General features: G+C 64.6%; 48 protein-coding genes and 1 pseudogene. 23 read left to right on the forward strand and 26 right to left on the reverse strand.

Annotated elements, in window-relative coordinates; all coding sequences use genetic code 11:
* Positions 1-94 precede the first annotated feature (94 nt).
* Positions 95-403 (forward strand): DUF4333 domain-containing protein, encoded by a 309-nt coding sequence (locus ACZY0B_RS22730; protein ID WP_463766490.1) that lies wholly within the window; start codon positions 95-97, stop codon positions 401-403.
* On the opposite strand, the gene ACZY0B_RS22735 is transcribed toward ACZY0B_RS22730, so the two are convergent.
* Positions 400-1,359, reverse strand: coding sequence for an NAD(P)H-dependent flavin oxidoreductase (locus tag ACZY0B_RS22735; RefSeq protein ID WP_463766491.1), 960 nt, complete (start codon positions 1,357-1,359; stop codon positions 400-402). The genes ACZY0B_RS22730 and ACZY0B_RS22735 overlap by 4 nt on opposite strands.
* Positions 1,356-1,736 (reverse strand): NYN domain-containing protein, encoded by a 381-nt coding sequence (locus ACZY0B_RS22740; protein ID WP_463766492.1) that lies wholly within the window; start codon positions 1,734-1,736, stop codon positions 1,356-1,358. The genes ACZY0B_RS22735 and ACZY0B_RS22740 overlap by 4 nt, the downstream gene beginning before the upstream one ends.
* Before the next feature lie 297 nt (positions 1,737-2,033).
* Here ACZY0B_RS22740 and ACZY0B_RS22745 point away from each other — a divergent pair, with 297 nt between their 5' ends.
* A complete protein-coding gene (locus ACZY0B_RS22745; protein WP_463766493.1) occupies positions 2,034-3,218 on the forward strand; it encodes an acyl-CoA dehydrogenase family protein in 1,185 nt (394 codons plus the stop codon).
* Positions 3,219-3,239: 21 nt separating this feature from the next.
* Here the strand turns inward: ACZY0B_RS22745 and ACZY0B_RS22750 are convergent, their stop codons facing one another.
* Together ACZY0B_RS22750 and ACZY0B_RS22755 are read right to left on the reverse strand one after the other, a co-directional pair.
* Positions 3,240-4,004, reverse strand: a complete 765-nt coding sequence (locus ACZY0B_RS22750; RefSeq protein WP_463766494.1) for a PE domain-containing protein — start codon at positions 4,002-4,004, stop codon at positions 3,240-3,242.
* A gap of 117 nt (positions 4,005-4,121) precedes the next feature.
* The gene (locus ACZY0B_RS22755; RefSeq protein WP_463766495.1) at positions 4,122-4,943 is read right to left on the reverse strand and encodes an alpha/beta fold hydrolase; all 822 of its coding nucleotides are present in this window, start codon (positions 4,941-4,943) and stop codon (positions 4,122-4,124) included.
* A 117-nt stretch (positions 4,944-5,060) separates the two neighbouring features.
* On the opposite strand from ACZY0B_RS22755, the gene ACZY0B_RS22760 reads away from it, so the two are divergent.
* Entirely contained in the window at positions 5,061-5,963 is a 903-nt protein-coding gene (locus ACZY0B_RS22760) for an NAD-dependent epimerase/dehydratase family protein (protein WP_463766496.1), read from the forward strand.
* Between the two features lie 5 nt (positions 5,964-5,968).
* Here the strand turns inward: ACZY0B_RS22760 and ACZY0B_RS22765 are convergent, their stop codons facing one another.
* Positions 5,969-7,276 carry a hydroxyacid-oxoacid transhydrogenase gene (locus ACZY0B_RS22765; RefSeq protein ID WP_463766497.1) on the reverse strand — a complete coding sequence of 436 codons (1,308 nt, stop codon included), beginning with the start codon at positions 7,274-7,276 and terminating at the stop codon, positions 5,969-5,971.
* A gap of 72 nt (positions 7,277-7,348) precedes the next feature.
* On the opposite strand from ACZY0B_RS22765, the gene ACZY0B_RS22770 reads away from it, so the two are divergent.
* Positions 7,349-7,819, forward strand: coding sequence for a hypothetical protein (locus ACZY0B_RS22770; RefSeq protein WP_463766498.1), 471 nt, complete (start codon positions 7,349-7,351; stop codon positions 7,817-7,819).
* A gap of 124 nt (positions 7,820-7,943) precedes the next feature.
* Entirely contained in the window at positions 7,944-9,398 is a 1,455-nt protein-coding gene (locus ACZY0B_RS22775) for an aldehyde dehydrogenase family protein (protein ID WP_463766499.1), read from the forward strand.
* A gap of 70 nt (positions 9,399-9,468) precedes the next feature.
* Here the strand turns inward: ACZY0B_RS22775 and ACZY0B_RS22780 are convergent, their stop codons facing one another.
* Together ACZY0B_RS22780 and ACZY0B_RS22785 are read right to left on the reverse strand one after the other, a co-directional pair.
* Positions 9,469-9,723: a hypothetical protein gene (locus ACZY0B_RS22780; RefSeq protein WP_463766500.1), complete on the reverse strand. Its 255-nt coding sequence runs from the start codon at positions 9,721-9,723 to the stop codon at positions 9,469-9,471.
* 123 nt (positions 9,724-9,846) lie between these two features.
* A complete protein-coding gene (locus ACZY0B_RS22785) occupies positions 9,847-11,313 on the reverse strand; it encodes an amino acid permease (protein ID WP_463766501.1) in 1,467 nt (488 codons plus the stop codon).
* Between the two features lie 130 nt (positions 11,314-11,443).
* Here ACZY0B_RS22785 and ACZY0B_RS22790 point away from each other — a divergent pair, with 130 nt between their 5' ends.
* Entirely contained in the window at positions 11,444-11,566 is a 123-nt protein-coding gene (locus ACZY0B_RS22790) for a hypothetical protein (protein ID WP_463766502.1), read from the forward strand.
* A 32-nt stretch (positions 11,567-11,598) separates the two neighbouring features.
* On the opposite strand, the gene ACZY0B_RS22795 is transcribed toward ACZY0B_RS22790, so the two are convergent.
* Complete coding sequence (locus ACZY0B_RS22795; RefSeq protein ID WP_463766503.1) at positions 11,599-12,612, reverse strand: NADP-dependent oxidoreductase; 1,014 nt, start codon at positions 12,610-12,612, stop codon at positions 11,599-11,601.
* A gap of 44 nt (positions 12,613-12,656) precedes the next feature.
* Between ACZY0B_RS22795 and ACZY0B_RS22800 the strand changes: the two are divergent.
* The 5 genes and pseudogenes from ACZY0B_RS22800 (at position 12,657) to ACZY0B_RS22820 (ending at position 16,418) form a co-directional block, all read left to right on the forward strand.
* Positions 12,657-13,398: pseudogene (locus ACZY0B_RS22800) on the forward strand (class I SAM-dependent methyltransferase).
* Between the two features lie 52 nt (positions 13,399-13,450).
* Positions 13,451-14,113, forward strand: a complete 663-nt coding sequence (locus tag ACZY0B_RS22805) for a hypothetical protein (RefSeq protein ID WP_463766504.1) — start codon at positions 13,451-13,453, stop codon at positions 14,111-14,113.
* Between the two features lie 286 nt (positions 14,114-14,399).
* Positions 14,400-14,882, forward strand: a complete 483-nt coding sequence (locus tag ACZY0B_RS22810; protein ID WP_463766505.1) for a TspO/MBR family protein — start codon at positions 14,400-14,402, stop codon at positions 14,880-14,882.
* A gap of 17 nt (positions 14,883-14,899) precedes the next feature.
* Entirely contained in the window at positions 14,900-15,535 is a 636-nt protein-coding gene (locus ACZY0B_RS22815; protein ID WP_463766534.1) for an SOUL family heme-binding protein, read from the forward strand.
* A gap of 58 nt (positions 15,536-15,593) precedes the next feature.
* On the forward strand, positions 15,594-16,418 hold the full coding sequence (locus ACZY0B_RS22820) for a class I SAM-dependent methyltransferase (RefSeq protein WP_463766506.1): 825 nt from the start codon (positions 15,594-15,596) through the stop codon (positions 16,416-16,418).
* Between the two features lie 27 nt (positions 16,419-16,445).
* Here the strand turns inward: ACZY0B_RS22820 and ACZY0B_RS22825 are convergent, their stop codons facing one another.
* Complete coding sequence (locus tag ACZY0B_RS22825) at positions 16,446-17,273, reverse strand: glycoside hydrolase family 16 protein (RefSeq protein WP_463766507.1); 828 nt, start codon at positions 17,271-17,273, stop codon at positions 16,446-16,448.
* Positions 17,274-18,086: 813 nt separating this feature from the next.
* Between ACZY0B_RS22825 and ACZY0B_RS22830 the strand changes: the two genes are divergently transcribed.
* Positions 18,087-18,851 (forward strand): glycerophosphodiester phosphodiesterase family protein, encoded by a 765-nt coding sequence (locus ACZY0B_RS22830; RefSeq protein ID WP_463766535.1) that lies wholly within the window; start codon positions 18,087-18,089, stop codon positions 18,849-18,851.
* Here ACZY0B_RS22830 and ACZY0B_RS22835 read toward each other — a convergent pair whose 3' ends face one another.
* On the reverse strand, positions 18,852-19,529 hold the full coding sequence (locus ACZY0B_RS22835; protein WP_463766536.1) for a cutinase family protein: 678 nt from the start codon (positions 19,527-19,529) through the stop codon (positions 18,852-18,854).
* Between the two features lie 122 nt (positions 19,530-19,651).
* On the opposite strand from ACZY0B_RS22835, the gene ACZY0B_RS22840 reads away from it, so the two are divergent.
* On the forward strand, positions 19,652-20,335 hold the full coding sequence (locus ACZY0B_RS22840) for a class I SAM-dependent methyltransferase (protein WP_463766508.1): 684 nt from the start codon (positions 19,652-19,654) through the stop codon (positions 20,333-20,335).
* On the opposite strand, the gene ACZY0B_RS22845 is transcribed toward ACZY0B_RS22840, so the two are convergent.
* The 4 genes from ACZY0B_RS22845 to ACZY0B_RS22860 all read right to left on the reverse strand — a co-directional run bounded on the left by ACZY0B_RS22845 (position 20,316) and on the right by ACZY0B_RS22860 (position 24,341).
* The gene (locus ACZY0B_RS22845; protein WP_463766509.1) at positions 20,316-21,392 is read right to left on the reverse strand and encodes a prenyltransferase; all 1,077 of its coding nucleotides are present in this window, start codon (positions 21,390-21,392) and stop codon (positions 20,316-20,318) included. The two genes, ACZY0B_RS22840 and ACZY0B_RS22845, sit on opposite strands and share 20 nt — an antisense overlap.
* A complete protein-coding gene (locus ACZY0B_RS22850) occupies positions 21,379-22,137 on the reverse strand; it encodes a class I SAM-dependent methyltransferase (protein ID WP_463766510.1) in 759 nt (252 codons plus the stop codon). The genes ACZY0B_RS22845 and ACZY0B_RS22850 overlap by 14 nt, the downstream gene beginning before the upstream one ends.
* Positions 22,131-23,387, reverse strand: a complete 1,257-nt coding sequence (locus tag ACZY0B_RS22855) for a glycosyltransferase family 4 protein (RefSeq protein ID WP_463766511.1) — start codon at positions 23,385-23,387, stop codon at positions 22,131-22,133. Before ACZY0B_RS22855 ends, ACZY0B_RS22850 begins: the two co-directional genes overlap by 7 nt.
* Positions 23,388-23,693: 306 nt before the next feature.
* Entirely contained in the window at positions 23,694-24,341 is a 648-nt protein-coding gene (locus tag ACZY0B_RS22860; protein WP_463766512.1) for a TetR/AcrR family transcriptional regulator, read from the reverse strand.
* Positions 24,342-24,403: 62 nt separating this feature from the next.
* Here ACZY0B_RS22860 and ACZY0B_RS22865 point away from each other — a divergent pair, with 62 nt between their 5' ends.
* Positions 24,404-25,225, forward strand: coding sequence for an SDR family NAD(P)-dependent oxidoreductase (locus ACZY0B_RS22865; protein WP_463766513.1), 822 nt, complete (start codon positions 24,404-24,406; stop codon positions 25,223-25,225).
* 29 nt (positions 25,226-25,254) lie between these two features.
* Here the strand turns inward: ACZY0B_RS22865 and ACZY0B_RS22870 are convergent, their stop codons facing one another.
* Positions 25,255-25,392 carry a hypothetical protein gene (locus ACZY0B_RS22870; protein ID WP_463766514.1) on the reverse strand — a complete coding sequence of 46 codons (138 nt, stop codon included), beginning with the start codon at positions 25,390-25,392 and terminating at the stop codon, positions 25,255-25,257.
* Positions 25,393-25,453: 61 nt separating this feature from the next.
* On the opposite strand from ACZY0B_RS22870, the gene ACZY0B_RS22875 reads away from it, so the two are divergent.
* On the forward strand, positions 25,454-27,007 hold the full coding sequence (locus ACZY0B_RS22875) for a GMC family oxidoreductase (protein ID WP_463766515.1): 1,554 nt from the start codon (positions 25,454-25,456) through the stop codon (positions 27,005-27,007).
* 220 nt (positions 27,008-27,227) lie between these two features.
* Positions 27,228-28,025, forward strand: a complete 798-nt coding sequence (locus tag ACZY0B_RS22880) for a DUF1906 domain-containing protein (protein WP_463766516.1) — start codon at positions 27,228-27,230, stop codon at positions 28,023-28,025.
* A gap of 5 nt (positions 28,026-28,030) precedes the next feature.
* Here the strand turns inward: ACZY0B_RS22880 and ACZY0B_RS22885 are convergent, their stop codons facing one another.
* Complete coding sequence (locus ACZY0B_RS22885) at positions 28,031-28,906, reverse strand: alpha/beta fold hydrolase (RefSeq protein WP_463766517.1); 876 nt, start codon at positions 28,904-28,906, stop codon at positions 28,031-28,033.
* Positions 28,907-29,015: 109 nt separating this feature from the next.
* Complete coding sequence (locus tag ACZY0B_RS22890) at positions 29,016-29,351, reverse strand: winged helix-turn-helix transcriptional regulator (protein WP_463766518.1); 336 nt, start codon at positions 29,349-29,351, stop codon at positions 29,016-29,018.
* Positions 29,352-29,389: 38 nt separating this feature from the next.
* Here ACZY0B_RS22890 and ACZY0B_RS22895 point away from each other — a divergent pair, with 38 nt between their 5' ends.
* Complete coding sequence (locus tag ACZY0B_RS22895; protein ID WP_463766519.1) at positions 29,390-30,067, forward strand: carboxymuconolactone decarboxylase family protein; 678 nt, start codon at positions 29,390-29,392, stop codon at positions 30,065-30,067.
* Here ACZY0B_RS22895 and katG read toward each other — a convergent pair.
* From katG to ACZY0B_RS22915, 4 genes are all read right to left on the reverse strand, one after another.
* Positions 30,030-32,249: a catalase/peroxidase HPI gene (gene katG / locus ACZY0B_RS22900; RefSeq protein WP_463766537.1), complete on the reverse strand. Its 2,220-nt coding sequence runs from the start codon at positions 32,247-32,249 to the stop codon at positions 30,030-30,032. The two genes, ACZY0B_RS22895 and katG, sit on opposite strands and share 38 nt — an antisense overlap.
* Positions 32,250-32,283: 34 nt before the next feature.
* Positions 32,284-32,724: a Fur family transcriptional regulator gene (locus ACZY0B_RS22905; RefSeq protein ID WP_463766520.1), complete on the reverse strand. Its 441-nt coding sequence runs from the start codon at positions 32,722-32,724 to the stop codon at positions 32,284-32,286.
* A 75-nt stretch (positions 32,725-32,799) separates the two neighbouring features.
* Positions 32,800-34,086: a L,D-transpeptidase gene (locus ACZY0B_RS22910; protein ID WP_463766521.1), complete on the reverse strand. Its 1,287-nt coding sequence runs from the start codon at positions 34,084-34,086 to the stop codon at positions 32,800-32,802.
* Positions 34,087-34,286: 200 nt separating this feature from the next.
* Complete coding sequence (locus tag ACZY0B_RS22915) at positions 34,287-35,330, reverse strand: class I SAM-dependent methyltransferase (protein ID WP_463766522.1); 1,044 nt, start codon at positions 35,328-35,330, stop codon at positions 34,287-34,289.
* A gap of 91 nt (positions 35,331-35,421) precedes the next feature.
* On the opposite strand from ACZY0B_RS22915, the gene ACZY0B_RS22920 reads away from it, so the two are divergent.
* Positions 35,422-35,829 carry a PPOX class F420-dependent oxidoreductase gene (locus ACZY0B_RS22920; protein WP_463766523.1) on the forward strand — a complete coding sequence of 136 codons (408 nt, stop codon included), beginning with the start codon at positions 35,422-35,424 and terminating at the stop codon, positions 35,827-35,829.
* A 42-nt stretch (positions 35,830-35,871) separates the two neighbouring features.
* Positions 35,872-36,684, forward strand: a complete 813-nt coding sequence (locus ACZY0B_RS22925; protein ID WP_463766524.1) for an MOSC domain-containing protein — start codon at positions 35,872-35,874, stop codon at positions 36,682-36,684.
* Here ACZY0B_RS22925 and ACZY0B_RS22930 read toward each other — a convergent pair.
* Both ACZY0B_RS22930 and ACZY0B_RS22935 read right to left on the reverse strand, forming a co-directional pair.
* A complete protein-coding gene (locus ACZY0B_RS22930; protein WP_463766525.1) occupies positions 36,681-37,439 on the reverse strand; it encodes a cutinase family protein in 759 nt (252 codons plus the stop codon). The genes ACZY0B_RS22925 and ACZY0B_RS22930 overlap by 4 nt on opposite strands.
* A 235-nt stretch (positions 37,440-37,674) precedes the next feature.
* Positions 37,675-38,223 carry a thioredoxin family protein gene (locus ACZY0B_RS22935; protein ID WP_463766526.1) on the reverse strand — a complete coding sequence of 183 codons (549 nt, stop codon included), beginning with the start codon at positions 38,221-38,223 and terminating at the stop codon, positions 37,675-37,677.
* Here ACZY0B_RS22935 and ACZY0B_RS22940 point away from each other — a divergent pair.
* The gene (locus ACZY0B_RS22940; protein WP_463766527.1) at positions 38,222-39,268 is read left to right on the forward strand and encodes a DMT family transporter; all 1,047 of its coding nucleotides are present in this window, start codon (positions 38,222-38,224) and stop codon (positions 39,266-39,268) included. The genes ACZY0B_RS22935 and ACZY0B_RS22940 overlap by 2 nt on opposite strands.
* Positions 39,269-39,285: 17 nt before the next feature.
* Here ACZY0B_RS22940 and ACZY0B_RS22945 read toward each other — a convergent pair whose 3' ends face one another.
* Both ACZY0B_RS22945 and ACZY0B_RS22950 read right to left on the reverse strand, forming a co-directional pair.
* The gene (locus ACZY0B_RS22945) at positions 39,286-40,464 is read right to left on the reverse strand and encodes a glycosyltransferase (RefSeq protein ID WP_463766528.1); all 1,179 of its coding nucleotides are present in this window, start codon (positions 40,462-40,464) and stop codon (positions 39,286-39,288) included.
* Between the two features lie 92 nt (positions 40,465-40,556).
* On the reverse strand, positions 40,557-41,198 hold the full coding sequence (locus tag ACZY0B_RS22950) for a cutinase family protein (RefSeq protein WP_463766529.1): 642 nt from the start codon (positions 41,196-41,198) through the stop codon (positions 40,557-40,559).
* 193 nt (positions 41,199-41,391) lie between these two features.
* Here ACZY0B_RS22950 and ACZY0B_RS22955 point away from each other — a divergent pair, with 193 nt between their 5' ends.
* Positions 41,392-42,243: an LLM class F420-dependent oxidoreductase gene (locus ACZY0B_RS22955; RefSeq protein WP_463766530.1), complete on the forward strand. Its 852-nt coding sequence runs from the start codon at positions 41,392-41,394 to the stop codon at positions 42,241-42,243.
* A 73-nt stretch (positions 42,244-42,316) separates the two neighbouring features.
* Positions 42,317-43,822: a glucose-6-phosphate dehydrogenase gene (gene zwf / locus ACZY0B_RS22960; RefSeq protein WP_463766531.1), complete on the forward strand. Its 1,506-nt coding sequence runs from the start codon at positions 42,317-42,319 to the stop codon at positions 43,820-43,822.
* 13 nt (positions 43,823-43,835) lie between these two features.
* On the opposite strand, the gene ACZY0B_RS22965 is transcribed toward zwf, so the two are convergent.
* Entirely contained in the window at positions 43,836-45,470 is a 1,635-nt protein-coding gene (locus tag ACZY0B_RS22965) for an L-lactate permease (protein WP_463766532.1), read from the reverse strand.
* Positions 45,471-45,650: 180 nt separating this feature from the next.
* On the opposite strand from ACZY0B_RS22965, the gene ACZY0B_RS22970 reads away from it, so the two are divergent.
* Positions 45,651-46,091: a limonene-1,2-epoxide hydrolase family protein gene (locus ACZY0B_RS22970; RefSeq protein ID WP_463766533.1), complete on the forward strand. Its 441-nt coding sequence runs from the start codon at positions 45,651-45,653 to the stop codon at positions 46,089-46,091.
* Positions 46,092-46,102 lie beyond the last annotated feature (11 nt).

The following is a 46,102-nucleotide window of genomic DNA, read 5'->3' on the forward strand; positions in this document are numbered from 1 at the left end:
CTTCTGAGCTGTGGTGTCGGTGCATACCCGTGTTAGCCTGACGATTCCCGTCGCGTTAGCCTCGGGCTCGGTAGACACAAGGAGTGACCACGCAATGATGCGTATCGCCCAGGTTGCGGTGACGGCCGCGATCCTCGTGATGACCGTTCTGTCAGCCGGCTGCAGCAGCAAGGCGACCGTCAAACCCGATGGGGCAGCGCAGTCGGTGGTTGACGTCGTCTCAAAGCAGACCGGTTTCCATCCCAGCGATGTGCACTGCCCATCCGGTGTCGAGGCCAAAGTCGGTGTTCAATTCGACTGTCACTTCACCGGCCCGGAGGGCAAGGAGTACACCGCGAATATGAAGATCACCAAGGTCAACGGCGCCGAGGTCGATTTCGCCGTCAACAGCCACCTGAGTTAGGCCTGGCCGGGCCGGAGCCGATCCGCCGTGGCGGCCAGCACCTCGCGGCAACCGGTCCACATTTGCGTGATGATCTCTGCGGCCGGCGGGAGGTCGTCGATCCGGCCGGCGACCTGACCGGTGTTGGCGACGCTGGCATCCATGTCGCCCTCGAAATAAAGCCGCTGAACGCGTTGCAGCGCCGCGCCGCCCTCCTCGAAAGAGGATGACTTGTCCAGCTTTTCGGCGGCTGGGGTCCGGATGACGCGCATCATCCGCTTGCCGTCGAGGGGCAGCAGCACGGTGGCGGTTTCGTCGGCGCGCACGACTGCTTGTTTGAGGTTGCCGTGCACCGGCGAATCCGCCGAGGCCAGCAACCGCGTGCCCATCTGCACGGCCTCGGCGCCGAGCACGAATGCGGCGGCCATCGACCGGGCGTCGCAGATCCCTCCGGCAGCCACGATGGGGACATCGACGTGAGCGGCCACCAAGGGCAGCAGCACCATGGTCGACGCCCCGAATCGGTTCTTGAATCCACCGCCCTCGACCCCCTCGACGACCAGCCCGTCGACTCCGGCATCGATGGCCTTTTTCGCCGCGGCCAGGGTGCCCACTACGTGGAACACGGTGATCCCGGCATCGTGGAGCCGATCGGTGAACAGCGAGGGGCTTCCCGCCGAGGTGGTCACGAAGCGAATGCCGTTGGCGACGAGCAGGTCGATGACCGTCGGGTCGCGGTTGAACAGCAGTGCGATGTTCGCGCCCACCGAACCGCTGGTGAGGCTGCGCACGCGTTGCACGTCAGCCCGGCCCTGATCGGAGGTGGTTTCGATGATTCCCAACCCGCCGGCGTTGGATACCGCTGCGGCGAGCTGGGCGCCGGCAATGTAGGTCATCGGCGCCTGAATGATCGGAATATCGACCTGCGCGAGTTCGCAAACCCGATTGGTTGCGGGCTCACTTCGGCCGGCGCTCATCGGTCCCGCGGATCGACGAGTTCGCGAAAACGCTCCGCCGCGAAGACGGAGGCACCCAGGCTGCGCACCCGGTCGGTCAGCGCCCGATCGGAGGTCACGACCCGGATCTCGTCCGGTCTTGTGTCGGCGTGCACCAATCGGACGATCTCGTCGTCAGCCGAATTCGCGGCCGCTTTCGGCGCATGCGCGACCTCGACCACCGTCGACGAGATGGCAGTCGAAGGCGGCCGCTCGAACACCACCGTCACCGTGTCTCCTTGCACCGAGGCCCATCTGTCCAAACTGTCTACCAAGGCGACCATCGCGCGGTCGCGATCCCTCCACCATCCATCCGGGCGACTGCCGATCACGTTCATCCCGTCGACGATCCACCGCACCAACCCACAGTAAGGCCGACCTGTTGGTACGGATCCACCGCCGCCCAGTTGCCTAGACCGATCACTGCCGGCGATGGTAATGCTTTTGTACAGCAGCACTTTTCATCACATCTACCCAAAGCAGAACGCGACCGGCACGCCCAACGCCGGTAACTGAGGCCAGGGCCGTCACGGCGCACGTCGCGCATGAAATCTCCCGCCGACTCTTGGCAACACGCGATTTCGACGGCTAGACACTTTGAGTGATTGGTACGGTCACCGGTATAAGTGTCCAGGGTTCGACCAAGGAGAGCGCCAATGACGTCGTTAGCCGATACGAGCGACCGAGTGGTCTCGCTGGCGCGCGGCATGCGCGATCTCGTGCAGGAGCAGGCCGCCGAGTCCGAGCGGATCCGCACACTGTCCGCGCCGATCGTGGATGAGATGTGGGCCAGCGGGCTGATGTCCTCCTTCAACCCCACGGTGGCCGGCGGTGTCGAGCCGTCCTTCACCGAGATGATCGAGACGTGGATCGAAATGGCTTGGCAGGATGGGTCATTCGGATGGGTCGGGATCGCCAATCTGCCATCGTCGTTCGCCGCGGCAGCCTATCTGCCCGACGACGGTTTCGCCGAGGTGTTCACCGCTCACGGCAACCGCGTGACCATGGGTGGCCAGTTCTTTCCCAATGGACAGGGCACGGTCGTCGACGGCGGTTATCTGCTGAACGGAGCGTGGAGCTTCGGTTCGGGCATCGGCCACTCCGAATACGTCGCGGCCGGATTTCTGCCGCTGGACAACGGCGAGATGCGCTGGATCAGTGAAGGCCTGCCCGAGATGCACGTGGCCGTGCTGCCACGAGACCAGGTCAGCTTCAACGACGGATGGCACGTACAGGGGCTCAAGGGAACCGGTTCCTACGATTACAGCGTCACCGACGTGTTCGTCCCGCAGAACCGCACCTTCGAACTGTTCAGCCGCCAGCCACACCGTGGGAACTCGCCGGCCACCCGGATGGGGCTGATGCCGGTCACCGCCGCCGGTCACGCGTCGTGGGCACTGGGCGTGGCCAAGAGCATGCTCGATGACGTTCAGGAACTGGCCGCCACCAAATTCCGGATGAGCGATATGGCGTCACTGGCCAGTCGCCCCACCTTCCAGAAGGGGCTCGCACACCACCGCGCGGCCTGGCGCGCTGCCCGTCTGCTGGTGCTCGACGCCTTCACCACGGCCGAGGCCGCCGTGGCCGCAGGCGAAGATCTCACCCCGGCCCTGCGCGCGGACATGCGGGTGGCCGCCGTCTACGCCACCGACACGGCTCGCAGCTGTGCCGAATGGGCTCACTTGGTCGCCGGGACCAGCTCGATCCGCGAGGGCACCCGCCTCGAGCGCGCCTTCCGCGACATCTACACGGGAACCCAACACGCCTTTATCAGCGAAAAAGTGGCCATCGACGCCGCACAGATCTGGCTGGGCATCATCGAAGATCAGCCGGGGCTGTAAACCGCCGCCGCGCAAACTCTGTCAGAGCGGCTGCTCACCAGGCTTCGGAGCGCCGGACGTCTCGCGGTCCGGGTCGTTTTCATCGCCGGTCAACGAGGATGCCAGCGCCGGTCCGGCGCCGCCCGCGGCTGCTCCACCCGCCGTCGCGCCACCGACGCCGCCCTGACCGACCGAACCGAGCGACGAGCCAAGAGAACTGAGGGTGCTCAACGGGGCGCTGCCCGCGCCGACCAGCGTTGACGCGGCGTTGGTGAGTCCCGACAGACCTGCCGCGCCCGTCGCAGCGCCCGCGGGCGATGGGGTCGGCGCCACGGCGCCTTCGATCAAATTGGCCATCGCCGGGGTACGGGTCGGCGTTCCTGCCATGCCGGGCACCGCTTCGGCGCGCAGCAGCCGCGAGCCCGTACTCGGGCTTGCCGGGCTCGCCCACGGGCCGGTCGCCGCGGCGCCGATGCTGCCGAATTCGACGGTGCCGCTGCGCGCCGCGTTGGCCTCCAGGTGTCCGGCGGCGGTCGCATCGGCCTGCGTATACATCCGGGTGATGTTCACCAGCGCCGCACCCGTCCGCGAAATCTCTTGGTGCGCAGCGGTGTGGGCGGCCAACGTAGTGCTGGCCTCGACGGCAAACGCCATCGCGGCCATCATCGAGACCTCCTCGGCGCCCGCGGGCGCCAGCGCGGTCAGCGACGGCGCCGCGGCGGCAGCAGCAGCGATGGCGCCGGCACCCATCGCCGTCAATTGCCCACCGACGACCGCAACAGCCGGATCGTGCGACATGGATGTCATGTGCGTCCTGCTCCTCGGTATATGCGCGCCGGACACCTTGGCGGAATGCATTGATTCTACCGAGGTGCACAGCAGCCAGAAGCACGAATCTCGGCCGCACCGTGATCGAGCATCCGGTCACAGGTAGGTCAATAGCCGCTCGGTGAATTCCTCGGGATGTTCTCGGTGCATGAAATGTCCACCGGGGACTTCCTCGACGATGTACTCGTCTTCGAACATCCGCGCGGCAGCCCGGTAGTCCGCTGGCTCGACGTTTGGATCATCCAGTCCGGCAAACGCGACCGTCGGCACCTTGATTCGCGCCTTCAGTGACGCGCTCGGTATGGGGGAGAGCTTCCGGTAATAGCCGAACGCCGCGTTCAAGCTTGCCGGATTCGCAAAGCTCGCGCGCACGGCGTCAAATTCTTCCGGATCGGGGTGCCACGACGGAGACCATCGCCGGTAGATCGCGGGGAGCGCCGCGAAGTCATTGCGCGCGAAGCGCTTCGCCGCCCCGGGCAGCTTGTACGCCACGAAATGGCGGGCGCCCCACGCCTTCCGCGGCGTCGGTTTGAGCGTCGCTGGGTGCGGAATGCCAACGACGAATAGCTTTTTCACTCGATCCGGGCCGAGTGCGGCCGCGCCGTAGGCAGCCGAGGCTCCCCAATCGTGCCCGATCACGATGGCGTCGCGGGCCCCGAGCGCTTCGATCAGCGCCAGCGGATCACGCGCTAAAGTCTCTTGATCCGGGTCGCGATCCGGGATTCCGCTGGGGTCATACCCCCGCATATAGGGGCTCACCGCGCGATAGCCTTTGGCGGCGATTCGCGGGCGCAGCTGGTCCCAGGAGTGGGCGGTGTCGGGGAACCCGTGCAGCATCAGCACGAGAGGCCCCGAGCCCTCCTCGAGATAGGCGAATCTGAGCCCGTTCGCGTCGACGAAACGCATCGAATCAGCCATGACTTTCCGGACGTTACGCCGATCGTCGCGGCGCGGCGAGCTCTCGCTCACGCCGGTTCCGGGGTGCCGTCGACGCCCACCGGCAGACGACCCCCGAGCGTCGCTTAACATCAGCGGATGCGCGGCTCAAAGATCCTGATCACCGGCCCGACCGGACAAGTTGCCACCCCAGTCGCCAAAGCGCTGGCAGCCGACAACGAAGTGTGGGGCATCGCCCGGTTCACCAATCCCGCGGTTCGAGAAGACCTCGAGAAGGCGGGCGTGCGGTGCCAGACAGTCAACCTGGCCGCCGGCGACTTCACCGGTCTCCCAAACGACTTCGACTACGTCCTCAACCTTGCCGTGGCCAAGAGCGGCGACTGGGACAAGGACCTGGCGGCCAACGCCGAGTCGGTCGGACTTTTGATGGCCCACTGCCGCAACGCAAAAGCCTTCCTGCACTGCTCATCTGGGGCCGTCTACGATCCGCCGGATGACGAAATCCGGACCGAGGACGCCGCATTGGGCGACAACCACAAGCCGCTGTTCCCCACCTATTCCATCTCCAAGATCGCCGGCGAGGTCGTCGCCCGCACGATGGCGCGGGCTTTGGGCGTACCGACCACCATCGCCCGCCTCAACGTCCCCTACGGCGACAACGGTGGGTGGCCGTTTTATCACATGGAGATGATGCTGGCCGGTATTCCGATTCCCGTCCCGGCCGGCGGGCCGGCCCGCTACACCCCGATCCACGAGGACGACATCATCGCCACCATTCCGAAGCTGTTCGAGGTGGCGTCGGTCCCGGCCACCACCCTCAACTGGTGCGGTGAGCAGATCGTCAGCCTGCAGGACTGGTGCACCTACCTCGGGTCATTGGTCGGCAAGGAGCCGGTGTTCGAGGAGAGCGAGCAGGCGCTGCGCGGCAATCCCACCGACGCAAGCCGGATGCGCGAGCTCGTCGGCGCCGCGGCGGTCGACTGGCGCGATGGGATGCGGCGCATGGCGGCCAAGTTCCATCCCGACCTCGTCAGCGCGTAGCACGGCTACCAGTAGCGCATGGCGTGGCCGAACAGATCGGCCAGAACCGGCCTGCTCATCTCCCGCGGGGCGTTCTGCAACAGACGCTGCTGGGGGAAGGCACCTTCGGTGAGGGCCGCGACGTCGTCGTCGGTGTAGCCCACTCCGCTCAGCCCGTTGGGCATGCCGACCGCACGCATGATGCGGATGATTTCCGTCGCGAGCACCTCGCCCGCATCGTCGGGACCGGCTTCGCGGGTGTCGGCGCCGAGCAATCGGGCCGCTTCGGTATGCCGCTGCGGGCTGGCCTCGGCCGTGAAACGAAATACCGCGGGCGCGTTGACGATGACGGACATGCCGTGCGGCACCAGCGGCTCGTCGGGCGGGTAGCCGGCGGGGTGAAAGTCACGCACCAGCCCGGCAACCGCGTAGGCCATGCCGTGCGGCGCGTGCACGCCCGCGTTGCCGAAGGCAATCCCCGCAAGCGTCGCGGCCCACATCATCTGCTCGCGGGCTTCGCTGTCGGAGGCATCCCGCACCGCCCGCTCCAAATTGCAGCCCAGCACCCGCAGCGCCTCACTGCAGCCCAGGTCGCTCCACGGGTTGGCGCCCTGGCTCATCGGCCGCAGGCTGGGGCGCGGAGGAGCGGGCCGGTGCACGTAGGGGCGCGCGGTGTAGGACTCCAGGGCGTGCGACAGCACGTCCAGGCCCGCGGCGGCGACGACTCCGCCGGGCAGGCTGGCGGTGCAATCGGGGTCGACGAGGGCCTCGGTGGGCCGCAACGCGGGCGACGCGATGCCGGTCTTCACCGTCAGTGAAAGCAGGTCGAAAATCGCGATGCCGGTGACCTCGCTGCCGGTGCCCGCGGTCGTGGGGCAGGCGATATGCGGCTTGACCGGTCCGGGTACCGGTTTGCCTTCGCCGATGGGCGCATTGACGTAGCTCAGAAAGTCCGCGGGATAGGTGGCATACAGATTGGCGGCCTTGCACGTGTCGATCACCGAACCACCACCCAGCGACACGTAGCCATCGGGCTTCACCTCCGCAGCGAAGCGCGTCGCTTCGGCGAACGACGCGTCCGTTGGTTCGACGTGCACGTCGGTGTAGGCGACCACGTCCACACCGGCCGCGGCCAGCGAGTCGCGCGCCGTAGCGAAGATGGGCAGGGCCGCCACACTGGCATCGGAGAACAGGGCCACCCGCCGAAGGCCCAGCGCGCCGACTCGCTCGCCCAACTCCGCGAGACAGCCGCGCCCGAACGTTATCCGGGATGAGTCGACGGTGAAGGCTCCGTCGCAGCCCTGCACCACAGCCGGGAATTCGCAGCACGCCATCCTCCTATCAAAGCCCTCCAGCGGGCTCCGACAAACTCGCCGAGTGTCGGGCGAGTCAGGCAAGATGCACCCATGCCGCCCTACGTGCGTCACACCCGGTCGGTGCGAATCGCGGAGCTGCCGCGCCGGATCTGCGGCAAGTTGGCCGAACACGCCGCGTCCCGCCAAATCGACCTCAACGATGTCCGGGTGTGGCTCACGCATAGCGAAAACCCGCCGACCAGTTCGGCATTCGGCAAGTTACTGCGCCGGCGTGCCAATCCGGTCGATCCCGACGAGGAGCACTGGACCGCGGTGGTACTGCATCCCACGCAACTACTTGTGGCGACCGACGGCGCAAAGCGCGGGACCGCGGTCCTCTCCGTGCCATTGGCGCAGGCATCGATGACCGCGGACGCGGGCTCCGGCGATCCCGCCGGATTCACGATCACCGGCTTCCCGGGCGAGCAAACCGGCAGCTACTACGTCGGGCTTGGACCCGAACCTGATGCCGCTGGCTGCATTTCGGCCGTGCACGGGGCGATCAGCGCCGCCAAGCAATAGGGCATCCCCCGACCGGAGACGGCCACGACCTTGACCGCGCCATGCCCACAATGCTAAGCAGGTGCTCAGCATCTACGGGCACGGCAGCGCCGGGCTCGATCAGGGTTGATCGGGAAGGGAACACATGACGCTGCAGACAGTATTGGACGAGATCAGTAAGCGACCCGGCTCGGGTGAGGTCATTCCGATCATCAATCCCGCGACCGAAGAGACGATCACCGAATTCGTCGACTGCGGTCCCGAGGCGGTCGACGAAGCCGCGGCGCGGGCGAAGGCGTCCTTCGAGTCGGGTGTCTGGTCGCAGCTTCCGGGCCGCGAGCGGGCCAAGGTCTTGTGGCGGATCGGAGACTTGATCGACGAACACGCCGAAGAGTTCGCCCAACTCGACTCACTGAACACCGGCATGCCGCTGATGCAGGCGCAGTTGCAGATGTCCACCGTCTCGGAGTTCTTCCGCTACTACGCCGGTTGGTGCTCGAAGATCAACGGCGTCGCGTACGACGTGAAGACCGATGGCATCGCGGGTGACACCTATGTCGACATGCACGCGTACACCCTCAAAGAGCCCTACGGCGTGGTGGGGCTGATCTTCCCGTGGAACGGCCCGATCTTCAATGCGAGCGCCAAGCTGGCGCCCGCGCTGGCCGCCGGTGGCAGCCTGCTGGTCAAGCCCGCGGAGGAGACCCCGCTTTCGGCGCTGCTGCTCGACAGGCTGATCCACGTGGCCGGCGTGCCCGAGGGGATCGTCAACCTGCTCACCGGCTACGGCCACACCGCGGGTGCGGCGATTACCGCGCACCCCGACGTGGAAAAGGTCGCCTTCACCGGCTCGACCGAAGTCGGCAAGGAGATCGTGCGGGCGTCGGCCGACAACCTGAAGAAGGTCACGCTTGAACTCGGCGGGAAGTCGCCGGTGCTGATCTTTGACGACGCGAATCTGGACAACGCCATATTCAGGGCGGCGATCGGCATCTTCGTGCACTCCGGTCAGGGCTGCGTCTGCGGGTCGCGGATCTTCGCGCAGCGCGGCGTGTACGACCGGGTCGTGCAAGGCATTGCGGGGATGGCGAACACGTTCAAACTGGGCGCCCCCAGCGAGGAGGGCTGCATGAGCGGCCCGCTGATCAGCCAGAAGCAACTGACCCGCGTCATGGGCTTCATCGACGAGGGCAAGGGCGACGGCGTCGAGGTGGTCACCGGGGGCCACCGCCTGGACCGCAAGGGTTACTTCGTGCACCCGACGGTGCTCACCAACGTCGACCCGGGCATGCGGCTGTACCAGCAGGAGATCTTCGGGCCGGTGGTCAGCATCCTGCCGTTCGATGACGAAGACGAGGCCGTGGCCCTGGCCAATGACACCACCTACGGCCTGGCGGCCACCGTCTACACGGAAAACGTCGGCAGGGCCCATCGCATCGTCAAGCGGTTGAAGGCGGGCAGCGTGCAGATCAACTGCCAATTGGTCTTCGACCCCGACGTGCCCTTCGGCGGCTTCAAGCAGTCCGGATGGGGCCACGAGTTCGGCAGAGAGGGCCTCGAGATTTATCTGAAGACGAAGTCGGTCTGGGCCCAGCTCTAGCGGTCCCGCAAAGCGAAAAGTCCCGGACCCCAACCAGGTCCGGGACTTTTCCGATCGCAGCGCGACGGAGTCAAGATCCCTTGTTGTAGCGGGTCAGGAACCCGATGGACGCGACAGCCGCGGCGGTGCCGATCACACCCCACAGCACCAGCTGGAAAGCCATCGCTCCAAAGAACCAGCCAAACGTCATTCCGATGTAGAGCATCCAGATCAGCCGGAAAAAGCTCCAAACCGCAAGCAGGCCGGTGCTGATCCCGATGTACAGGCTCCGTTGGCGATCGACGCGGTTGATCTGCTCTTGGATGCCGGTCGGCACGATGTTCATTTGCTGTCTTCCTTTCCTGGGTCGCCACCTCGTTGGCGGCGTCGTTGCGATAAGTACAGACGGCGGCGCCGGCTACCGATCCCAACAACGTCCGGGCCCGAACCGGTCAGGGACAGGGGGAATTCAGGATGCCGGTGCTGTTGTCTCGTCTCTCTCGCCGACCGGGTGAGTCATTTCGGTCAGGAACCGGCGATAGCGCTCGGCGTGACCGGGGCGGCGCCGCACGATCAGCCATCCGGCGGCGAGGATGACGAACCACACCGGGAACCACGCCAAGGCGATCGCGGTGTCTTTTTCCGTACTGAGGGTCCAGATGACGAACGCAAAGAAGGCAAGGACGGCCCCGCACATGACCCGGCCACCGGGCATCTTGAAGGTCGAGTCCGCATGGCGCTGTGCGTGTCGGCGGCGATAGACGAGGTAACTGACGATGATCATCGCCCAGACGAACATGAACAACAGCGATGAAACTGCCGTCACGAGCGTGAAAGCACCCATCACCGAACCGCCGATCTGGAGCAGGGGCATGGCGGTCAATAGCAGTGCGGCCGTGAGAAACAGTGCCGACGCCGGTACGCCGCCGCGGTTCAGCCGGCCGAAAACCGCCGGCGCGCTGCCTTCGTCGGCCAGACCGTAAAGCATGCGGCCGGTGGAGTACATCCCGGAGTTGGCTGCGGAGGCGGCCGCGGTGGACACCACGAAGTTGACGATCGACGCCGCGCCGGTGAGGCCCGCCAGGGAGAACATCGTGACGAACGGAGACTCGTTGTAGGCGAAGCGCCGCCAGGGGACGACGGTGAGGATCACCAGAAGCGCACCGATATAGAAGATCGCCACCCGCAGCGGCACGGCATTGATCGCGCGGGGGAGAGTGCGCCGTGGGTTCGCCGTCTCGCCCGCGGCAGCACCGACCAATTCCACACCGACGAACGCGAAGAACGCGATCTGGAATCCGCCGACCATGCCCGTGAAACCCGTGGCGAAGAATCCGCCGTTGTTCCACAGGTTTTCGATCGTCGCGTGATGCCCTTGCGGCGAAACGAAATTGGTGCTCAGCAGGATCGCGCCGACGACCATCAAGCCGATGATCGCAGCGACTTTGATCAAGGCGAACCAGAATTCGATCTCCCCGAAATTTCGGACGCTGAACAAGTTGATCAGCAGGATCAGCCCGCACGCGGCAAGCGCGGGCACCCATGCCGGTAATCCGGGCCACCAGAACTGCAAGTAACCCGAGATCGCGACGAGTTCTGCTATTGCGGTGACGATCCATGCGAACCAGTACGACCACCCGACGAAAAAACCTGCCGCGGGCCCTAACAGGTCGGCCGCGAAGTCGACGAACGACTTGTAGTTCAGGTTCGACAGCAGCAGTTCGCCCATCGCGCGCAGTACGAAAAACAAGAAGAACCCGATGATTCCGTAAACCACGACCACCGACGGGCCGGCGCGGGAGATCGTTCGCCCGGCGCCCATGAACAGACCGGTCCCGATCGTGCCCCCGATCGCGATCAGCTGAATGTGACGGTTGGACAGGCCCCGGTGGAGTTGCGAGACAGCAGGATTGGGCTCGCCGACGTCCTCGCTCATCTGTCACGTCCTCGTGGGTGCGAGATGTTGGGAGCCGCAGCTAACTGCCGCCGTAGCCAAACACGATAGTTCCTATCTTCGCGCTCCACGCCTGACCACGCCGATTGTCAATTCACGCACGCTCACCGACATGGGATGGTTCGAGCGAGCAAAGAAAGCCGGTGCGGGACAGCGGGTCACGCGGTCCGACAAGCAGCATGCACTCGACGCGTTCGCCGAACTCAGCGCACAACGCCGACCGGGAGCGGGCTGATGCGCGAAGGCCTGCAGGTGTCGCGACGAAGGCTAGCTCGACGTCTTGACCATGAGCTTGCCGACGTTCTTGCCGTCAAACAGCATGTTGATCGCGGTCGGCAGCTGTTCGAAGCCCTCGACGACGGTCTCGAGCGGCGTGAGCTTGCCCGCGGCGATCAGGCCGGCTATCTCGCCTGCCGCGTCGGCTGCGCGGCCCAGGTGGTCCAGAACGATGAAGCCCTGCAAGGTCGCGCGCTGGATCAACAGGTTCGCGAAGGCGCGCGGTCCGGGAGGCGGGTCGGCCTCGTTGTAGCCCGAGATCAGGCCGCACAGCGCGACGCGCGCGCCGATGTTGAGGCGGGCGAATACCGCGTCCATGATGACGCCGCCGACGTTCTCGAAGTCGACATCGATGCCCTTGGGCGTCGCCGCCCTGAGTTGAGCGGCCCAGTCGTCGGCGCGGTAGTCGACGGCGGCGTCGAAGCCGAGTTCCTCGGTGAGCAGCCGGCACTTGTCCGGGCCGCCGGCGATACCGACAACGCGTGCGCCGTCGGCCTTGGCCAGCTGGCCGGCGATCGAGCCCACCGCGCCCGCCGCGGCCGAGACGACGACGGTCTCACCCGGCTGCGGCTTGCCGATGTCACGGATCCCGATCCATGCGGTGAGCCCCGTCGTTCCGAGCGCGCCCATGTAGGTGCTGGGGGAGACACCCTCGGCGACGTCGACCGGGAACAACGGCATGGTGTCGGAGGCAATCAGGTACTCCTGCCAACCGACGAGGCCCTGCACGATCTGGCCGACCGAATAGTTGGGATTCTTGGATTCGACGACATGGCCGAGCCCGCCCGCCCGCATCACCTCGCCGATACCGACCGGAGGCAGGTAGGTCGGCGTGTCGTTGATCCAGGTCCGGTTGGTCGGATCGAGTGAGATCCAGTCGACGCGCACCAGCGCCTCGCCATCCTCGATCTGGGGGACCGCCTCCTCACTCAGCTCGAAAGTGTTGGGGCCGATACGTCCGGTGGGACGCTCACGCAAAAGGAAGCGGCGATTTCGATCAGGCATGAGCGCACGCTACGCCGACGGCGGTGAATGCTATAACGCAGCGTATGGCCGAACACACCATTACCCACGTTTCCGATACCGCCCGGTGGACCGCATTGCATCGGGCCACCGAGTCGGCACGTCCCGATGCATTGTTCAGCGATCCCCTCGCCGAGCGTCTCGCCGGTGAACAGGGCCGCGCTATCGCCGCCAACGTGCCCTGGAGGAATCGCAGCGGTTGGTGGCTGGTTGCGCGCACCAAAAGCATCGACGACGCCATCGCCAATGCACTCGCTAGTGGTTGCGACCGTGTTCTGAATCTGGCTGCTTGCCGACGAGACCCCGCGATGCCGGCTGACCCGCACCGCCGTCGACCTCTCTGTCCCGCAGGCCCGTGACGCCTTCTTCAACGACGCGTTGGACGGCGCGACGAAGGCCTTCGTGTTGACCGAGGGTCTGTCGATGTACCTCGAGGCCGCCGACATCGCGGCGCTTTCGGGTGCGATCAAGCGACCCGAGGTCGCCTGGTGGATGCTCGATTTTGCCTTTCCCGGCCTGAAGACGCAGATCAACAAGAACATCGCCGGGATTTCGCAGAACGCACCGTTCAAGTTCGCACCCGAGAACGGGCTGGCCTTCTTCGAAGACCTCGGTTGGCGGACCATCGAAGCGGAATCCGTGCTCGAGGCCGCCCACCGGTTCCACCGCCTACCGATCTGGATGCGCCCACTTGTCTGGCTGCCTCGATCGGATTTGCGTCATCCGGGCGGAAGACCGACGAGCGCAGTCGCCCTCCTTACGCATTGATCTGCGCGACAGGCCTTTCAAAAGGGGGCTGTCGTGGAGGATCGTTAGCCCGGTGGACGCGTCGCGAATTGCCGTGGTGCCGATCGTTGCCGCCGCGATGTTCTGGGTGACCGGATCGGCGAGTGCTGACCCGCCAACGACTCAACAGATCACCACGGTTGCAGTTGGCTCCAAGGGGCAAGCCGTCAACGGTTATCACGAGGCGCCGCCCGAGGGCAGCGTCCCCGTCGCGAACGACTGCAGTACACCGTCGCCGTCGGCGGTGGCCGACAACGTCTACGCGTGCTCGCCCAGCGCCGCCGGCGCCGCCACCTGCTGGCCGTCGACGCCGGGATCACTGTTGTGCGTGGATAATCCATGGGACCAACGTCTGCACCGGGTCGCGTACCACGGCCAGCTCCCGCCGGTGCAGCCCACGGCGTCACCAGAACCGTTTGCGCTCGAGCTCGACGACGGCACCCGCTGTTTGATCCGCAATGGCGGGGCCTGGGGCGGCCGCGATGACGGGTACGTCGGTGCCTACGGGTGCGGGAACTCCGGCGTCAACCCCGCGGTGCTGTGCGCGCCGAGCGAGCAGTCGTGCATCGACCGCTCCGGACCAGCGTGGAGGGTCAAGGTCGGTCAACTGGGCGCGCCCGACGCCCACTTTCGGCCGCCCCAGGTGCACTCGGTAGCGAGCGCGTGGTTCGCCGGGGATCGCATACCTGCCAGTTAGAGCGTCCGGCCGAATCCGCGTCGACACGGGTGGCAGCGCCTGGAGTGCGGCTGTCTTGCTTACCCTTTGAGCTCCGATACCTAATAGGAACCTGCACAATCGTTTTCGGCTGTCTAGTACACGTCGATAGAGACTCGGCTGACGGCTGAATCGTCCCCGTCGCTACGCGCGCTAGACGTGTTACACAAGTGCCGGGTGACACCGCGTTTGGGGAAAGGTCTCCCTTGTCGGACGACCACGACAGGAGTCAATATCAGTTACTGAACGTTTTACCAGGGGGTTTCAGGTGCAGGCACGAACTCTGATCCCAGCAGCCGCGGCCGTTACGGCCACCGCCGTCGTCGGCGGACTGGCGAGCCGGCCGGCCGCGTCGCCATGGTACCGCTCATTACGCAAGCCGTCCTATCAGCCTCCGCAGCAAGCGTTTCCGATCGTGTGGCCGGCGCTGTATGCGGACATCGCGGTTGTATCGGCGAACACCCTCGACGCGATGGAGCGCAGCGGGCAAAAGCGAGAACGCCGCCGGTACATTGCAGCCCTGGCCGCAAACCTTGTGTTGAACGCCGGTTGGTCGTGGCTGTTCTTTGACCGTCGACTGCTGGGCACCTCCGCGATTGCAGCGGCGGTGCTGACTGCAAGCAGCGCCGACCTGACCCGCCGCGCGGTGAAGGTGCAGGGCCAGCGTGCCGCGCCACTCCTTTTGTACCCGGCGTGGTGCGCGTTCGCGACGATGTTGTCCAGCCATGTCTGGTTTCTCAATCGAGCCTGAAGGGAATGATCTCGTTGATGAGACTGACCAAGCTCGCCGCACTGATCGGTGAGTCTGTCGGAGCGGTGGTCGGCATTCGGGTGGGGACCGAGGAGCCGAAATATACGCGCCGCCGGCTCACTGACAGCGTCGAACTACGTGGCTATGGTCCGCGGATTGCAGCCGAAACGACGGTGATCGACGACGAGGATCGCGCTCGCAATATTGGCTTTCGTCGGTTGGCGGGTTACATCTTCGGCGCCAACCAACGCGACCAGACGATCTCGATGACGGCCCCCGTCAGCCAGAGCGGCGGCCAACAGATCGCGATGACTGCACCAGTCGTTCAGACCGCCGGCCAAGACGGTGGCTTTGTCATCCGGTTCTTCATGCCATCGAAGTGGACTATGGAAACCCTACCCACGCCCAGTGATGATCAAGTCCGTCTAACCCCCGTGCCGCCCGAGACGGTGGCAGTGCTGAAATTCAGCGGCGACCGCAGCCCCAAGGCAGTTGCCGCCCGTACCGGCGAGCTCATGAAGGCATTGCAGGACAACGGCATCGAGCCCACGGGCGCGGCTGATGCCTGGTTCTACGACCCACCGTGGACGCTGCCGTTTCGGCGTCGAAATGAGATCGCAATTTCGATCGCCGCGGAATCAGCGCCCTCATAGCTTCCTGCGGCACTCTTCCGGCGATGACACCGGAACGCTACTCAGTAGGGTTGGCGTGATGAGTCATCGGGCAAATGCCGGGCCGCTGACCGGCGTTTCGGAAACCGCATTGCTGACGCTCTACGGCAGGGCCTACCAGACCAGCCGCCCGGACCCGATTATCGACGACCCAATGGCAGTCAAGCTCGTCGAGTCCATCGACTTCGACTTCGAAAAATTCGGGCGCAAAGGCCAGGAGATGGCGTTGCGCTCACTGGCTGTCGACGAGTGCGCAATCAACTACCTCACCGAGCATCCCGCCGCGACGGTGGTCGCACTTGCCGAAGGCCTCCAAACGAGCTTCTGGCGTCTGAACGGCGCACTGCCGCGCGCACAATTTCATTGGCTATCAGTAGATTTAGCGCCGGTAATCGAGCTCAGGAGGCGCTTGCTGCCGCCTTCCGAGCGCATCACTCTCCTGGCACAGTCGGCTCTCGACTACACGTGGATCGACATGGTCGACAGCAGCAATGGTGTATTCATCACCGCCGAAGGCCTGCTGATGTACTTACAACCCGATGAGGCAATGGAACTCATCGCTGAATGCGCCAAGAGGTTTCCGGGCGGCCAGATGTTCTTCGACCTACCCCCGACCATCGTCAAGAAGGTCGCACCACAAGGGCTGCGTTCATCCAGGCGCTACAGAGTGCCACCGATGCCCTTCAGCCTCTCGGTACCTCAACTGGCCAGCCTGGCCGACACCATCTCCGGAGTCCGGGCAGTCCACGACGTGCCGATGCCCAAAGGACGAGGCCTGTTCTTCGGCACCCTGTTCCCCGCGTTCTGGAACTTCGGACCGATAAAGCAGTTCCGCGGCGCCTACACCCTGCTTGAATTCGGTTGACCCCCAGGAACGGTAGCCGCCGTCCTGCTACCAGACACGTATCCAGTCGACCAGCATGTCCGCGGGGTAGCTGCCCGGCCCGGGATCGCCGCCGCCCGAACCGGCAACCGCGAGGTTGAATACGGGATACACCGTGTAGCCGGCGCCGTTGAACGGCCAATCCGGCAGGGAGCTCGCCGGTACGTCGAAGTACGGCTGGGCGCCGTCTGAATAGTCTTTCCAGAACCTGATACCGGCCTCGTCCCATTGGCATCGCCAGGTGTGCCAGGCACTGTCGACCGCGATGTTGTGAGTCTTCCACTCGCCGCCGTTGGCTTTCGCGTGCACGGTGGTGGCCGACGGCCAGCTGCCGTTGCCGTACCACTCCATGACATCGATCTCGCCCTGATCGTCATTGCCCAGCCAATAGGCGGGCCACGCGCCGGGGGTAAGGCAGTTCAGCTTGATCCGGGTTTCCCAGGTGTGACCTACGCCACCCCGCCACAAGCTTTGCACCTTGCCGCTGAAGTAGGTGGGGCCATCTTTAGCGGCGCGCAGGACGAGGTTGGAATTGCCGTCGACGAACACGTTCCGGCGATCGTCACGGTACTGCCCGATGTGCTCGGGCAGCTCCCAGTACGTCGGGTCCTTGATCGTCTCGCGGGCTTTCGCGATTGCCCACTTCGACGGGTCGGGGGCCGAACCGGCCGGACCATCGAACTCGTCCTGGAAAATGTAGCTTCCGGCCTGGCCGCTGGGCGCGCTGGGCGGTGGCATCCGCCCTGGGTAAGCCCGGGCCTCAGGGATGGGGAGCGCGGCCGCCAGCACGCCGATCCCTGTCGTCAGCATCATGCGGCGACGGTCCATCTCTGGCATAAGCAAGCGACGATAGCAGCACGGGTCGCCCGGGGTCGAAACAGAAATTGTGTCGGTGCCCGTCGTTAACATTTGGATCGCCGCTCGGCCCGAAACCGACGGCAGCACGGTACTAGCTCGGGATTTGGGATCAATTCACGGCCAATTCTCATGATCACGCGTGGTTTGGTCTCAGGATTGGCTGGGCATCCTGGACACGAACAGATAACACGCCCGTAGTTTTGCGGCCGAGTCGGTTGCTTTGGGAGGAGTTGACAATCATGGCGAACGCATCAGGGTCGACGGTTATTTTCCTCCAATCCCATCCGGCTTGGATTGCGGCCCAACGTCGTGAGCGTGAACGCGCCGAATCGATGCGTCGTCACCCGTCATTTCGGGCCCGGCGGGGTGCTGCTGAGGTCGACCACGCGGTTGCCGCTGGTGGCCGTCACTTCAAGGTTTACTCGAGCACCGACACCCCGGCGTAAGCGATTTCCGAGCCACGCGGTCAGCGAATCGGGCTGTGCGGCAGCCCTATCACCAACTAATAACCGGCGCTTTAGCGAAATCCGGACACTTTCGAACTTTGCCTGATTGGCATATGCGCGCAGCCCTGCGCCCGCCGATGAATGACGTTTGCTGAGCGGTGCTGCCTGCGACTCTCCTCCCAACGCGGTCGTGTTCAGTTCAGAGAGCCGTTTACATCCACGCTCGGAACTACTACCCCTCGTAGTAGACGAGGTTGGGTCGTGCACCGTAGCCTTTGCCACAGTTGGCAATCAGCGCGACGACGGATCGGTGGTCGAACTCATGAGTGACAGCGGCGCGTCCACTCTGGAGTTTCTTCGCGACCCCGGGCGGATTGCCATGGCGCACAGGGGCTTCACCTCGTTCAGATTTCCCAAAAACAGCATGGGGGCCTTTCACGAAGCCGCGAAGCTCGGATTTCGCTACGTCGAGACGGACGTTCGTGCTACCCGCGACGGAGTGGCCGTGATCCTGCACGACCGTCGACTTCCATCCCATTCGGGACTGCCCGGCGCGATCGACCGATTTGCTTGGCGGGATGTCCGCGCGGCGAATCTCGGTGCAGGGCAGTCCATCCCGACGCTCGAGGAGCTCCTTAGCGCGCTACCGACCATGCGGGTCAACATCGATATCAAGGCCGCGTCGGCCATCGAACCGACCGTCGATGTGATCGAGCGGCTCAACGCCCACGATCGGGTGCTGGTCACGTCGTTCTCCGACCGGCGTCGCCGCCGAGCGTTGCGGCTGCTGTCCAAACGGGTTGCCAGTTCGGCGGGCATGGCCGCGTTCCTGGCGCTCGTGGCGGCCCAAACGCGGGCCAGCCGGGCGTATGCCTGGCGGATGTTGCGCGACAGTGACTGCCTACAACTGCCGCCGCGGCTGGGTCGCGTGCCGGTGATCACGCCCGCGCTCGTCCGGGCCCTTCACGCCTCCGGGCGTCAGGTGCACGCGTGGACGGTGGACAACCCTGCGGCGATGCAGGCGCTTCTCGACATCGGCGTGGACGGCATCATCACCGATCGTGCCGACCTACTTCGGGACGTGCTCGTCGCCCGTAACGAGTGGCTCTAGTTAAAGCTTGCTTGCCGCGAAGTCGGCGGCCTGATTGGCCATGCCCGCGTCGATGTACGCACTAGCGAGATGCTGTGGCCAGTTTTCCTTCCAGGTGTTCGGGTCGGCCGGGTTGCAGATCGGGTCGGCGCCGTGGCACAAGTCGATGGTCCGGTCGTTGTAGGTCGGGTTGAAGTTCGTGATCGGACCCACCCATTGGCTCCCGTTGCCGAACAACGCGACGGCGGCGATGTGCTGATCGATGCCCGCCGGCAGGGGGCTATCGAAGCCGAACGCGCCGATGGGCGCGGCAAGCACCACGTCGGTAACCGCGGCGCCGAGTGAGTAACCGCCCAACACCAGCCGGGTGTCCGGGCAGTTGTTGGCCATGTCCTGAATGTGATGGCTCATGTCGTTGGCGCCGACGTCGACCTGCGTGTCGGCGGGGTACTTCACGGCGTATGAGCTGAAGCTCCTATTGCCAACCTTGGATTGCAAATCATTGATGAATGCGTTGCCGAGCGCACCCGGCCCCGGCGATTCATTTCGGCCGCGGGCGAAGACCACTTGCACTTGGGGACAGCTTGCCGCCGCCGATGGCACCGCCCCCGGCGACCGGTACGGCAGTACCGCGGGAGCCAACATCAGTGCGCCTGCGATCAGGACCGCCGCGAGGCACACACCTACCGATTTACACATGAGTAGAACGCGCACAGCACGATGTTAAATCGAATCCGTCTTCGCCGCTGGGCAGGGTAACTCCGACCCCACGACCTCGACCACGGTGTAGGCGGTCTCCCGCCGACCGATAGGTTCAGCCCATGAGTCACACCAACACGAGCACACCCGAGCACCTGTTCGCACTGGCCGAAGAGGTGACCGGTTTCATGCCGGACGATGAGGGACGCGCGCTGTACGAGGCGGCGGTGCGGTACCTCAACGGCGGTGTCGGTGTGGAGATCGGCACTTATTGCGGCAAATCCACCCTGCTGCTCGGCGCAGCGGCGCAACAGACGGATGCGGTGCTGTACACGGTCGATCATCACCATGGCTCCGAGGAACACCAGGCCGGCTGGGACTACCACGACGCCTCGATGGTCGACGAGGTCACCGGATTGTTCGACACGCTGCCGACGTTTCGTCGCACGCTCGACGCCGCCGGGCTGGACGACCACGTGGTGGCAATCGTGGGCAAGTCACCCATCGTGGCTCGGGGGTGGGGGTCAGCGCTGCAGTTCTTGTTCATCGACGGCGGCCACTCCGAGGCCGCGGCCACCGAGGACTTCAACGGATGGGCGAAGTGGGTGAGCGTCGGCGGAGCGCTTGTCATCCATGACGTATTCCCCGACCCGAAGGACGGCGGACGTCCGCCGTATTACATCTATTGCCGCGCAATAGATTCCGGTGAGTTCCGGGAAATCTCGGCACTCGGGTCGCTGCGGGTGCTCGAACGCACCAGTGGTCAGGTCGGCAAGCCGATCGAAGTCAGCGACCGGGCCCGGTAACGACGCACTCGCAATCGAAGTCGGTCTGCAGACCTAGCGGCAGGTCGTGGCTGCGGAAGATCCCCGCACCCCCAGTAGTGTCCGACAGCGCGTCTGCCGCCAGGATCACCGCCGCCCCGGTCCACGTCGTGCGCTCTTCGGGCCACCGCTTCCCGTCAGCGAATACCAGACCCGTCCAATATGAACCGTCTTCTTCGCGCAGGTGCTGCATCGCGGCGAACTGCGGATGTGCGACGGATCGATGCCCCATGGCGTCGAGCGCCAAGACCAGCTCGCATGTTTCGGCGCCCGTCACCCAGGGCCGGTCGCCCACGCAGCGGATGCCGAGGCCGTCGACGACAAAGTCGTCCCAGCGTTGCCTGATTCGCTCAGCGGCCGCCGGGCCGCGCAGCGCACTACCAAGGATGGGGTAGTACCAATCCATCGAGTAGCGGTCCTTTTCGGTGAACGCCTCCGGATGCGCGACGAGCGCATGTCCCAGCCGCCCCAACGCCAGCTCCCACTCCGGCTGCGGATCCCCGACGAGAGCGGCCAGCGCCAACGCGCACCGAATGCTGTGATACACACTGGCGCAACCGGTGAGCAGGGCTTCGCGCACTGGCCCAGTTTCGCTTCGGGCCCAACAGATCTCGCCGTATCCAATCTGCAGATCGATGACGAAGTCGATCGCTTTGTGCACTGTCGGCCACATCGTCGCAGCGAATGATTCGTCGCCGGTGACCGACACGTAATGCCAGACACCCGTGGCGATGTAGGCGCAGAAATTGCTGTCGCTGTTGGCGTCTTCGATTACCCCCTTGCGGAATTGCAGGGGCCAGGAGCCGTCGGACCGCTGAGTGCGACGACTCCACTCATACGCGGCCCGGGCCGGCTCCAGCAATCCGGCCGCGGTGAGCCCCATGGCGGATTCAACGTGATCCCACGGGTCGGTGTGGCCGCCGTGAAACCACGGGATGGCACCAGATGATTCCTGCTCGGCGGCGATGGACAGGGCTGTCTGGCGACACTGCTCCGGGCTGAAGACACCCGGGACTGCCGGCGCGTTAGATCGACGCAACTGAGTACCCCAGGGTCGCTTCGGCTTCCACTATCTGCGGCTTGGTGAAGTACATCGCCACGCTTTTGCCCACGAATGGATTCAGCACTGACTCCGCGATCCGGGTCAGCTTCGGGCGCTGCATGAGGTCCCACACCAGGAGTTTGTGGTAGGCGGTCACCGCGGGATGCTCGGTGTTCTCAACACCGAGAGCGCATTTCAACCACCAGAACGGCGAATGCAACGCATGCGCATGATGGGAATGCGTCAATTCCAGGCCGCTGCCGGCGATCTTGTCCCGCAATTGGCTGGCCCGATAGATGCGGATGTGGCCGCCCAGGTTGGCGTGATACTCGTCGGACAGCAGCCAGCACACTTGTTCGGGAAGCCATCGCGGCACGCTGACCGCCAGCGTGCCACCGACTTTGAGTACTCGAATCAGCTCCGCGATCGCCGCGTTGTCTTGGGTGATGTGTTCCAGGATTTCGGATGCGATGACGCAGTCGAACGTCTGGTCCGGGTAAGGCAATTTCAGCGCATCACCGACAACCGCCTCCGCTGATGCCGCTGCGGGCGCCTCGCCATTTTCGCCCATCGCTTTCAGAATGGCGTCCACAGACTGCAATTCGGCTTCGTCGCGGTCGAAAGCGATGACGTCGGCACCGCGGCGGTATGCCTCGAACGCATGCCGGCCTGCGCCGCAACCCACGTCGATAACCTTGGTGGAGGGCCCGATGTCCAGCCGATCAAAATCGATTGTCAGCATTGCCGTTCGCCTTGCACAGCGGCCCTTCGTGCGATTGCCCGCTCATAAATCCGCACGGTTTGCGCGGCGACAGCTTCCCAGCTGAATACGCTGACAGCGCGCGCTCGTCCCGCTTTCCCCAGGCTGCGGCGCTTTTCCGGCGAGTCGAGGAGCTCGCCGAGTGCACGGGTCAGCGCCTCGACGTCGGCAGGCGGCACTAGTTCGGCGCAGGCGCCGTCGGTCCCGAGCACCTCGGGCAGTGCGCCCACCCGGCTCGCGACGATCGGGGTACCGCTCGACATCGCTTCCACAGCAGGCAGCGAAAAGCCTTCGTAGAGTGACGGAATGCAGGCGACCTCTGCCGAGGCGAACAAGGCGGCCAGCTCGGCATCGGAAAGCCCACTGGTGATGTGGACGATGTCGGAGATGCCCAATTCTGCGATCAGCTTGTGAGTGGGGCCATTGGGCTCCACCTTGGCGACGAGTCGCAATTCGAGATCGCGGTTCACCCGGAGCCTGGCGACAGCCTTGAGCAAGGTGGCGACGCCCTTCAGCGGGGTGTCGGCACTCGCGATGGCCATCACCCGGCCAGGTTCACGTGGGCCCGAACGAGGTTGGAAGAGTTCGGTATTCACACCCAACGGCACGACATGCAGTTGATCGTGCGAGACGCCGAAATCGGAGACGATATCCGCAGCCGATGACGACGAAACCGTCAAGAGGTCCGGAATCTGGCGGGCTACTTTCTCCTGCATCTTCGAAAACCCGTACCAGCGACGCACTGACGGTTTCCGCCACCACCTGGCAGCAGCCAGATCAAGCACCCGGTCCCGGGTGATGGGGTGGTGCACGGTAGCGACCACCGGCCAACCCGCGTCGGCCAGCGTCAGCAGTCCGGTGCCCAGGCTCTGGTTGTCGTGAATGACGTCGAAATCGCCGGCCCGTTCGGCGAGCAACCGGGCCATCCGGAGCGTGAACGTCCGTGGCTCGGGAAAGCCCGCCGTCCACACCCCCAGCAGTTCCAGCACGTCGATGGAGTCGCGAATCTCGCTCGGGTGCGGAATCCGCCACGGGTCCGGCTCCCGGTACATATCCAGGCTCGGCACCTTGGTCAATCGCACCCGAGGATCGAGCAGCTCCGGGTACGGCTGTCCGGAGAAGATTTCGACATCGTGGCCGAGTTCCACGAGACCGTGGCTGAGATGTCGTATGTAGACGCCCTGTCCGCCGCAATGGGTCTTACTACGGTAGGACAGCAAGGCAATACGCATACTCAACTCTTCTTTGCTGGTTAACGAACGCGGGGAGGCGCCAAATCCATTGCGATCAACGAGCTCCCGAACCCCGTGACAGCAAACTGGACATGTGTCCAGACTATAGTTCGATTAGCTAATCGACGCAACGCGCCATCGGTGCCCTTCAATACTAGGTTTGGGCGATTTTCGTCCGTCGACGAGGTCCACTGGATAACTGCTTCGGGCTGCGCGGAGACACTCGATGCGCGGATCATGTTGTGAGCCAATGGCCTCACCGTTGATCGATGGCGGGTAGCAATTGTTTGCTGGCGCGGGCGTCGACTATGGCACAGACGAAGTCCCGGTTCGGCGATCGAAGAGGTCGGACAAAGCGTCGGAGACCATGCTCTCGGGGTCCTGGTCGATCCCGACATTGCGCAGCTCACCCTCGATGGCCAGGGATGCGATGCCGTGCACGAGCGACCAGAGCGGTCCGGCGGCCTCGCGCGGCTCGCGGCCGCGCAGCAACCCGGCGGCCTGACACGCGGCTATCGCGTCAAGCAGGACGCCAAACGCTTGACCTGCAGCGACGGCCAGGCTCGGGTGCTGGGTTTTGTCGGTATCCGCGCCGAACATGACACGGTACTGGTCCGGATGGCCGAGGGCCCAACACACATAGGCGCGACCGGTTTCGATCAGCTTCTCCGTCGGCTCTGACCCGGTATCGGCGCCGAGCGTCAACGCGGAGTACAGCTCGAGGAACCCCTGTTCAGCGACGGTAGCGAGCAGGTGGGCCTTGTCGGTGAAGTGGCGGTAGGGAGCCGCGGCGCTGACGCCGGCCCGTCGCGCCGCTTCGGTCAGTGTGAAACCCTTCGGCCCCCGCTCAGCCACCAGTGAGAGCGCGGCGCTGGTCAGCGCCCGTTTGAGATCGCCGTGGTGGTAGCTGTCACGGCGCGTTTTCGTCGCTGCGGGTGACTTCTTCGCGCCCATGTTGACGACATTAACATGCTGACCTATGTTGATGGTATTCACACTTCTGGAAGGAAGCCGAAATGGCAGCTCAACGAGACGGGGGAGCCGGGTGGGCAGTGATCACGGGTGCCAGTTCCGGTTTCGGCGCGATCTTCGCCGACCTGCTGGCCAAGCGGGGCTTGTCATTGCTACTGGCCGGACGCGACGAAGTACGGCTCAACGCGGTGGCGCAGCGAGTTCGCCATAGCGCTCCCGGGAGTGATGTCGAGTTGGTCGTCGGGGACCTGGGCACCGGGTCGGGCGTCGATGCCCTCGCGGCGCGACTCGAGGGATGCGCGGTCGAGGTGCTGGTCAATAACGCCGGGTTCGGCACATACGGGCGGTTTTCCGAACTCGACGCCGGCCGCGAGCATGAGCTGGTCGCGGTCAACGTCGACGCCGTGGTTCGTCTCACGCACGCGGTGCTTCCCGGAATGCTGGCGCGCGGTCGCGGCGGCATCCTCAACGTCGCCTCGACTATCGCGTTTGCGCCCGGGACCTATCAGGCAACCTACGGCGCATCTAAGGCTTTCGTACTTTCGCTCAGCCAGGCCTTGTGGGCCGAAACCCGGGGCTCGGGCGTCAGCGTGACCGCGCTGTGCCCGGGACCGACCCGGACGGGATTCGTCGATGCACTGGGATCGGATGTCTCGCACACCGCGATCTACCGGCGCCTGGCGGCACCGGAGCCGGTGGTGGCCGCGGGGCTGCGCGCACTCGACCGAGGCCGCGCCGTCGCGATCCCCGGGTGGCGCAATCGGATCATGTCTACCGGCGGCCGCTTCTCACCCGGTTGGCTGTCGGCCTTGATCAGCGCCCGGATGCTGCGGCCCGCTGCCGCGACGATGCATGCGAGCCGGTGAAATGTCGGGCAGGGTCTCCACTTTCGAGATCAACTGAACGCATCCTTGCTGGCCGCCTCGTGGAAGCGGCTGAACGCCGGGTTATTCACGTCACAGCGGACACCCTTCTCGCCTTCGACTCCGAATTGAAGGTAGTCACACGGGAATTCGTGAAACCGGTGAACCACCCGGCTTCCTCGCACGTGGCTAGATATCAAACGCTATACCTAGCGACGTGAAGGAGTCATCGTGAAGGCTGTGTTAGGGGCGCGCTACGACATCATCGTGTGCGGGGCCGGATCGTCGGGTTCGGTCATCGCTGGACGATTGGCGGAAAACCCTGACCTCGAGGTCTTACTGCTGGAGGCCGGTGGAAGCGATGACCTCCCAAGCGTGGCCGAGGCTAGCCAGTGGCCGCTGAACCTGGGCAGCGAGCGCGACTGGGGTTTCGTGTCCGAGCCTGACTCACGGCTCTACGGCCGCTCCATCCCGTTCTCGATGGGCAAAGTACTGGGCGGCGGGTCAAGCATCAACGTCATGCTGTGGGCGCGCGGTCACCGCAGCGATTGGGACCTCTTCGCAGCGGAATCCGGTGAGCCGGTCTGGGGCTACGAGTCGGTGCTCGACCTGTATCGGAAGATCGAGGATTGGCACGGCGTGGGCGAGCCGAATCATCGCGGCAGGGGTGGGCCGGTCTTCGTCCAGCCGGCGCCCGACGTGCACCCACTCGCCACAGCGGCGGTGCAAGCGGCCAGGGCAATTGGCATTCCGACCTACCAGAGTCCCAACGGTCCGCTGATGGAGAACAATCGGGGCGCCGCCATCGCCGACCTACGCGTTCGTAACGGAAAGCGCCAGTCGGTGTTTCGCACCTACGCCTTTCCACAACTGGAGAAGCCGAACCTCACGGTTGTGCCACATGCACTGGTGACGCGCGTGATTTTCCAAGGTAATCGGGCTACCGGTGTCGAAGTCGAGCATGGCGGTGCGATCCATCGGGTGGCCGCTGACACCGAAGTCGTGTTGTCACTCGGTGCGATTCAGACGCCCAAGATGCTGATGCAGTCCGGCGTCGGGGACGAAGACGAACTGCGCCACGCAGGAATCACGGTTCGCCAGTCCCTGCCCGGTGTCGGCCGCAATTTTCAAGACCACTACGGGTTCGACTGCGTGTGGGAGTTTCCCGACGATGTGCGCGGCAGTGCCCAGGCGGGTGCGACCTTCTTCTGGGACTCCGGGTCCGCAGACATCCAAGGCCCGGACCTGTTCGCCTGTCTCGCACCACTGACCAAGTCCACGCCCGAGAACGTCGCGAAATATGGTTTGCCGCAGAATGGCTGGATCCTGTTCGGCTCTCCAACGCATCCCAGAAGCCGCGGCCGGTTGCGGTTATCGGGCCCGGACCCGCACGATCCCATTCGGATCGAAGCAAATGCGCTATCAGATCCCCACGACGTCAAGACGGGAATCGCCTGCATCGAAACCCTGCGTGAAATCGGCAATTCCGCAGAGCTTCGCCCCTATGTCGCGCGCGAGGTCATGCCGGGCGATCTGACGGGCGACGAGCTGGAAACCTACTTGCGCAACGCGGTCACCACCTACTGGCACGAATCGGGAACGGCCAAGATGGGTCGCGATCCGATGTCGGTGGTCGACGCACAGCTCAAGGTCTACGGTGTCGAGGCGCTGCGGGTCGCGGACGCGTCGATCATGCCGCGCATCACCAGCGGCAACACCATGGCGCCCTGTGTGGTGATCGGCGAGCGCGCCGCGCAATTCATCAAGGCCGAGCATCGCCTTTGAGACCTCGTCGTGGGCGGATCAGTCCGCCGTGCACTCGGCTGCCAATCCAGACTGACCAATCATCAATGCCCAGAAAGGAATTCAGCCATCATGGTGGAAATAGTCGACAAGGGTCAAACCAGCGCATAGCACGCGCAGCCGTTGCTCTTTGTCCACGGCGCCTTCCCAGGCGCGTGGATTCCGTCGTCACCGAAGGCAACCGTCTTGCTACCATCGCGCGGTGCCCGATTCGGCTGCACCACCTGGACACGGCGGACCGCGATCCGTTCCGCGACGCGAGGCCCTCAAATATGCCTTCACGCCGGCTCTACTAACCCTGGCCGCGACTTTCGATGCGCCGGCCGCATCGGCCGACGACATCAGGCTTATCGACTTCGCAGAAAAGCGGATTTCGCCGGACGAGATCAAATCGGCCGGGTACTCCGGCGTGATCAACTACGTCTCGGAGGAGCGGCCCGGAGCGCATTTCGAGGCGAAGCCCATCACCCGCGACTACGCGGACGCCTTGCGCGCGGCGGGACTTCAGATCGTCAGCAACTTCCAGTACGGCAAACCGGGATGGCCGACGCCGTCGGATCTCACCCGCGGACACGACGGCGGGGTTGCCGACGCTCAGACGGCGCTGCGGCTGCATGCTGCGGCCGGGGGTCCCAACTCGGCGCCGATCTTCTTCAGCGTCGACGATGACATCGACGTCAACACCTGGAATACCCTTGCCGTCGACTGGTTTCGGGGAATCAACTCGGTACTCGGCATCGGACGCACCGGCATCTACGGCCACTACAACGCGTGCGGGTGGGCGATCAGAGACGGGGTGATCGGCAACTCGACCAGCGCGGGGCACCGCTGGGCATGGCAGACGCGGTCATGGTCGCACGGCCAGCGCGAGCCCATGGCGGTGCTGTACCAAGCGATCGTCAACAGCCCGTCGAATCCGGGCCCGCTTCTGGGCGGCATCAACGTGGATGTGGACGACGTCCTTGCGGCCGATTACGGACAGTGGGATCTCAATCGCTGAGCCCGCTACATGCCCAGAGGCACCGAGCTGCCGGTCGTCTGGGGTGTCGTCGAGGCGATGAAGTCCTCCAGGATGTCGGCCACCGCGGCCGGCGCTTCTACGTGGGGGAAGTGCCCGACGCCCTCGATCACTTCGAGGCGACTGCCCTCGAGCGCGTCGTGGGCAGCGTAGGCGTGCGCGACCGGGATGATCCGGTCTTGATCGCCCCAGATCAGCACCGTGGGCAGTCCGGCCGCGACATGGAGCTTGTTGAGCGCGCTAACGGCCTGACCGCGGTAATCCACAACTGAGCGCAGCGTCCGCAAGAACGCCTCGCGGGTCCGCGCATCCGACAGCGAGCAATACGCCTGCCACATCTCACCGGCTCGCGGCGCGTGAATCCCCGCGGAGGCCATCCATGACCCCAGCTTGTTGCCGACCTTCAGCACCGGCCGTGGTGCGACCACGGGCAACACCAATTCGGCGCCGGGTGCCGACAGCATCCGCAGCACCGGGCTCAGCTCTGGGCCGAGGCCACCGCTGCCGATCAGGGCCAGCCGCTCGCAGTAGTCCCGGTGCTGGTGGGTGAACTGCATCGCGATGCCGCCACCGAGCGACTGCCCGACGACGGTTGCGCGGGTCACGCCGAGTTCGTCGAGCAGATCACGCAGGGAGACCGCGAATGCTCCCAGCGAGTAATCGCCGCGAGGCTTATCGGACTCGCCGTGTCCGAGCAGATCGGGCGCGATGACGCGGTATCTCTTGGACAGCTGCGGGATGATCGCACGCCAGGTGGCCGAGCTGCCCGCCATCCCGTGGATCAGCAATAAGGCTTGGCCGCGGCCGGCTTCCCGGTAGGCGATCCGGTCACCGTGAAGTTCGATGTACTTCAATTCGCTCATGATCAATCCGTTTACCCAAGCTGTTGGTAGTTGAACGCATCGGGCGCTTCGCCAAGAATACGTAACTTACGCCTTCGTAGGTTACTCACGGGTAATTGTGTGGTGGGCCTCACTCGACCAACACGCCGGCTTGCCGCGCCCAGTTGTCGGCCCAGGCTTGGAGCGGTTTCAATGCGCCCATCAGCGACAGCCCATGGTCGGTGAGGTGATATCCGCCGCTGGAGTGACCCACGATATGCAGCGCTCGCAGTTCCTTCAGCCGGGTATTGAGGGAGCCGGGATTCATGTCGGACGCTGCCTGCAGCGCGCGAAAGGTCAATGGGCCGCCGCGCAGCTCCCACAGGACACGCATTGCGCCGCGCCGGCCCAGGGCATCGAGGGCGACCATGATTGGCCGCCCGGAGGTCGATCCCCGTACGGGTGATCCGATTCGCGGAGTCGTCATGCTTCACATTTTGTAGCACTAACGCGTAGGGTGCCAGCATGAGTAGCAGCTATAAAAACCGTAGCGCGCGCATGGCCCCCGCTGCGTCACCCCTCCCAACCGACATCCAGCAGGCCATCGACGCCATCATGCGCGGCAAGCCGCCACTGCTGCTGTTCACCACATTGGCCCGCGACCGGCGGCTGTTCTTCAAATTCTTCAATTCCGGCCTGCTTGACCGCGGCCATCTGACCATCCGCCAGCGCGAGATCATCATCGACCGGGTCACCGCGGCGTGCGGCGCCGAATACGAGTGGGGAGTGCACGTGACCACGTTCGCGACCACCGCCGGATTGAACGCGGACCAGATCGCATCGCTGACCACCGGCGGCCCTGACGACAAGTGCTGGGATGACGCGGATCGCGTGCTGATCCGACTCTGCGACAGCCTGCAACGCAGCTGCACCGTCGACGACGATCTCTGGGCACAACTGAGCGCCCACCAGTCCGATGAAGCGATCCTGGAGTTGCTCATGCTCGCCGGTAGCTACCGGACGGTTAGCTATCTCGTGAATTCGCTCCGTTTGCCGCTCGAACAGGGCGCCCGCACTTTCTCGACATATCGGCGCCCAAATGAACGACACCCCGCGAGCCAGGCCGGCCGCGGGGTGTCGTCCAGTGCTGACGATCAGGCCGATATCACTTCAGGTCGTACCGATCGTTGTTCATCACCTTGACCCACGCCGCGACGAAGTCCTCGACGAACTTGCCCGCGTTGTCGTCCTGCGCGTAGACCTCGACCAGAGCGCGCAAGATCGAGTTCGACCCGAACACGAGGTCATTCGCGGTCGCGGTCCACTTGGGAGCGCCCGAGGCCCGGTCGCGGCCCTCGTAGACGTTCTCCTGGGTCTCCGACGGCTTCCACTCCGTGCCCATATCGAGCAGGTTGACGAAGAAGTCGTTGGTCAACGCGCCCGGCTTGTCGGTGAACACGCCGTGCTTGCTCCCGCCGTGGTTGGCGCCGAGGGCACGCAGGCCACCGATGAGCACCGTCAGCTCCGGAGCGGTCACACCGAGCAGGTAGGCCCGCTCCAGCAGCAGCTGCTCCAGTGGGGCCTTCTCCCCGGGCCGCGCGTAGTTGCGGAACCCGTCGGCTCGCGGCTCGAGCACCGCGAACGACTCCACATCGGTGTTCTCCTGGGAAGCATCGGTACGGCCGGGCGCGAAATGCACGGCGATGTCGTAGCCGGCTTCCTTGGCCGCCTTCTCGACCGCCGCGGAACCGGCCAACACGATCAGATCAGCCAGCGAGATCTTCTTGCCACCCGACGCTGAGGCGTTGAAGTCCTGCTGGATCTTTTCCAGCGCGGGCAACACCTTGTCCAGCTCGGAGGGCTCGTTGATCTCCCAATTCCTTTGCGGCTCAAGACGAATCCGCGCCCCGTTCGCGCCACCGCGCTTGTCGGTGTTGCGGTAGCTGCCCGCCGCCGACCATGCGATCTTCACCAGCTGCGGAACGGTCAGGCCGGACTCGAGCACCTTCTTCTTCAGGGCCGCCACGTCCTTGTCGTTGACCAGGGGGTGGTCGACGGCCGGAACCGGGTCCTGCCAGAGCTGCGGCTCGGGAACCCACGGACCGAGGTAACGCGAAATCGGTCCCAGATCACGGTGCAGCAGTTTGTACCACGCCTTGGCGAACGCCACGGCCAGCTCGTCGGGGTTTTTCAGCCAACGCTGGGTGATCTCGCGGTAGATCGGGTCCTCCCGCAAGGAGATGTCGGTGACCAGCATCGTCGGAGCACGGCCCGGTCCGCCGAACGGATCGGGGATGGTGCCCGCGCCGGCGCCGTCCTTCGCCGTGAATTGCCAGGCGTCACCCGGGCTCTTCACCAGCTCCCATTCGTAGCCGTACAGAGTCTCCAGGAAGCTGTTGTCCCACTTGGTCGGGGTAGGCGTCCAGACGACCTCGAGACCGCTGGTGATTGCGTCCTCGCCCGAGCCGCTGCCGTAGGAGCTCTTCCAGCCCAGCCCCTGCTGTTCGATCGGGGCGGCCTCCGGCTCGGGGCCGACCAGATCGCCGCTGGCGGCGCCGTGGGTCTTGCCGAAACTGTGGCCGCCGACAATCAGAGCGGCGGTCTCTTCGTCGTTCATCGCCATCCGGCCAAAGGTCTCGCGGATGTCTATTGCCGCGGCGACCGGATCCGGCTTGCCTTCGGGGCCTTCGGGATTCACGTAGATCAGACCCATGGTGGTAGCACCGTAGGGTTCAGCGAGATCACGCTTGCCGGAGTAGCGCTTGTTGGTGCCCAACCATTCGTCCTCTTCACCGAAGAGGATCTCCTCGGGCTCCCACACGTCGGGGCGACCGAACGCGAACCCAAAGGTCTTGAACCCCATCGACTCCAGCGCAACGTTGCCGGCGAGCATCAGCAAGTCCGCCCACGAGATCTTGTTACCGTGCTTCTTTTTGACCGGCCACAGCAGTCGGCGTGCCTTGTCCAGGCTGGCGTTGTCCGGCCAGCTGTTCAGCGGCGCGAAGCGCTGCAGGCCCTGGCCGCCACCACCGCGGCCGTCGTAGATGCGGTAGGTGCCGGCGGCGTGCCAGCTCATCCGAATGAAGAAGCCACCGTAGTGGCCGTAGTCGGCGGGCCACCAGTCCTGGGACGTGGTCAGCACCGAGACCAGGTCGGCCTTGACGGCCTCGACGTCGAGCTTGGCGAACTCTTCGGCGTAATCGAAGTCGTCACCGAGCGGGTTGGCCTGGGGTGAGTGCGGGTGCAGCCTCGATACATCGATCTGGTTGGGCCACCAGTCCTGGTTGGTCCGAGGCGCCTCGCCCTTCGGCTCGGGCGAGGGGATCGCCGGGTTTTCGCTCTCACTCTTATGGGATGTATCTGATGACACAGCATTCCTTTCCAGTGGTGGGTAATCGGGCTGTGATCACGGGCTGTGATCAGGAATCCGCGGTCGAGCAGTCGGGGCACATGCCCCAGTAGATGACTTCAGCCTCATCAAGGACGAAGCCATCGAGAATGCTGTTGTCGTCTGATGGAGTGAGACATGGGGCATCGCCGACCGCGCAGTCGACGTCGGCGATGACGCCGCAGGCCCGGCACACGACGTGATGGTGGTTGTCGCCGACCCGGGATTCGTAGCGTGCGACCAGCCCCAATGGCTGGATGCGCCGGACCAGGCCCACCGCCGTCAGGGCATTGAGCACGTCATACACCGCCTGACGTGAGACGTCGGGGAGGCTGGTCCGCACCGAGGAGAAGATCGACTCGGTGTCGGCATGCGGATGGGCATGTACTGCCTCCAGGACCGCAATCCTGGGCCGGGTCACACGCAGATCGGCAAGCCGCAACCGCTCCGCGTAGTCCGACGTTGACGACACAAGGCCAATATGGCCCACTTATCTGGAATCAGTCAAGACTTTATCGGTGCAACACCCCGTAAAAATTTGGCGTCGCTAAGCCGACTTCAAGGCACTGCCGTCGCGCCACTGGTCCCAGCTGAGCGTCCAATCGCCGTTCTGGGCCAGCTGCAACGGCGGACCGCCGCTGTTGCGGATCTCGACCACGTCACCGGGAACTGAGAAGCCGTAGAACCATTTCGCGTTGTCGGCGTTGAGGTTCAAGCACCCGTGCGAGGTGTCGGTGTGTCCCTGCGCCCACACCGTCGCGTCGAGCTGGTGCAGATAGATGCCGTCAATGCTGATCCGGGTCGCGTAATTGATGGTCTCCCGATATCCGAGGCGGGAGTTTTTCGGCAGCCCAAATGTCGAGGAGTCCATCACCACGGGATTGCCCTTGTCGAGCACGGTGTAAGTGCCGGAGGGAGTCCACAGCGATATGGTCTGCGCGCCAACCGTCTCGGTGCCACCCATTCCCATGGAGGTGGGCATGGTGCGGACCAGAGCGCCGTTGGTGTAGACGCTCACCATCTTGGTGGCATCATCGGCGATGGATACGTGCGCATCGCCGATCCGGAACGACACCCGGTTGTCTTCTTGCCCGAAGAGGCCGTCGCCCAAGGAAATTCCGTAGATCTTGGCTTCGACGGTGACAGTGGTGCCGGGTGCGTAATAGTGCTCCGGTCGCCAATGGGCGTTCTGCCCGTCGACCCAGAACCATGATCCCTGCACAGCGGGGTCAGTGGTCACTTTCAGCTGTCGCTCGGCGGCGGCACGGTCGGCGATCTTTTCGTCGAAGTGTGCGACGACCACTGTGCCGACCCCGTAGGTGCCGCCGTTTCGCAGCGAGGCCTGCGAGGTGGTGGTAAACGAGACTTTGGTCTGGTTCGACGGCCGTAGTGTGGAGAATGACGACACCTGATTCGACACCACGCCGCCAGCGCCGCGGCTACTGACGTTCAGCGTGTAGTTGCGTCCGTAGCCCAGGGGAGTGGTGAGCTTCCATACGGTGTTGTCCGGCGTCATCACGCCCTGGATGGTTTTGCCGGCATCATTCACCAAGCGAACGTCGGTGAGTGTCCCGGCATCCGCTTTCACCTCAACCTGCGAGACCGGATCGACGTCATGCGAATCCGGGCCTGGAGTGATCGAAACCCGTGCTGCCCCAGACCCGTTCGCAGAGTCTGCCCGGTGGGCGCAATTACCGTTCGAGCAGCGCGGTAACAGCCCGGCCTGGGCGGCGCCGGCCACCGCGATGAAAACGAACACCACCAACAGGAAGCGGCGTGGCCGACTGATACCGAGTATTCGGTGGACATACTCGGCGGCGCTCTTGGACATCATTGAACGGGGGCATCCTCAGGGGTCTGTTGATTGCTGCCTATCAAGTAGCCCGAGGCGCGCTCTCTGAAACCGATCCACGTTGGTTTGCCGGAACACCGTCGTGGCGCGGGGCGCTTAGCCAGCCACCGGAGTTGCGTCCTCGGGTTGAAAGTCGTTGCCGCTATTGACAACCCCCGCGCCGGGCGAGATTGTCGCCGAACTCAACCCCGCTTGCGGTAGACGAGCCAGCGCAACTCGATGGGGGAATCCTCACGCGCGACATCGAAAACGTCGAGGCCACTGGCCCATCCGTCGAACCAAGTCGTGGGCGGCCAGGCACCTTCGGGTAAGTGGTCTTTCTCGTACTCGTAGGCCGAATCGTCGGAGATGAGTTCGAGCGGCAATCCGGCCGCCGCCGTGGTGACCTCGTCGCGGGTGAAGAACGTGCTGTTGCATTGCTGCCCGAGTTCTCGCGCGGCGTCGTCGGGGGTATAGCCCTCACGCGCCAAAAAAGTGTTGAACACCAAGCGACCACCGACGGCCAAACACTGTGCGGCGAGCTCGAACATGCCGCGCAGCTCGTGTGCCGTGCGGAAGTCGGGCACCACCTCGGCGAGCACGACCAGCTGATAGTCCCCGCGAACACCTTCCATCGCCACAAAAACGTCGCTTTGGATGACGCGGATATCGAGTGAACCCCGTTCAGCTTCCACGCGAATGATGTCGGCGAACTTCGCGGCCATCTCAACCGCGTCGACCGGGTGACCACGCCGCGCCAAGGCGATGGCGTTTCGTCCCGTGCCGGCGCCGATATCGAGTACCCGGCACGCGCTCGGATCGGTGGCTTCGCTGGCGAGAGCCCATACGCGGGCGTCGGGTGCGGTGCCGAACAGTGGCCCCTCGCGGGTGGTAACCCAGTTGTCGTATTCGATCCCGACCGTCGAAACTTGGGGTTTGACGCGGTAGTTCAGCATCGTGCCGAACGGTGCATTGAACTGTATGAGGATGTTTGAACGCGAGGAGGCCTTAAAGGCTTTCGACAATTCACCCTGCAGCACCGCTCTGAGCTGAGCGCTTTCCTCGTCCGTGTGCACGATGCCCAAGCCGGCGAAGATGGTCTCGCACATCTTGACGTACTCATCGAGCATGCCCGGAACGGCCGGCAACTGGATCTGGCCCTCGGCGTTCGACCGTCGATGCAGCCGCCGGGCCATCGCTTCGCGCAGCGTGGACGGGTCGAAAGATCTGCGGGCCCGATCCTCCATCAGACTCTTGTACACGACCCGGCCGCTGACTGCACGATGGGGCCGGATACACGATGGGGAGTGCGATGTTGCCGTGGCGAGAGGGGAGACGATGAGCGAGGACGCGACCGCCCAGTTGGGCGAAGAAAAGTTCGTGTCGTTGACGACTTTCAAGCGCAACGGCGAAGCGGTTGCCGCGCCGATGTGGATCGTCGGCGACAGTGCGCACCTGTCGGTGTGGACACCGGCCGACACGTGGAAGGTTAAGCGGGTTCGACGCGATCCCCGGGTCACGCTGACGGCGTGCGGTCGAACCGGGAAGGTGCGGGCCGGTGCGCCCGTCGTCGAGGGGACTGCCGAGGTGATCACCGACCCGTGGGAGGTCGCGCACGTCAAATCACTCGTCAAGCGCAAGTATGGATTCGAGTTTCGGGTCGTCACCCTTCTCGAAGCCATCGCCGCCCGCGGCCGCAAGCCGCGGTTCGTCTTGCGCATCACGGCGCCGACTGGTGGAAGATAGTCGGCAACGGGTCGTGCTGTGTGGCTTGATGGGGATGTTCATATGAGGGTCGAGAGTTTACGCCGTTACCCGGTGAAATCGATGCTCGGAGAAGCCGTCGAGAGCTTGTACGTCGACGAACGCGGCGCAGATGGAGACCGGCGGCTCGCACTTATCGACACCGCAACCGGGCATGTAGCCAGCGCCAAACAGGCGCGACTATGGCGCGGGCTGTTGAAGTGCACGGCCCGCGGAGATACCGGGGAGGTAAGCATTGGGCTGCCCGACGGTACGAGCGTCGCGGCCTGCGACCCCGGCGTCAATGAGCTGCTCTCGCGCCTGTTGGGACGTGCGGTCCAATTGGTCAGCAAGCGGCCGGATGGTGCGGCGGTGGAACGTCCGGACCCCGAACAGCTGCTCGCGCTCGGGTTGGATGCCGAGGTCGCGGGCCGCATCTTGGAGATTGGCCTAGGGACGCCGGGGGATTCGTTTACCGACGATGCTCCACTGCACGCGATCACCACGGCGACCCTGGACCACATCGGCGTCGAGGCCCTGCGCTACCGACCGAATATCGTGATCGCGACGCCGCCCGATTGCCCGCCTTACGCCGAAAATGACTGGGTTGGACGGGAATTCGGCATCGGCGAGGTGCGGCTACACGGTTTGGAACTCACCCCGCGCTGCGTGGTGCCGACGCTTGAGCACGGGCCACTGCCGAGAGCTCCGCAGGCGCTGCGCACACCCGCCGCCGAGAATCGTTTGGAAGCAGGCAGTTGCGGACCGTCCGCCTGTGCAGGCATCTACTTCAAGGCAACAACGGAAGGTGTTATCCGCGTTGGCGATCGGGTCACCCTCGTAGAGGCCAGCGCCTAATTGCCGAAGCCGCTGGGAGGGTGCACCACTGGTGCCGGTCCGCCCGGGCCTGCGTCGAGGCGGCTGGCGGCAAACGACGCGCCCTTGTCGATCCAGGTGCCGTCGTCGGCGTAGGTGTTGTGGGCGGAGAAGTTCATTCCGTCCGAGCACACCGGGTCGTCGGTGGCGCACACCTTGATGGTCTTGCCCGCATAGGTCGGCCCGATGACCACGGGCGGCTCACCCAGGAAGTTCATCGCCCGCACGTTGGGCATGCCGAACAGCACGACCGCGGCGACGTGGTCGGCGACGTCGGGTGACAGGGGTTTGGGCACGGTCGCGGGATCAACCCCGTCGGGCACTGCTGCCGAAGTGACGAAGCCCATCACGGCCGCGCCCTGGGAGAATCCGCTGAGCACCATCTTGGTCTTGGGGCAGCTGGCCGCCATCGACATGACGTGAGCGCTGGCGTCGCGAATGCCGTCCAGGCCGGTGTCCCATTCATTGCTGGCCGGGTAGTTGACCGCGTACACGTCGACGGACTTTCCACCTTCGCGCCCCCGCAGGTTGTCGACGAAGGCTTGCCCGGTCGGTCCGATTCCCTCCGGCTCGCCGGTGCCGCGGGCGAACACCACTTGGGCGTCGGGACACGGCTCGGCTGATGCCCATGGGAGGGGGGAGAACAGGACAGAGGCGCCAAGGCTCAACGTTGCTGCAGCCGCAGCACCCACGAAACGGACGACGTAACCGGCATTCATGCCCAATAAGGTGCCCATCCAGGCCGATCACCAAACGGGTGATATTCCACACGCGTCCGAGGTGAACGCACTGGCCAGCGACGGTAGGCCTTCGCGATGGTCGGCGTGCGGCGGGTGAACACACTAATCGGGGGACGGCGGGCAGGATCGTGGACGAGGCACGGCCACAGTCGATTTCACGTTGCGAAACGCGCGTTACCAGTTGCCGCCCGAACTGCCCGAACCCACCGTCTGCGGCAGGCGCCAAGACGGCTCAACGCCATTTGATGCCGCAGCCTATCGACGGCCGCTGGTTGGGGTCGACGGGACGCCCGGCCAGCACGGCGTCGACTGCCGCCCGGACGTCGGCCGCCGTTACCGGTAGCTCGTTTTTGGGCCGGGAGTCGTCGAGCTGTCCGCGGTAGACGAGCCGGCGTTCACTGTCGAACACAAACGTGTCTGGGGTGCACGCGGCGGAGAAGGACCGGGCGACGTCTTGCGTCTCGTCGTACAGGTACGGAAACGTCCAGCCGTGGCGGCGGGCCTCGGCGACCATCTGGTCGGGGCCGTCCTGCGGATACGTGGCGACGTCGTTGCTAGAGATGCCCACCATTGCGACACCTTGCTCGGCGAGGTCACGGCCCAGCGCGGCCAGCCCGGCCGCAACATGCTGGACATACGGGCAGTGATTGCAAATGAAGGTGACGACCAGTGCGGGACCGGTGAGCTCGTCGAGGCTGACCAGCGCGCCGGTTGCTGGGTCGGGCAACGTGAAGGACGGCGCGGACGTGCCGAGGGGGAGCATCGTTGACTCAATGGCCATGCCCGCCAGCCTAGTCCGCGGCGACCCGGGCACCACCGCCGATCGTGGGTGCGGAAGGCTGCATCGGGTGGGGCCAGAGTTAGCCGCGTTGCAATCCGGGGTACCAGTCCGAAACATGGGGTGGGTGATGTCGCACGCCGTCGCGATCTTCTCGGGGCTGCTCGCCGCGTTCTGGGCAGCAGTCGGCATCGTCGTTCGACAGCGCGCCGCCCAAAACGTTTCGGCTGGTGAGGAGCTGTCCGGACCGACGGTGACAAGCGTTGTTCGCCAGCCGTTGTGGTGGGCAGGGCTTCTCGCTGCCGTCGCTGGTTTTGTGTTCCAGGCCCTGGCGCTGGCGCACGGATCCCTGATGCTGGTGCAGCCGCTGCTGGTTACGTCGCTGCTGTTTGCGCTGCCGTTGAGCGCGAAGCTTTGCCATCAACGCATCACCCGGGCTGAGTGGAGCTGGGCGATCGTGTTGACTGTCGCCCTGGCGGCGTTCTTGCTCGTCGGGCAACCCCGCGAGGGCCATAACCGTCCGCCGATCCCATCGTGGACCCTGGCAGTGCTGCTCACCGCACCGCTGGTCATCGCGTGCCTCGTCGTCGCCAGGCGCGCCATCGGGCGCCCACGCGCCATGCTGCTGGCGGTCGCGGTGGCGGTGCTGCTCGGCGTGGTCGCGGTCTTGACGAAGATCTGCACGCACCGTTACGCGGTCGACGGGTGGCATGGGCTGCTGACCGTCCCTGCTCCGTACCTTTTGGTCGTGCTGGCGGTCGCGGTGACCATGGTGCAAAGCTCCGCGTTTCACGCCGGCGCATTGCAGGCATCGGTGCCGATCATGCTTGTCGGCGAACCCGTCGTCGCCGTAATGCTCGGGATCGTGGTGCTCGGCGAACACCTCGCGGTACGGGGATCGGCAGCGCTGGGCCTGCTCGTCGCGGTGGTCGCGATGGCGGCATCGACGATCGCGCTGGCCCGCGATCAGGCGCCCGGCGCAGCCCACGCGACCGCGAAAGATGTTGACGTACCACGGGCTAACGAAGACGGTGTGGTCTACAGGTAGGCCGTGCCGGTTTGCGCTCATCGCGGCTGCTTGAGGGCGGCCTCTTCCAGGAGATCGACAGCGCGCGCGATGCTTTCGGCCGGCTTGGTCATCGAGGCGGCGACCTCACGGGCCCGGGCAGCGCGTTCCGGAGCGAGGATGCCCTGCAGGTCCGCGACCACTGAGTCCAGGGTGCTTTCCATAAAACCGCGTCCAGAGCCAACTTTCAGCTGCGTGATACCGGCCGCCCAGACCGGCTGATCAAGCCAGAACCACAGGATCAGCGTGGGAACTCCGGCCCGCATCCCTGCGGCCGTCGCGCCGGCGCCGCCATGATGGACGACCGCGCGGCACAGCGGAAACACGGCCGCGTGGTTCACCTCGCCCACGATCTTCACGTGGTCGGCGTGCGGAGCGTCGGCGACCTCATTTGGGCCGGTACAAATCAACGCCCGCTGGCCCACGCGCGCGCTGGCCTCGCTGATCACCGCGATGGTCTCAACAGGGGATGCCAGCGGCGTGCTGCCGAAGCCGAAGTAGATCGGCGGCGTGCCGGCGGCGATCCAGGACAAGACCTCGTCGTCGGCGTCGCTTGGCAACCCCAGCGTCAGTGCACCGACGAACAGCGGCGCGGCGTCCGGCTCCAGCCATTCGGCCGCCGGGCCCGGCAAGCAGATCTCGTCATAGGCCTGGATTTCTACCGTCGGTCGCCGCGAGTCTCCGGCGACCTCCGGCAAGCCGAGGGCTCGGCGTTGAGCGTCGTCGGTCTCCTTGGCTATTTGCGGACCGAATGCGCCGGAGCCCAAGATCCGCGACGGGAAGTAGTGCAGCGCACCGAGCGGAATGCCGTGATACTCCGCGATATTGGCGGCCACGCCCTGCTCGTTGAAGGCGGCAACCAGCAGGTCGGCTCCGGTTGCCAACGATGTCAGCACGGCGCTCTTCTCCGACTTGACCTCGTTGACATGCTGGGCGACTTCGGCCCACATGGTGACCGGGTTCTGGACCTTGCCGAAGAAAGCCGCGGCGAAGTCCATCTGTGCCCGCGAGTCACGGCCATACGGGACCGCGGCCAGCCCTGCGGATTCGACGAAGGCCGCCATGTTAGGCGCGACCGCCATCTGGACGTCGTGGCCGCGTCGCATTAGCTCGCGGCCAACGGCTGCCAGCGGCTCGACGTCGCCGCGACTTCCATACCCGGCCAGCACGCATTTCATCGGCGGAACCTCACTCGCGGTGCTGCCTGTCCCGCGCACCAGATCTGATCTGTTGGTTGCGATCCACCGCGCGGCTCTGCGCGGCGACGCCGTTAACGGAGCCGGTCGGCCGCGAAGTTCGCGGCCTGGTCCGTCATCCCGTCCTGGATGTAGGAGACATGGGCCATGATGTTCCCACCCGACGAGCAGATGGGATCGTCGGGAGCGCACAAGCTCATCGTCTTGCCGCTGTACACCGGGTTGATCGTCGGCAGCGGCTGGCCGCCCCACAGCGCGCTCGAGAATTGACTGGTCGGCTCCCCGAACAGGGCGACGGCGGCGACGTGGCCAGCCACCGGAGCCGGCATCGCCTGAGTGGCCAGATCGATCACCGTCGAGCCCTGGGAGTATCCGCCGAGCACGATCTTGGTGTTCGGACAGTTGGCGACGGTGCCCTGGATGTGAGCGCTCGCGTCGTTGGAACCGGCTGGCGCGCTGTTGTGGTAGTCGTCGTTGGCCGGGTAGTTAACCGCGTAGACCCCGACGGACTTCCCGCCAACCTTCGAGGTAAGCGAGTCGGTGAATGCTTGACCGATGTTGCCGAGGCCAGGCTCCTGATGGGTACCGCGAGCGAAAACCACCTCGACGTCGGAGCATGGATCAGCGGAGGCGGTAGGGGAGATTGGCGAGGCAACCAACGCCCACATCATCCCTGCCGCGACGCCGACGATTCGAACAAGCCTGAGTGCACTCATGCCCAAATGCTGACACATCGACCGAGACGGCTGTACCGGCGGCTCGCGTAACCGGGTGCGGGCCGGCTAAGCCGGCTCCTATCAAAATGAGGTCCTCGCCGGTGGGAAGGAACTGCATATTCGCGCAGTTTGAGCTAGGTAACCCGGCGACGCCGTAAAGATCCGTCCCGGGGGTTCTGAAAGGCTGGGATACGTGACCGACTCAACGAGCGGGACGAAGGCCGCTGCGGTGTCCGCGGACCGGTCGAGTCCGGTGCGGATAGGCGTTCAGCTGTGGGCGGGCGGGACACCGGACTACCGCACGTGGCGCCAGGCGGTGCTGCGCGCCGAAGAGCTCGGCGTTGACGCCATATTCGGTTACGACCACTTTCACAAGCCCTTCGTCGACATCGTGGACGGCACTCCGCAGCTCCAGGATGAACAGCCCGAGGTCAACAACTTCGAAGCATGGACCGCACTCGCCTCCTGGGGCGAGATCACCAATCGAGCCGAGATCGGCCTCCTCGTCAGCGGCATGCCATATCGCAACCCCGACCTCGTTGCGGACATGGCACGCACGGTCGATCACATCAGCGGCGGCCGATTGATCCTCGGCCTCGGTGCCGGCTGGTATCCGCAAGACTTCATCGCCTACGGCTACGAATACGGCACCGTGAGATCGAGAATGGACCAGTTCGACGAGGGTTTGCAGCGCATCGAATATCGGCTCAACCATTTGACTCCCAGTCCGCTGCGTCAGATCCCGATCCTGATCGGCGGAGGAGGGGAGCGGCGCACCATTCCCGCCGCGGCACGGCATGCCCAGATCTGGCACAGCTTTGAACCCATCGACGAGTTTCGGCGCAAGAACGAGCTCCTCAAGCGGCTCGCCACGGATGCCGGACGCGACGAGGCCGGCATCGAGCGCGCGATGGCGTGGACGGATGCCAAGTCGGCGGATGCCTTCGTCGCCGAGGGCGTCACGCTGTTCACCACCGAAATCCACCCCGACGACAGCGGGTATGACTTCTGCAAGCTCGAGACGATGCTTGCCTGGCGCAGCTGATATGCAGCCCGCCCAATACGGGGCTGCGGCCCCGCGGCTGCGGATATGACGCGACAGTGGAAGTATCACCGGAGTGGCCGCTAAGAAACCGCAGACGATCTCTTACCCGGCGCCCGACTCACGTCCGCGCCGCCACGACTACGACCCGCTCGACCCCCATGTCATCGTCCTGTTCGGCGCCACCGGGGACCTGGCCAAACGCAAGCTGATTTCCGGCCTGGCCTATTTGGATCAATCCGAACTCGCGCCCGACATCCAGGTCGTGGCGACGTCGCTGGAAGAACTCAGCGACGACGAGTTCCGCGACATCGCCAAGAACGCAATCGACTCATACGGCACCCACAAACTCACGCCCGAACAGTGGGCCGACTTCGCGAAAATCGTGCGTTACGTCCCGCAGGGTGCCGGACCAGAGGCACTGGCCGCCGCGGTCGCGGAAGCCGAAAGCAACCTGGGGCCGAACGTCAAGAGACTGCATTACCTGTCCGTCCCGCCGAAAGCGGCGCGCGACGTCATCACCCTGCTGCGTGACGCGGATCTCGTCGAACGCTCGCGGGTGGTGATGGAAAAGCCATTCGGGACCGACCTGGCCAGTGCGGTGGCCCTCAACGACTTTCTGCACGACACCTTCGACGAATCCCAGATCTTCCGCATCGACCACTTTTTGGGCAAGGAGGCGGCCCAAAACATCCTGGCGTTCCGCTTCGCCAACGGTCTGTTCGAGCCGATCTGGAACCGCAACTTCATCGACCACATCCAGATCGACATTCCCGAAACCCTCGGTCTGGATCAGCGAGCGAACTTCTACGAAAGCACGGGCGCCTACAAAGACATGGTCGTCACTCACCTGTTGCAGGTGATGGCGTTCGTGGTGATGGAACCACCGACGGCCCTCGAGCCATACGCCATTAGCGAAGAAAAGAACAAAGTCTTCCGCTCGATGCTAACGATCAAATGTTCGGATGTGGTACGCGGTCAGTACGCCGGGTACCGCGAAGAGGCAAGCGTGGCAAGAGATTCCGATACCGAGACGTTCATCGCGCTGAAGGTGGGCGTCGACAACTGGCGTTGGGCCGGCGTGCCGATCTACCTGCGCACCGGCAAGAAGATGGCCGAAGGGATCCGCATCATCTCGATCGCCTTCAAAGAAGCTCCGCGAAGCATGTTCCCGCCGGGGTCAGGAGTGGGGACCCAGGGCCCCGATCACCTCACGTTCGATTTGGCTGATAACTCGAAGGTTTCGCTGTCCTTCTACGGCAAGCGGCCCGGCCCCGGGATGAAGCTCGATAAGTTGTCGATGCAGTTCTCCTCCCAGGAGATCGACACCGTAGCCGACACTTTGGAAGCCTACGAGCGACTCATTCTCGATGCGATGCGCGGCGACCACACGCTGTTCACCACGGCCGAGGGCATCGAATCGCTTTGGGAGCGTTCGGCAGATTTGATTACCGACCCGCCGCCAGTCAAGGTGTACCCGGTGGGAACGTGGGGCCCCAACGCCATTCACCAATTGATCGCGCCCAATGCGTGGCGGTTGCCGTTCGAGCGCGGCTGGCGCGAAACCATAAACGACGACTAACGCCAGGGACGAGTCAGCCCACCATCCAGGACAGCACCGAGGCCTGTAGTCCGGACAGGGCGCAGATAAACGCCAAGAACACCACGCTCCACAAGACCACTCGGCGGAAAACGTCACCCTCTTTTCCGTCCATGTCGACCGCCGCGGCGGCGATCGCGAGGTTCTGCGGAGAGATCATCTTGCCAAGCACACCGCCGGAGCTGTTGCCGGCGGCCATCAGCAGCGGGGAAAGTCCCGCCTTGGTCGCCGCAGTCACCTGCAGGGCGCCAAACAGGGAGTTCGACGAGGTATCGGACCCGGTTACCGCCACACCGAGCCAGCCCAGAATGGGGGAGAGCAATGCGAAAGCGCCGCCTGCCCCGGCCATCCACGCGCCCAAAGTGATGGTCTGTCCAGAGGCATTCATCACGAAAGCCAGTGCCAGCACTGCCATTACGGTGAGGATGGCCCAGCGGAGTTGACACAGCGTCGCCCCATAACGCTTGACGGCCTCTGCCACCGAAAGACGCAGCACCACCATGGCGACGATGCCCGCCAGGAGCATCTGGGTGCCCGGTGTGGTCAGCAGATTGAAGGTGAAGTTCGGAAGCGTCGACGGGTTGCCCTTGGCGGTGTACAAGTGCAGTCCCGGCCAGCCCACCGTGTAGGTCGCGTGCTCGAGCAACTTCTTCACCTCCGGGATCTGGCAGAGCACGAAGATGGCGATGATGATCGCGTAGGGCGCGTACGCGCGGACCACCTCGGCGCGTGAGTCGGCACGCCCGAGATTCGCGGCGAACTCGGGGGACGGGGTGTCGCCGGCACCGCCGACGACCACCGTGGCGCGCGGCGCGGTGTGCGGACGGTGGACGCGCAGCAGCAACACCACGGCACCGGCAGACAGTAACGAGGCCACCACATCGGCCAGTGGCACCGACACGAAATTCGAGGTGGCGTATTGGCCGATGCCGAAAACCACGCCGGCCGCCAGCGCCGCGGGCCAGGTCTCCCGAATCCCGCGCCGGCCGTCGGCGATGGCCACCAAGACCAGCGGAACGAAGACGGCCAGGATGGGGGTTTGACGCCCGACCATCGCGCCGAGCGCGTCGCTCGACAATCCGGATACTTTGCCGAGTGTGATGATCGGTGTCGCCATCGCCCCGTAGGCGACCGGTGCGGTATTGGCGACCAGCGCCAGAACAGCGGCCTTGAGCGGTTTGAAACCCAGGGCGAGCAACATCACCGAGGTGACCGCTACGGGCGCACCGAATCCGGCCAAGGCTTCGAGCAGCGCGCCGAAGGAAAACGCGATGATGATCGCTTGAATGCGATGATCGTCGCTGACGCTTGCGAAACTGCGCCGCAACACATCGAAATGCCCTGTCTGCACCGTCATCTGGTAGACCCAGATCGCGTTGATCACGATCCAGAGAATCGGGAAGAATCCGAAGACGGCGCCCTCGCCACCCGCTAGCAGCGTCTGACCAATCGGCATGCGGTACACGGCAACTGCGATCGCGATCGCCACGCCGAGTGACAGCAGTGCAGCCCGCCACGCCCGCAAACGCAAAATCCCAAGCATCACAAAGAGCATCACCAGCGGCAAGGCGGCCACCAGGGAACTCCAGCCCAGCGAGTGGGTGACAGGGTCGAGGATCTGCCGATACATATTGGGCACCTTATGGATCACGAACGGCGCATTGTTTCTGGTCCATCGGATGACAACCACGAATGTCTGCAAAAGATTTGGAGAACGATTAAATCAATCAGTTTATTTAGGCGTAGAGTCAACGATCAGCCGCCGGAAGGCCGCGCACGAACAGACGGTGACTAGCAAAGGAACATGAACATGCCACAAGGTGTTGCGGCAAAAAATGAAAGCGAGCAGCTCGTGCTCGACTTCATCCACGCCTTCTACGGGCAGCACATCGACATCGACGCGGCGACCGCCCTGATGGCGGATGACTTCATTTGGCAACTCCATGTACCGCTCTCACCGGTGGTCGTCGGACGCGACGCGGCCCGCGCGGAGCTGGAGAAACACAACAGTCTTTCCACCGGCATGGTCGAAGGAAGTGAGATCCGCACGATCGTGTCGGACGGTGACACCGTGGTGGTCGAGCGCGTTGACGTGAATTCTTTGGGTGGCCTTCCGGTCACGTTCAATGTGACCGCGATCTTCGAGGTCCGCGACGGCGCGATCACCCACTGGCGCGAATATTGGGATACCAGCCATGTCGCAAAGCAACTCGGCATCGAGCCGGCGCACATGTTCGACGCGCTCGCCTAGTCGGCGGGCAA

This window comes from Mycobacterium sp. IDUB_19 (assembly GCF_055419445.1).

Excerpts from the sequence above, each read along its gene's own strand:
- ACZY0B_RS22730 (WP_463766490.1), top strand. The coding sequence starts at position 95 with ATGATGCGTATCGCCCAGGTTGCGGTGACGGCCGCGATCCTCGTGATG.
- ACZY0B_RS22735 (WP_463766491.1), bottom strand. The coding sequence starts at position 1,359 with ATGAGCGCCGGCCGAAGTGAGCCCGCAACCAATCGGGTTTGCGAACTC.
- ACZY0B_RS22745 (WP_463766493.1), top strand. The coding sequence starts at position 2,034 with ATGACGTCGTTAGCCGATACGAGCGACCGAGTGGTCTCGCTGGCGCGC.
- ACZY0B_RS22750 (WP_463766494.1), bottom strand. The coding sequence starts at position 4,004 with ATGACATCCATGTCGCACGATCCGGCTGTTGCGGTCGTCGGTGGGCAA.
- ACZY0B_RS22755 (WP_463766495.1), bottom strand. The coding sequence starts at position 4,943 with ATGGCTGATTCGATGCGTTTCGTCGACGCGAACGGGCTCAGATTCGCC.
- ACZY0B_RS22760 (WP_463766496.1), top strand. The coding sequence starts at position 5,061 with ATGCGCGGCTCAAAGATCCTGATCACCGGCCCGACCGGACAAGTTGCC.
- ACZY0B_RS22765 (WP_463766497.1), bottom strand. The coding sequence starts at position 7,276 with ATGGCGTGCTGCGAATTCCCGGCTGTGGTGCAGGGCTGCGACGGAGCC.
- ACZY0B_RS22770 (WP_463766498.1), top strand. The coding sequence starts at position 7,349 with ATGCCGCCCTACGTGCGTCACACCCGGTCGGTGCGAATCGCGGAGCTG.
- ACZY0B_RS22775 (WP_463766499.1), top strand. The coding sequence starts at position 7,944 with ATGACGCTGCAGACAGTATTGGACGAGATCAGTAAGCGACCCGGCTCG.
- ACZY0B_RS22780 (WP_463766500.1), bottom strand. The coding sequence starts at position 9,723 with ATGAACATCGTGCCGACCGGCATCCAAGAGCAGATCAACCGCGTCGAT.
- ACZY0B_RS22785 (WP_463766501.1), bottom strand. The coding sequence starts at position 11,313 with ATGAGCGAGGACGTCGGCGAGCCCAATCCTGCTGTCTCGCAACTCCAC.
- ACZY0B_RS22790 (WP_463766502.1), top strand. The coding sequence starts at position 11,444 with ATGGGATGGTTCGAGCGAGCAAAGAAAGCCGGTGCGGGACAGCGGGTC.
- ACZY0B_RS22795 (WP_463766503.1), bottom strand. The coding sequence starts at position 12,612 with ATGCCTGATCGAAATCGCCGCTTCCTTTTGCGTGAGCGTCCCACCGGA.
- ACZY0B_RS22815 (WP_463766534.1), top strand. The coding sequence starts at position 14,900 with ATGAGACTGACCAAGCTCGCCGCACTGATCGGTGAGTCTGTCGGAGCG.
- ACZY0B_RS22820 (WP_463766506.1), top strand. The coding sequence starts at position 15,594 with ATGAGTCATCGGGCAAATGCCGGGCCGCTGACCGGCGTTTCGGAAACC.
- ACZY0B_RS22825 (WP_463766507.1), bottom strand. The coding sequence starts at position 17,273 with ATGCCAGAGATGGACCGTCGCCGCATGATGCTGACGACAGGGATCGGC.
- ACZY0B_RS22835 (WP_463766536.1), bottom strand. The coding sequence starts at position 19,529 with ATGTGTAAATCGGTAGGTGTGTGCCTCGCGGCGGTCCTGATCGCAGGC.
- ACZY0B_RS22840 (WP_463766508.1), top strand. The coding sequence starts at position 19,652 with ATGAGTCACACCAACACGAGCACACCCGAGCACCTGTTCGCACTGGCC.
- ACZY0B_RS22850 (WP_463766510.1), bottom strand. The coding sequence starts at position 22,137 with ATGCTGACAATCGATTTTGATCGGCTGGACATCGGGCCCTCCACCAAG.
- ACZY0B_RS22855 (WP_463766511.1), bottom strand. The coding sequence starts at position 23,387 with ATGCGTATTGCCTTGCTGTCCTACCGTAGTAAGACCCATTGCGGCGGA.
- ACZY0B_RS22860 (WP_463766512.1), bottom strand. The coding sequence starts at position 24,341 with ATGGGCGCGAAGAAGTCACCCGCAGCGACGAAAACGCGCCGTGACAGC.
- ACZY0B_RS22865 (WP_463766513.1), top strand. The coding sequence starts at position 24,404 with ATGGCAGCTCAACGAGACGGGGGAGCCGGGTGGGCAGTGATCACGGGT.
- ACZY0B_RS22885 (WP_463766517.1), bottom strand. The coding sequence starts at position 28,906 with ATGAGCGAATTGAAGTACATCGAACTTCACGGTGACCGGATCGCCTAC.
- ACZY0B_RS22890 (WP_463766518.1), bottom strand. The coding sequence starts at position 29,351 with ATGACGACTCCGCGAATCGGATCACCCGTACGGGGATCGACCTCCGGG.
- ACZY0B_RS22895 (WP_463766519.1), top strand. The coding sequence starts at position 29,390 with ATGAGTAGCAGCTATAAAAACCGTAGCGCGCGCATGGCCCCCGCTGCG.
- ACZY0B_RS22910 (WP_463766521.1), bottom strand. The coding sequence starts at position 34,086 with ATGATGTCCAAGAGCGCCGCCGAGTATGTCCACCGAATACTCGGTATC.
- ACZY0B_RS22915 (WP_463766522.1), bottom strand. The coding sequence starts at position 35,330 with ATGGAGGATCGGGCCCGCAGATCTTTCGACCCGTCCACGCTGCGCGAA.
- ACZY0B_RS22920 (WP_463766523.1), top strand. The coding sequence starts at position 35,422 with ATGAGCGAGGACGCGACCGCCCAGTTGGGCGAAGAAAAGTTCGTGTCG.
- ACZY0B_RS22925 (WP_463766524.1), top strand. The coding sequence starts at position 35,872 with ATGAGGGTCGAGAGTTTACGCCGTTACCCGGTGAAATCGATGCTCGGA.
- ACZY0B_RS22930 (WP_463766525.1), bottom strand. The coding sequence starts at position 37,439 with ATGGGCACCTTATTGGGCATGAATGCCGGTTACGTCGTCCGTTTCGTG.
- ACZY0B_RS22940 (WP_463766527.1), top strand. The coding sequence starts at position 38,222 with ATGCCCGCCAGCCTAGTCCGCGGCGACCCGGGCACCACCGCCGATCGT.
- ACZY0B_RS22935 (WP_463766526.1), bottom strand. The coding sequence starts at position 38,223 with ATGGCCATTGAGTCAACGATGCTCCCCCTCGGCACGTCCGCGCCGTCC.
- ACZY0B_RS22945 (WP_463766528.1), bottom strand. The coding sequence starts at position 40,464 with ATGAAATGCGTGCTGGCCGGGTATGGAAGTCGCGGCGACGTCGAGCCG.
- ACZY0B_RS22950 (WP_463766529.1), bottom strand. The coding sequence starts at position 41,198 with ATGAGTGCACTCAGGCTTGTTCGAATCGTCGGCGTCGCGGCAGGGATG.
- ACZY0B_RS22965 (WP_463766532.1), bottom strand. The coding sequence starts at position 45,470 with ATGTATCGGCAGATCCTCGACCCTGTCACCCACTCGCTGGGCTGGAGT.
- ACZY0B_RS22970 (WP_463766533.1), top strand. The coding sequence starts at position 45,651 with ATGCCACAAGGTGTTGCGGCAAAAAATGAAAGCGAGCAGCTCGTGCTC.